The organism is Amycolatopsis sp. NBC_01286, assembly GCF_035982555.1.
Classification (GTDB): domain Bacteria; phylum Actinomycetota; class Actinomycetes; order Mycobacteriales; family Pseudonocardiaceae; genus Amycolatopsis.
Genome location: NZ_CP108428.1, coordinates 7,895,161 through 7,952,831 on the forward strand (window position 1 = coordinate 7,895,161; position 57,671 = coordinate 7,952,831).

38 protein-coding genes (2 of these 38 only partly in view) are annotated in these 57,671 nt (G+C 72.7%); 10 read left to right on the plus strand and 28 right to left on the minus strand.

The window, feature by feature from the left end; all coding sequences use genetic code 11:
* Together OG570_RS36115 and OG570_RS36120 are read right to left on the minus strand one after the other, a co-directional pair.
* Window positions 1–16,895: the 5' portion of a type I polyketide synthase gene (locus OG570_RS36115; protein WP_326953365.1), read on the minus strand. 10,252 nt of this gene lie to the left of the window's left edge; only the first 16,895 of its 27,147 coding nucleotides appear in the window; its start codon is at window positions 16,893–16,895; its stop codon lies beyond the left edge, outside the window.
* 187 nt (window positions 16,896–17,082) lie between these two features.
* On the minus strand, window positions 17,083–18,117 hold the full coding sequence (locus tag OG570_RS36120; protein ID WP_247051685.1) for a GDP-mannose 4,6-dehydratase: 1,035 nt from the start codon (window positions 18,115–18,117) through the stop codon (window positions 17,083–17,085).
* 195 nt (window positions 18,118–18,312) lie between these two features.
* Between OG570_RS36120 and OG570_RS36125 the strand changes: the two genes are divergently transcribed.
* The gene (locus tag OG570_RS36125; protein ID WP_326953366.1) at window positions 18,313–19,371 is read left to right on the plus strand and encodes a DegT/DnrJ/EryC1/StrS family aminotransferase; all 1,059 of its coding nucleotides are present in this window, start codon (window positions 18,313–18,315) and stop codon (window positions 19,369–19,371) included.
* Between the two features lie 165 nt (window positions 19,372–19,536).
* Here the strand turns inward: OG570_RS36125 and OG570_RS36130 are convergent, their stop codons facing one another.
* The 10 genes from OG570_RS36130 to OG570_RS36175 all read right to left on the minus strand — a co-directional run bounded on the left by OG570_RS36130 (window position 19,537) and on the right by OG570_RS36175 (window position 32,708).
* Complete coding sequence (locus OG570_RS36130; RefSeq protein WP_247051683.1) at window positions 19,537–19,821, minus strand: HPr family phosphocarrier protein; 285 nt, start codon at window positions 19,819–19,821, stop codon at window positions 19,537–19,539.
* Window positions 19,822–19,857: 36 nt separating this feature from the next.
* Complete coding sequence (gene ptsP / locus OG570_RS36135; RefSeq protein WP_326953367.1) at window positions 19,858–21,525, minus strand: phosphoenolpyruvate--protein phosphotransferase; 1,668 nt, start codon at window positions 21,523–21,525, stop codon at window positions 19,858–19,860.
* 36 nt (window positions 21,526–21,561) lie between these two features.
* A complete protein-coding gene (locus tag OG570_RS36140; RefSeq protein ID WP_326949522.1) occupies window positions 21,562–22,620 on the minus strand; it encodes a zinc-dependent dehydrogenase in 1,059 nt (352 codons plus the stop codon).
* Window positions 22,617–23,072: a PTS sugar transporter subunit IIA gene (locus tag OG570_RS36145; RefSeq protein ID WP_247051680.1), complete on the minus strand. Its 456-nt coding sequence runs from the start codon at window positions 23,070–23,072 to the stop codon at window positions 22,617–22,619. The genes OG570_RS36140 and OG570_RS36145 overlap by 4 nt, the downstream gene beginning before the upstream one ends.
* Complete coding sequence (locus tag OG570_RS36150) at window positions 23,062–23,370, minus strand: PTS lactose transporter subunit IIB (protein ID WP_247051679.1); 309 nt, start codon at window positions 23,368–23,370, stop codon at window positions 23,062–23,064. The genes OG570_RS36145 and OG570_RS36150 overlap by 11 nt, the downstream gene beginning before the upstream one ends.
* A 34-nt stretch (window positions 23,371–23,404) precedes the next feature.
* Entirely contained in the window at window positions 23,405–24,514 is a 1,110-nt protein-coding gene (mtlA, locus tag OG570_RS36155) for a mannitol-specific PTS transporter subunit IIC (RefSeq protein ID WP_326949521.1), read from the minus strand.
* A 93-nt stretch (window positions 24,515–24,607) separates the two neighbouring features.
* Window positions 24,608–25,543 (minus strand): 1-phosphofructokinase, encoded by a 936-nt coding sequence (pfkB, locus tag OG570_RS36160; RefSeq protein ID WP_247051677.1) that lies wholly within the window; start codon window positions 25,541–25,543, stop codon window positions 24,608–24,610.
* A gap of 400 nt (window positions 25,544–25,943) precedes the next feature.
* Window positions 25,944–26,636 carry a helix-turn-helix transcriptional regulator gene (locus OG570_RS36165; RefSeq protein WP_326949520.1) on the minus strand — a complete coding sequence of 231 codons (693 nt, stop codon included), beginning with the start codon at window positions 26,634–26,636 and terminating at the stop codon, window positions 25,944–25,946.
* Window positions 26,637–26,993: 357 nt separating this feature from the next.
* Window positions 26,994–29,813: an AAA family ATPase gene (locus OG570_RS36170; RefSeq protein WP_326949519.1), complete on the minus strand. Its 2,820-nt coding sequence runs from the start codon at window positions 29,811–29,813 to the stop codon at window positions 26,994–26,996.
* A gap of 6 nt (window positions 29,814–29,819) precedes the next feature.
* Window positions 29,820–32,708, minus strand: a complete 2,889-nt coding sequence (locus tag OG570_RS36175) for an AAA family ATPase (RefSeq protein ID WP_326953368.1) — start codon at window positions 32,706–32,708, stop codon at window positions 29,820–29,822.
* 298 nt (window positions 32,709–33,006) lie between these two features.
* Between OG570_RS36175 and OG570_RS36180 the strand changes: the two genes are divergently transcribed.
* Entirely contained in the window at window positions 33,007–33,639 is a 633-nt protein-coding gene (locus OG570_RS36180; protein WP_326953369.1) for a DUF742 domain-containing protein, read from the plus strand.
* Between the two features lie 52 nt (window positions 33,640–33,691).
* Window positions 33,692–34,357 carry a class I SAM-dependent methyltransferase gene (locus OG570_RS36185; RefSeq protein WP_326949516.1) on the plus strand — a complete coding sequence of 222 codons (666 nt, stop codon included), beginning with the start codon at window positions 33,692–33,694 and terminating at the stop codon, window positions 34,355–34,357.
* A 77-nt stretch (window positions 34,358–34,434) separates the two neighbouring features.
* Here the strand turns inward: OG570_RS36185 and OG570_RS36190 are convergent, their stop codons facing one another.
* The 7 genes from OG570_RS36190 to OG570_RS36220 form a co-directional block, all read right to left on the minus strand.
* Window positions 34,435–35,505 carry an HAD-IIIC family phosphatase gene (locus OG570_RS36190; RefSeq protein WP_326951533.1) on the minus strand — a complete coding sequence of 357 codons (1,071 nt, stop codon included), beginning with the start codon at window positions 35,503–35,505 and terminating at the stop codon, window positions 34,435–34,437.
* A 26-nt stretch (window positions 35,506–35,531) separates the two neighbouring features.
* Entirely contained in the window at window positions 35,532–36,653 is a 1,122-nt protein-coding gene (locus tag OG570_RS36195; protein WP_326949515.1) for an acyl-CoA dehydrogenase family protein, read from the minus strand.
* Entirely contained in the window at window positions 36,646–36,921 is a 276-nt protein-coding gene (locus OG570_RS36200) for an acyl carrier protein (protein WP_247051670.1), read from the minus strand. The genes OG570_RS36195 and OG570_RS36200 overlap by 8 nt, the downstream gene beginning before the upstream one ends.
* A complete protein-coding gene (locus OG570_RS36205; RefSeq protein ID WP_326949514.1) occupies window positions 36,918–37,781 on the minus strand; it encodes a 3-hydroxyacyl-CoA dehydrogenase family protein in 864 nt (287 codons plus the stop codon). The genes OG570_RS36200 and OG570_RS36205 overlap by 4 nt, the downstream gene beginning before the upstream one ends.
* A gap of 173 nt (window positions 37,782–37,954) precedes the next feature.
* A complete protein-coding gene (locus OG570_RS36210) occupies window positions 37,955–38,203 on the minus strand; it encodes a hypothetical protein (protein ID WP_247051668.1) in 249 nt (82 codons plus the stop codon).
* Window positions 38,204–38,451: 248 nt separating this feature from the next.
* Complete coding sequence (locus OG570_RS36215) at window positions 38,452–41,229, minus strand: ATP-binding protein (protein WP_326953370.1); 2,778 nt, start codon at window positions 41,227–41,229, stop codon at window positions 38,452–38,454.
* A 47-nt stretch (window positions 41,230–41,276) separates the two neighbouring features.
* Entirely contained in the window at window positions 41,277–41,543 is a 267-nt protein-coding gene (locus OG570_RS36220; RefSeq protein ID WP_247051666.1) for a hypothetical protein, read from the minus strand.
* A gap of 187 nt (window positions 41,544–41,730) precedes the next feature.
* Between OG570_RS36220 and OG570_RS36225 the strand changes: the two genes are divergently transcribed.
* Together OG570_RS36225 and OG570_RS36230 are read left to right on the plus strand one after the other, a co-directional pair.
* Window positions 41,731–42,528 carry a thioesterase II family protein gene (locus tag OG570_RS36225; RefSeq protein WP_326953371.1) on the plus strand — a complete coding sequence of 266 codons (798 nt, stop codon included), beginning with the start codon at window positions 41,731–41,733 and terminating at the stop codon, window positions 42,526–42,528.
* Window positions 42,529–42,571: 43 nt separating this feature from the next.
* Window positions 42,572–43,333, plus strand: coding sequence for a DeoR/GlpR family DNA-binding transcription regulator (locus OG570_RS36230; RefSeq protein WP_247051664.1), 762 nt, complete (start codon window positions 42,572–42,574; stop codon window positions 43,331–43,333).
* A gap of 7 nt (window positions 43,334–43,340) precedes the next feature.
* On the opposite strand, the gene OG570_RS36235 is transcribed toward OG570_RS36230, so the two are convergent.
* Complete coding sequence (locus OG570_RS36235) at window positions 43,341–44,501, minus strand: cytochrome P450 (RefSeq protein ID WP_326953372.1); 1,161 nt, start codon at window positions 44,499–44,501, stop codon at window positions 43,341–43,343.
* A 149-nt stretch (window positions 44,502–44,650) separates the two neighbouring features.
* On the opposite strand from OG570_RS36235, the gene OG570_RS36240 reads away from it, so the two are divergent.
* The 3 genes from OG570_RS36240 to OG570_RS36250 all read left to right on the plus strand — a co-directional run bounded on the left by OG570_RS36240 (window position 44,651) and on the right by OG570_RS36250 (window position 47,736).
* A complete protein-coding gene (locus OG570_RS36240) occupies window positions 44,651–44,911 on the plus strand; it encodes a hypothetical protein (RefSeq protein WP_326949511.1) in 261 nt (86 codons plus the stop codon).
* A 50-nt stretch (window positions 44,912–44,961) separates the two neighbouring features.
* Window positions 44,962–46,782, plus strand: a complete 1,821-nt coding sequence (gene glmS, locus OG570_RS36245) for a glutamine--fructose-6-phosphate transaminase (isomerizing) (protein WP_326953373.1) — start codon at window positions 44,962–44,964, stop codon at window positions 46,780–46,782.
* Between the two features lie 96 nt (window positions 46,783–46,878).
* A complete protein-coding gene (locus tag OG570_RS36250) occupies window positions 46,879–47,736 on the plus strand; it encodes an NAD-dependent epimerase/dehydratase family protein (protein ID WP_326953374.1) in 858 nt (285 codons plus the stop codon).
* A 429-nt stretch (window positions 47,737–48,165) separates the two neighbouring features.
* Here the strand turns inward: OG570_RS36250 and OG570_RS36255 are convergent, their stop codons facing one another.
* From OG570_RS36255 to OG570_RS36280, 6 genes are all read right to left on the minus strand, one after another.
* Window positions 48,166–48,798, minus strand: coding sequence for a GntR family transcriptional regulator (locus OG570_RS36255; RefSeq protein WP_326953375.1), 633 nt, complete (start codon window positions 48,796–48,798; stop codon window positions 48,166–48,168).
* Window positions 48,799–48,824: 26 nt separating this feature from the next.
* The gene (locus OG570_RS36260) at window positions 48,825–49,709 is read right to left on the minus strand and encodes a LysR family transcriptional regulator (RefSeq protein ID WP_326953376.1); all 885 of its coding nucleotides are present in this window, start codon (window positions 49,707–49,709) and stop codon (window positions 48,825–48,827) included.
* A gap of 35 nt (window positions 49,710–49,744) precedes the next feature.
* Window positions 49,745–50,497 carry an alpha/beta fold hydrolase gene (locus OG570_RS36265; RefSeq protein ID WP_326953377.1) on the minus strand — a complete coding sequence of 251 codons (753 nt, stop codon included), beginning with the start codon at window positions 50,495–50,497 and terminating at the stop codon, window positions 49,745–49,747.
* A 21-nt stretch (window positions 50,498–50,518) separates the two neighbouring features.
* Window positions 50,519–50,887: a DoxX family protein gene (locus OG570_RS36270; RefSeq protein ID WP_326949505.1), complete on the minus strand. Its 369-nt coding sequence runs from the start codon at window positions 50,885–50,887 to the stop codon at window positions 50,519–50,521.
* A gap of 60 nt (window positions 50,888–50,947) precedes the next feature.
* The gene (locus OG570_RS36275) at window positions 50,948–53,299 is read right to left on the minus strand and encodes a glycosyl hydrolase family 95 catalytic domain-containing protein (protein WP_326953378.1); all 2,352 of its coding nucleotides are present in this window, start codon (window positions 53,297–53,299) and stop codon (window positions 50,948–50,950) included.
* Between the two features lie 112 nt (window positions 53,300–53,411).
* Window positions 53,412–54,620 (minus strand): lipase family protein, encoded by a 1,209-nt coding sequence (locus OG570_RS36280; protein WP_326953379.1) that lies wholly within the window; start codon window positions 54,618–54,620, stop codon window positions 53,412–53,414.
* A 110-nt stretch (window positions 54,621–54,730) separates the two neighbouring features.
* Here OG570_RS36280 and OG570_RS36285 point away from each other — a divergent pair, with 110 nt between their 5' ends.
* A complete protein-coding gene (locus OG570_RS36285) occupies window positions 54,731–55,342 on the plus strand; it encodes a TetR/AcrR family transcriptional regulator (protein ID WP_326949502.1) in 612 nt (203 codons plus the stop codon).
* Window positions 55,343–55,378: 36 nt separating this feature from the next.
* Complete coding sequence (locus OG570_RS36290) at window positions 55,379–56,809, plus strand: carotenoid oxygenase family protein (RefSeq protein ID WP_326953380.1); 1,431 nt, start codon at window positions 55,379–55,381, stop codon at window positions 56,807–56,809.
* Here the strand turns inward: OG570_RS36290 and OG570_RS36295 are convergent.
* Both OG570_RS36295 and OG570_RS36300 read right to left on the minus strand, forming a co-directional pair.
* A complete protein-coding gene (locus OG570_RS36295; RefSeq protein ID WP_442788214.1) occupies window positions 56,806–57,567 on the minus strand; it encodes an SDR family oxidoreductase in 762 nt (253 codons plus the stop codon). The genes OG570_RS36290 and OG570_RS36295 overlap by 4 nt on opposite strands.
* 85 nt (window positions 57,568–57,652) lie before the next feature.
* Window positions 57,653–57,671, minus strand: partial view of a discoidin domain-containing protein gene (locus OG570_RS36300; RefSeq protein ID WP_326953382.1) — the end only. The gene runs 3,587 nt beyond the window's last position; only the last 19 of its 3,606 coding nucleotides appear in the window; its start codon lies off the right edge, out of view — the gene reads right to left on this strand; it ends in the stop codon at window positions 57,653–57,655.

Here is a 57,671-nt window from a genome sequence, read left to right on the forward strand (position 1 = left end):
GCCCACGCGCCGGGTTCGGCGGGCACGACGACCAGCACGCGACGCGGGGTCGCGGCCTCGGTACGGACCGGCGTCCAGACGACGCGGTAGCGCCACGCGTCGGCCTCGGACTCCGTCCGCACCTGGCGCCGCCACGCGGTGAGCGCGGGCAGCACGGTGCCGAGCGCGTCGCGGTCGACGTCGAGCGTGGTCGACAGCGAGGTGACGTCGGCCGCTTCGAGAGCCGTCCAGAAGCCCGTGTCGGCTTCGGCCGCGGACTCCGCCGGAGCGGGCTCCGGCCAGTAGCGGGCGCGCTGGAACGCGTAGGTGGGCAGGTCGATCCGGCGGGCGCCGGTGCCGGCGTAGAAGGCGGCCCAGTCGGGGCGGACGCCGTGCGCGTGCAGCTCGCCGAGCAGCGCCGCGACGGTCTCCCCCTCCGGCCGGTCGCGCCGCAGCACGGGCCGCACGGCGACGCCGGTGTCGGTGACGGTCTCGCCGACCATCGCCGACAACACGCCGTCGGGCCCGAGTTCGACGTAGGCGGTGACGCCGGCGTCGTGCAACGCGGTGATCGTGTCGCCGAAGCGGACGGCCTCGCGGGCGTGGCGCACCCAGTAGTCCGGAGTGGACACCAGGTCCGCGTCGCCGAAGCCGCCGGTGATGCCGGAGACGAGCGACAGGTCGGGCGCGGAGTAGGTCAGCCCGGCGACAGCCGCGCGGAACTCGTCCAGCATCGGGTCCATCGCCGCGGAGTGGAACGCGTGGGAGACGGTCAGGCGCCGGGTCTTCGGGAACTGCTCGGCGAACGCGAGGACGGCGTCCTCGGGACCGGCGACGACGGTTGCCCGCGGCCCGTTGACCGCCGCGATGTCGACGCCCTCGGGCAGCAGCGCCCGCACGTCCGCCTCGGCCTCGCGGATCGCCACCATGGCGCCCCCGGACGGCAGTGCCTGCATCAGGCGCCCGCGGGCGAGCACCAGCGTGGCGGCGTCGGCCAGGGAAAACACCCCGGCGACGTGCGCCGCGGCGATCTCGCCGACCGAGTGGCCGGCGACGTGGTCGGGCCGCACGCCCCACGACTCCAGGAGCCGGAAGAGCGCGACCTCGATCGCGAACAACGCGGGCTGGGCGTAGCGGGTTTCGTCGAGCAGCGCGGCTTCCGGCGTCCCCGGCTCGGCGAACAGCAGGCCGTGCAGCGGGTGCTCGAGCCCGGAGTCCAGGTGCGAGACGACCTCGTCGAGGGCCTCGGCGAAGACGGGGAACCGCTCGGCCAGCTCACGCCCGGCACCCGGGCGCTGGCTGCCCTGCCCGGTGAACAGGAACGCCGTGCCGGGGCCACCGGTGGTGCCGCGCAGCACGGACGCCGCGGGCTCGTCGGCGGCGACGGCGGCGAGCCCGTCGAGGACGTCGTCGTGCGTGGCGGCCAGGACGACCGCGCGGTGGCTCAGGTCGGCCCGGGCCGTCGCGAGCGAGAAGCCGAGGTCGGCGAGCGCGGGCTCGGGCTGGTCGGCCAGCCAGGTGCGCAGGCGGGCCGCCTGGGCGCGCAGGGCTTCCGGCGTCCGGGCCGACACGACCAGCGGGACGGTCCCGACGGTCTTGGGCTCGGCCTCGGCTTCCTCGATTTCGGCGGCGGGCGCCTGTTCCAGCACGGTGTGGACGTTGGTGCCGCTCAGGCCGAACGACGAGACGGCGGCGCGTCGCGGCGCACCGGTCTCGGGCCAGTCCACCTGCTCGTCGAGCAGCGCGATCGTCCCGCTCGACCAGTCGATGTGCGACGACGGCGTCCCGGCGTGCAGTGTCTTCGGCAGCACGCCGTGACGCATCGCCATGACCATCTTGAGGACACCGGCGATGCCGGAGGCCATCTGCGTGTGGCCGATATTGGACTTCACCGAGCCGAGCAGCAGCGGCCGCTCGCGCTCGCGGCCGTAGGTGGCCTGCAGCGCCTGGACCTCGATCGGGTCGCCGAGCGCGGTGCCCGTGCCGTGCCCCTCGATGACGTCGACGTCCGAAGCAGCCAGTCCCGAGTTGGCCAGCGCCTGCTTGATCACGCGCTGCTGGGACGGCCCGTTCGGCGCGGTCATGCCGTTGGACGCGCCGTCGGAGTTCATCGCCGAGCCGCGGACGACGGCCAGGATCTCGTGGCCGTTGCGTTGCGCGTCGGACAGGCGTTCGACGAGGACCAGGCCGATGCCCTCGGCGAGGCTCATGCCGTCGGCCTCGTCGGAATAGGCCTTGCAGCGGCCGTCGGGCGCCATCGCGCGCTGGCGGCTGAAGCCGATCCACGGCGCGGGTGTCGCCATCACGGTGACGCCACCGGCGAGGGCCATCGTGCTCTCGCCGTTGCGCAGGGACTGGCAGGCCAGGTGCAGCGCGACCAGCGACGACGAGCACGCCGTGTCAAGCGTGACGGCCGGGCCTTCCAAACCGAACAGGTAGGCGACCCGTCCGGACAGGACACTCGACACCGAGCCGGTGATCATGTGGCCTTCGGAGCCCTCGGCCGCATTGAGCACGGTCGAGCCGTAGTCCTGGTAGCTGGAGCCGATGAAGACGCCGGTGCGGCTACCGCGCACGGTCGCCGGGTCGACGCCGGCGCGTTCGAGGGCCTCCCAGGACACTTCCAGCAGGAGCCGCTGCTGCGGGTCCATCGAGAGCGCCTCGCGGGGCGAGATCCCGAAGAAGCCGGCGTCGAAGTCCGCGGCACCTTCAAGGAAGCCGCCGAGCGTCGAGTAGGTCTTGCCGCTGCGGTCGGGGTCGGGGTCGAACAGCCCGGCCGCGTCCCAGCCGCGATCGGCCGGGAACGACGAGATCGCGTCCCCGCCGCCGAGCACGAGGTCCCACAACGCTTCCGGCGACGCGACGCCACCGGGGAAGCGGCAGCTCATGCCGACGATGGCGATCGGCTCGTCGGTCATCGCCCGCGTGACGACGGTCTCGGCGGTGTCCGATCCGTCCAGAGTGGACAGGATGAACCCGGCCAGCGCGTCGGCGTTCGGGTAGTCGAACACGACGGTGCTGGGCAGGCTCAGCCCGGTCACGACTTCGAGACGGTTGCGCAGGTCGACGGCGGTGAGCGAGTCGAAGCCCAGGTCGCGGAAGGCGCGGTCGGCCTCGACGGCGTCCCCACCGGCGTGGCCGAGCACGGTCGCGGCTTCGGCGCGGACGAGGTCGACGACGAGCCGTCGTCCGGCCGCGGCGGGCAGGGCGCGGACCCGGCCGGCGAACGCGGCGACGTCGGCGGTCTCCGGCGCGGCCTCGGCGAGTTTGCGGACCGCGGGCAGCTCGGCGAACAGCGGGCTGGGCCGCACCGACGTGAAGACCGGGTAGTACCGCTCCCAGTCGAGGTCGGCGATCATCAGCGACGTCTCGTCGTCCTCGAGGGCGCGCTTCAGCCCGGCGAGCGCGAGGCGCGGTTCCATGAACTGCAGGCCACTGCGCAGGATCCGGCCCGGGTCGACCCGGCCCAGCTCGCGGTCGTCGGCCCAGATGCCCCAGGCGATCGTCGTCGCCGGGACACCGCGGGCACGCCGCTGCTCGGCGAGCGCGCCGAGGTAGGCGTTGGCCGCGGAGTAGGCGCCGTGGTCGCCACTGCCCCAGACGCCGGCGGTCGAGGAGTACATCACGAAGTGCTCGAGTTCGCCCTCGTCGAGCAGGTCGTCGAGAACGGCGTCGAGGTTGGCAGCACCGGTGACCTTGGCGTCGAGAACCTCGGCGAAGGCGGCGGGGTTCGTGCCGGTCAGCGGCGCGAGCGCGATGTGCGCGGCGGTGTGCACCACGGTGGTGATGCGGCGGCCTTCACCCTTGAGCCGGGTGATGAGCGCGGCGACGGCTTCGCGATCAGTGACGTCGAGAGCGACCACTTCAGCCGACGCGAGTTCGGCCTGGAGAGCCTCGGCACCAGGCGCGTCGAGACCACGACGGCCGGTCAGCACGACGTGCTCGACACCCTCACCGGCGAGCCAGCGGGCGAGGTGCGGACCGAGGGTGCCGGTACCGCCGGTGACGATGGCGGTGCCGTGGGCGCGCCAGGTCCGTTCCGGACGACGCCCGGCCACGGGAGCCGGCACGATCCGGCGCGCGAACACGCCGGACGCCCGGACGGCGAGCTGGTCCTCATCACCGGACCCGGCCAGTACAGCGGCAAACCGCCGAGCGGCCGCGGCATCGAGGGTCTCGGGCAGGTCGATCAGCCCGGCCCAGTGCCCGGGGTGTTCGAGGGCGGCGGACCAGCCGAGGCCGTGCACCTGAGCTTGGGCCGGGTCGCGGACGGGGTCGGCGGGCCCGGTGGAGACGGCCCCGCGGGTCAACGCCCAGATCGGGATGGCGGGGTCGGTCTCGGCAACGGCTTGGACGAGCGAGAGGGTCCGCAGCAACCCGCGGTCGAGGCCCGGGTGGTCGGTCGGAGCGTGATCGGCGGCCAGCAGCGACACGATGCCGGTCACACCGTCGGTGTGCCCGAGCGCGGTCGTCAAGGCCTCACGATCGGAGTCGTCGGCGAGGACGACCGGGCGCACCTCGGCGCCGTGGCTGCGCAGGGCCTCGGCGACCTCGCCATCCGCGTCGTCGCCGAGGACCAGCCACGTGCCGGACAGGGTGCCGCCGGCTGGGCGGGACGGGCGCCACGCCACGCGGTAGCGCCAGGCGTCCACAGTGGACTCTTCGTCCCGGCGGGCGTGCCAGGCCGACAGGGACGGCAGCAGGTCGTCGAGCGCTCCCCGCTGGTGCTCGTCCAGGTCCAGCAGGCGGGTCAGCTCACCCGTGTCGGCGCGGCCCACCGCCTGCCACAGCTCGTCGTCGGCCGGGGCGCCCGACACCGCCGCAGCCGCTTCTTCGATGGCCCAGTAGTGCTCGTGCTGGAACGCGTACGTGGGCAGGTCGGCGCGGCGGCCGCCGGTCAGGGTGTCCGCCCAGTCGACCGCCACCCCGCGGGTGTGCGCCTCGGCCAGGGACTTCAAGAACCGGTCGGACCCGCCGTCGTCGCGGCGCAGGGTGCCCAGCGCCGCGACCGGCACCCCGGCCGCCTCGGCCAGTTCGCCGATGGCCATGCTGAACACCGGGTGCGGGCTCGACTCGACGAACACCGGGTGGCCGTCGGCGACCGCCGCGGACAGCGCGGCGCCGAACTCGACGGTCCCCCGCAGGTTGCGGCACCAGTAGCCGCCGGTCAGCTCCGTCGGCTCGACGAGCCCGCCGGTCACCGTCGAGTAGAACCGGACGCCGGTCTCGCGCGGGGCCACCGGTGCCAGCAGCTCGGCGAGTTCGCCGGCGATCGCGTCCACCTGCGGCGAGTGCGCGGCGAAGTCGACGCCGTCCAGCCGCCAGCGCATCATGCCCGCCTTGGCGAGCCGCCGTTCCAGCACGGCCAAGGCGTCCGGATCGCCGGACACGGTGACCGAACGCGGCCCGTTGACCGCCGCGACGGCGATCCGGTCGGCCAGCTCGGCGATCAGCTCGCGGACGTCGTCCGCGGCCGCGACGACCGACAACATCGCCCCACGGCCGGAAAGCCGCTCGGCGATCAGCCTCGACCGCAGCGCCACGATCCGGGCGCCGTCCTGCAGCGTCAACGCCCCGGCCACGCAGGCCGCGGCGATCTCGCCCTGGGAGTGCCCGATCACGGCGACCGGCTCGACGCCGTGCGCGCTCCACAGGCTCGCCAGGGAGACCATCACGGCCCACAGCACCGGCTGGATCACGTCGACCCGGGCCAGCGCCTCGTCGTCGCGCAGCACGTCCGGCAGCGACCAGTCGGTGAACTCCGCGAGCGCGGCGGCGCACTCGGCCATCCGGCCGGCGAACACCGGCGACGACGCCAGCAGCTCGCGGGCCATCCCCGGCCACTGCGAGTCCTGGCCGGGGAAGACGAACACGGGTGCGGCGGTGCGCTTGGCGACCCCGCGCACGAGCGCGGCGTCGGCGGCGTTCCCGGCCAAGGCCGCGAGACCGCGACGCAGATCCAGGGGGTCTTCGCCGACGACGACCGCGCGCTGCTCGAACACCGACCGCATGCCGGAAAGGGACCAGCCGACGTCGACCGGCCGCGTCGCGGGGTGCTCGTCGAGGTGGTGCAGCAACCGCAACGCCTGGGCCTGCAGGGCGGGCGCGGTGCGGGCGGACAGCGGCCAGACGACCGGTCCGGCCGCGGTCTCGGGCTCGGCCGCGACGTCTTCCGCTGCGGGGGCTTCGATGATCGCGTGGGCGTTGGTGCCGCTGATGCCGAACGACGAGACGCCGGCCCGGCGCGGACGTCCGGTCTCCGGCCACTCGGCCTGTTCGTGCAGCAGCTGGACGGCGCCGGCCGACCAGTCGATCTTCGTGGACGGCTGGTCGACGTGCAGGGTGCGCGGCAGCACGCCGTGGCGCATGGCGTGCACCATCTTGATCAAGCTGGCCACGCCGGCGGCGGACTGCGTGTGCCCGATGTTGGACTTCACCGAGCCGATCAGCAGCGGCCGCTCGCGGTCGCGGCCGTAGGTGGCCTGCAGCGCCTGGACCTCGATCGGGTCGCCGAGCGCGGTGCCGGTGCCGTGCGCGTCGAGCGCGTCGACCTCGGCCGCGGCGAGCCCGGCGTTGGCCAGGGCCTGGCGGATGACCCGCTGCTGCGAGGGGCCGTTGGGCGCGGTGAGGCCGTTGGACGCGCCGTCGGAGTTGACCGCGGTGCCGCGCACGACGGCGAGGACCTGGTGGCCGTGGCGGCGGGCGTCGGACAGCCGTTCCAGCACGAGGATGCCGACACCTTCGGCGAGGCTCATGCCGTCGCCGGCTTCGGAGAACGCCTTGCAGCGTCCGTCGGCGGCGAGCGCGCGCTGGCGGCTGAACGCGACGAACGGGTCGGGCGACGCCATGATCGTGGCCCCGCCGGCCAGAGCCAAGGAGCTTTCCCCGGCGCGCAGCGACTGGCACGCGAGGTGCAGCGCGACGATCGACGACGAACACGCCGTGTCGACGGTGACCGACGGGCCCTCGAAGCCGAACAGGTACGACAACCGTCCGGAAAGGACACTCGGGATGGTGCCGGTGACGAGGTGGCCCTCGGAGCCTTCGCCGGTCGAGGTGCCGTAGTCCTGGAAGCTGGAGCCGATGAAGACGCCGGTCCGGCTCCCCCGCACCGAAGCGGGGTCGACGCCTGCGCGTTCCAAAGCCTCCCAGGACACTTCGAGCAGGAACCGTTGCTGCGGGTCCATGGACATGGCTTCGCGCGGCGAGATCCCGAAGAACCCGGCGTCGAACTCGGCGGCGTCTTCCAGGAAGCCGCCGAGCGTCGAGTAGGTCTTGCCGCCGCGGTCGGGGTCCGGGTCGAACAGGCCCGCGATGTCCCAGCCGCGGTCGGCGGGGAACGACGAGATCGCGTCCACACCGCCGGCGACGACGTTCCACAGGTCTTCCGGCGAGCCGACGCCGCCCGGGAAGCGGCAGCCCATGCCGACGATGGCGATGGGCTCGTCGACGGCACCCGGCGTGACGACGACGTCGCCGACGGCCGGGCCGTCGATCTCCTCGCGCAGGAACGCGACGAGCGCGAGGGGGGTCGGGTAGTCGAAGACCAGCGTCGCGGGCAGGGACAGACCGGTGGCGTCGACGAGACGGCGGCGGAACTCGACGGCGGTCAGCGAGTCGAAGCCGAGGTCGCGGAACGCGCGGTCCTCGTCGATGGCGTCGGCCGTCACGTGGCCCAGCACTTCGGCGGCTTCGACGCGTACCAGGTCCAGCAGCGCGCGGTCGCGTTCGGCCTCGGACATCCCGGCAAAGCGTGCGGCGAACGCGGTCACGGCGGTGGCCGCGACGGGCTCGGGCTTGCTCTCGACGAGTTCGTCGAACAGCCGGGTGGCGCGGGTGGCGGTGAACACCGGCAGGAAGGTGTCCCAGGTGATGTCGGCGACGACGACGGCCGTGTCGTCGCGCAGCAGCGCGCGTTCCAGCTCGGCGAGCGCGGGCGCGGTCGGCAGGAAGCCGAGGCCGCGGCGGCTCAGCTGGCCGGCGACGTGCTCGTCGGTGGCCATGCCTTCCTCGGCCCAGGCACCCCAGGCGATCGACGTCGCCTTGCGGCCGCGAGCCCGGCGGGCCTCGGCGAGCGCGTCGAGGTAGGCGTTGCCGGCGGCGTAGGCGGCCTGGCCGCCACTGCCCCAGACGCCGGCGACGGACCCGAACAGCAGGAAGAAGTCGAGGTCGTGCCCGGCGAGGAGGACGTCGAGGTGCGCGGCGCCCTCGGTCTTGGCGGCCATGACGCGGGTGTACTCGGCGAAGTCGGCGGTGTGGATCGGGTCCATCGCCTGCGCGATGCCCGCGGTGTGCACGACCCCGGTCAGCTGCAGGCCGTCGAGCAGTTCCTCGACGGCGGCGCGATCGGCGATGTCGCAGGCGGCGATCGTCACCCGGGCGCCGGCCGCGGTGAGTTCGGCTTCGAGTTCGGCGGCGCCGGGTGCTCCCGGGCCGCGACGGCTGACGAGCACGAGGTGCTCGGCCCCGGCGGCGGCGAGCCACCGCGCGACGGACGCGCCGAGCGCACCGGTGCCGCCCGTGACGAGCACGGTCCCGGAAGCGCGGAAGCGTCCGGTGGGCTCGGCGGGCAGGTACCGCCCGACCCGGCGGCCGAAGGCCCCTTGGGCTCGGATGGCGACCTGGTCCTCCCCACCGGATCCGGCGAGGACAGCGGCGAGCCGTCGCCCGACGGCGGGGTCGAGGGTGGCGGGCAGGTCGATCAGCCCGCCCCACAGCGCGGGCAGTTCGAGCGCGGCGGTCCGGCCCAGCCCCCACACCCGCGCGGCGACGGGATCGGGCGCCCCTTCCCCCGCGGTGACGACGGCACCGGAGGTCAGAGTCCACAAGCGAAGGCCGAGGTCGGCGTCGCCGAGAGCCTGGACGAGCGTGAGCAGCTCCCGCAGCCCGCCATCCCCGGCGGCGGGCAGGTGCAGGACCCCGTCAACGGGCCCAGCCGCAGCCAACGCCGCGGCGAGCTGCGCGCGGTCGGCCAAGTCCGTGAATGCCACATTGAGGGACCTAGTGTCCGTGGATGTGGCATTCACGGACTTCGGGGCCTCGGCGGCGTCGAGAGCCGAGAGTGTGATGCGCTTGATCGTCGCGCCGTGAGCCGTCAGGGCTGTGGCGATCTCCGTGCCTTCGTCGGTGGTCGACGTCACCAGCAGCCACGTTCCCGGCAGGGAAGGGTTCTCCGCGGTGCGGAACGGGTGCCACTCCGTGCGGTAGCGCCAGGACTTCGCCTTCTCCTCCGCCGCCCGGCGGTCGCGCCAGCCCGACAGGGCCGGGAGCAGCGTGGTCAACGACTCCTGCTGGTCGTCGCCGAGGTCGAGCAGGCCGGCCAGCTCCGTCGGGTCGCCGCGGCCGATCGCTTCCCACAGGGGGCCGTCCGCGGTGGCGGCCACCGGCCGCGCCGGGGTGGCGGCAGCCCAGTAGTGCTCGCGCTGGAACGGGTACGTCGGCAGCTCCACCGGCGCGCCCGCGCGGCCGAGGTAGGCCGGCCAGTCCACCGCGCAGCCGCGCGTGTGCAGCACCGCCAGGGCCGTGACGGCGGACTCCACCTCCGGACGGTCCTTGCGCAGCAACGGGATCGCGCCCGGCCGGTCGATCATGGCCGACAGCACCGCGCCCGGCCCGAGTTCCAGGAACGTGACGGCGTCCGAACGCGCGATCGTCTCGGCGAACCGGACCGTCGCGCGCACGTGCTCGACCCAGTAGCCCGGCGACCGGACGTCGCCCTGGGCGACGAACGTCAGCGACGGCTCGGCGAAGTCCAGCCCCCGCACGACCTCGCCGAACTCCGCCAGCATCGGGTCCATCAGGTGCGAGTGGAACGCGTGCGACACCTGCAGCCGCTTCGTCCGCTCGAAGCGCGCGGCGACGGCCAGCACGGCGTCCTCGACGCCCGAGAGCACCACCGAGTCCGGGCCGTTGATCGCCGCGATGTCGACGCCGTCGGTCAGGCCTGCGCGAACGTCCTCTTCGGACGCCTGCACCGACACCATCGCCCCGCCGGCGGGCAGGGCCTGCATCAGCCGGGCCCGTGCGGACACCAGCGCGCACGCGTCGTCCAGCGACAGCACGCCCGAGACGTGCGCCGCCGCGATCTCGCCGATCGAGTGCCCGGCCACGAGGTCCGGGCGGACACCCCACGACTCCAGCAGCCGGAACGCGGCCACGCCGAAGGCGAACAGCGCGGGCTGCGCGGTCCCGGTCCGCTCCAGCGCGGCCGGGTCGTCGCCCCACACCGCGTCCCGCAGGCCCGGCTCGCACCGGTCGAGGACGTCGGTGAAGACGTCGGCGAACACGGGGAACCGCGCCGCCAACTCACGCCCCATGCCCAGGCGCTGGGCGCCCTGACCGGGGAAGACGAACGCGAGCCCACCGGCCACGGTGGTACCGCTGACCAGCCCGGTTGCCGTGCTTCCGGCGGCGAGCGCGGCCAGCGACGACGAGACGTCGTCGCCGAGCACCACGGCCCGGTGCTCGAACGCGGTGCGCGTGGTCGCCAGGGACCACGCGAGGTCCAGCCGGCCGGCGTCGATCGACGCCAGGTTCGCGGCCTGCTCACGCAGCCCACCGGCGGTCCGCGCGGACAGCAGCAGCGGCGCGGCCACGGCGTCCACGGGCGTCACGACCGGCGAGGCCTCGACGAACGGAGCCGCTTCGAGGACGACGTGCGCGTTGGTCCCGCTGATGCCGAACGACGACACCGCGCCACGCCGGGCGCGCCCGGTCTCCGGCCACGGCGACGGCTCGGCGAGCAGCGACACCGCGCCCGCGGTCCAGTCCACATGGGACGACGGCGCGGCCGCGTGCAGTGACCGGGGCACGGTGCCGTGCCGCATCGCCATGATCAGCTTGATCACGCCGGCGACACCCGCGGCGGCCTGCGTGTGCCCGATGTTCGACTTTACCGAACCCAGCAGCAGCGGGGTTTCCCGGTCCTGGCCGTAGGTCGCGAGCAGCGCCTGCGCCTCGATCGGGTCGCCCAGCGTCGTGCCGGTGCCGTGGCCCTCGACGACGTCGACGTCCGAAGTGGACAGTCCGGCGCCGGCCAGCGCGGCGCGGATGACACGCTGCTGCGACGGGCCGTTCGGCGCGGTGAGACCGTTGGACGCGCCGTCTTGGTTGACGGCGGAGCCGCGGACGAGACCCAGCACGCGGTGGCCGTGCCGGCGGGCGTCGGAGAGGCGTTCGAGCACGAGCACGCCCGCGCCTTCGGACCAGCCGACGCCGTCGGCTTCGTCCGAATAGGACTTGCAGCGGCCGTCGGGCGAGAGGCCGCGCTGGCGGGAGAACTCGACGAACGAGTTCGGGGTGGACATCACGGTGACGCCGCCGGCCAGGGCCAGCGTGCAGTCGCCCGAGCGCAGGGCCTGCATCGCCCAGTGCATCGCCACGAGCGACGAAGAACAGGCCGTGTCGATCGTGACGGCCGGGCCTTCGAGGCCGAGCGAGTAGGCGACCCGGCCGGACACGACGCTCGACGCCGTGCCGCTACCCTGGAAGCCTTCGAAGTCGCCGCCGGCCATGACGAGGCCGTAGTCGTTGTACATCACGCCGGCGAACACGCCGGTGGAGCTGCCGCGCAGGCGTCGCGGGTCGATCCCGGCGCGCTCGATCGCCTCCCACGAGACCTCCAGCAGCAGCCGCTGCTGCGGGTCGGTGGCTTCGGCTTCGCGCGGGCTCATCCCGAAGAACGCCGGGTCGAACTCGCCGGCGTTGTGCAGGAAGCCGCCTTCGCGGGTGTAGGAGGTGCCCTTGTGGTCGGGGTCCGGGTCGTACAGCGCACCCAGGTCCCAGCCGCGGTTGACCGGGAACGTCGACGTCGTGTCGCGCCCCTCGGCCACCGCCGCCCACAGGTCCTCCGGCGAGGCGATCCCGCCCGGGAAGCGGCAGCTCATCCCGACGATGGCGATCGGGTCGTCGTCGGCCGCGACGGTCCGCGTGACGACCGGGCCGCGGGCGTCGTCGCCGAGCAGCTCGGCCAGGATGTGGGCGGCCAGCGCGGCGGGTGTCGGGTGGTCGAACGCCGTCGTGGCGGGCAGGCGCAGCCCGGTCGCGGCGTCGAGGCGGTTGCGCAGCTCGACCGCGGTGAGGGAGTCGAACCCGAGTTCGGAGAACGAGCGCTCCGGGTCGACGGCCGCGGCCCCGGCGTGTCCGAGCACGCCGGCGACTTCGCGGCGGACCAGGTCGGCGACCCGTGCCGCGCGCGCAGCGTCGTCCAATGTGGACAGCTGGTGCGCCAGCCGGCCGGCCCCGCCCGCGGTCCGCACGGCCCGGCGGCCGCCGCCGACGAGCGACCGCAGCACGGCGGGTGGCTCCGGCCGGGCGCTCAGCACCGGCAGGTCGAAGCGGACCGGGACGACGACGGGCTCGTCGGCCGCGAGGGCCGCGTCGAACAGCGCGACACCTTCGGCCTCGGTGAGCGCGGGGATGCCCATCCGGGCGAAGCGGCGCAGGGTGCCGTCGCCGGCCATCCCGGCTTCACCGGCCCACGGCCCCCACGCGAGGGACACCGCGGGCAGACCGGCGTCGCGGCGCACCTGGGCGAGCGTGTCGAGGAAGGCGTTGCCGGCGGCGTAGTTGGCCTGCCCGGCGGCGCCGAGCGTGCCGGCCAGGGAGGAGAACAGGACGAACGCGGTCAGGTCCTGGTCGCGGGTCAGCTCGTGCAGGTTCCAGGCCGCGTCGGCCTTGGGCGCCAGCACGGTGGCGAGCTTCGCCGCGTCGAGGGTGCCGAGCAGGCCGTCGTCGAGGACGCCGGCCGCGTGCACGACGGCGGTCAGCGGGTGGGCGGCGGGGATGTCCGCGAGCAGCGCGGCCAGCGCGGCGCGGTCGCTCGCGTCGCAGGCGACGACGCTGACGTCGGCGCCTTGACCGGCCAGCTCGGTGAGGAGGTCGTCGGGAGCAACGCCACGGCGGCTGGCCAGAACCAGGTGCCGGACGCCGTGCTCGCGCACGAGGTGCCGGGCGATGATCCGGCCCAGTCCCCCGGTGCCGCCGGTGATCAGGACGGTGCCGTCGGCGTCCCAGCCGCGCGGCTCGGCGGGCACGGCCCGCACCAGCCGGGGCACGAGCACGCGCCCGGCGCGGATCAGGGCGCGCGGCTCGCCGGTCGACAGCGCGGTCGTGACGGCGTCGGCGGACGCCGGCTGCTCGTCGGTCTCGATCAGGACGAACCGGCCGGGGTGTTCCTGCTGGGCGGCCAGGACGAGCCCGCGCACGGTCGCCGCGGCGGGCACCCCGGCCGGGATGACCAGGGCCAGCCGCCGGTCGTCGGCCGCTTCGACGCGCGCCTGCAGCAGGCCGAGGGCGTGCGCGGCGAGGTCGCGTGCCGCCGCCGGGGTCTCCCCCGCCGGGACGTCGAGGGAGACGACGTCGGCGTCGGCCGGGTCGGCGATCCCGGTGACCGGCTCGGTCCAGTCGACCCGGTACAGGCCGCCGCCGGTGCCGGCGGCGAAGGATTCGGCGGCGATCGGCCGCACGGACAGTCCGCCGGCCACCGCGACCAGGTCGCCCTCAGGCGTCGATAGGACGAGCGACAGCGAGTCGTCACCGGTCTTGCGCAGCTCGGCCCGCAGCACCGTCGCGCCGACCGCGCGCACGGCGACGTCCCGCCACGAGAACGGCAGGCCGCCGTCACCGGCGAGGAACGCCGTGGCGTGCAGGGCCGCGTCGAACAGCGCGGGGTGCAGGTCGAACGTCTCGGCTTCGACGTCGTCGGGCAGCGCGACCTCGGCGAAGACGTCGTCGCCGCGACGCCAGGCGGCACGCAGGCCACGGAACGCCGGGCCGTACTCCCGGCCGTCGTCGATGCCGTCGTAGAACCCGGCCAGCTCGACGGGGGTGGCGTCCGCGGGCGGCCAGACGGCCTCCGGGATCACGATTTCCCGGGTGACGGCGGTCAGCCGGCCGACCGCGTGGGACGTCCAGTTGCCGCTGACTTCGCCGTCCGGGCGTGAGTGGACGGCCACGGCGCGGCGGCCGTCGTCGTCCGGGGCACCGACCCACACCTGGACGACGACGCGCTCGTCCGCGCCCAGCACCAGCGGCCGGGTCAGGGTCAGCTCTTCGACGTCCGGGCAGCCGGTCTCGGCACCGGCGCGGACGGCCAGCTCCAGCAGCGCCGTGCCGGGCACGACGACCGCGCCGCCGACGCGGTGGTCGGCCAGCCAGGCGTGCGTGCCGGCCGACAGCCGGCCGGTCAGCAGCAGGCCACGGGCGTCGGCGACCTCGACGGCGGTGCCGAGCAGCGGGTGGTCGACGCTGCGCAGGCCCGCGGACCGCAGGTCGCCGCGGCCGCGGCCGGTGTCACGCGGCCAGAACCGCAGGCGCTGGAAGGCGTAGGTGGGCAGCTCGGTCCAGGCGGCGCCGGTCCCGGCGAAGAACGCGGTCCAGTCGATGGCGACGCCGTCGCCGTGCAACCGGGCGAGCGCCTCGGCGGCGGAGGTGTGCTCGTCGCGGTCCTTGCGCAGCACCGGCACGGCGAGCGCGTCCGGGACGTCGACCAGCGGCGTCAGCGCGGCTTCCGGCCCGACCTCGACGAACCGGTTGGCCCCGGCGTCGGCGAGGCGGGCGAGGACGTCGCCGAAGCGGACGGTCTCGCGGACGTGGCGCACCCAGTACTCCGGGTCGGTCACCTCACCGGCGACGACCAGCGCACGCGTGGGCTCGGCGAAGCTCAGTCCGGCGACGACCTCGCGGAACGCGGGCAGCATCGGGTCCATCAGGTGCGAGTGGAACGCGTGGGACGCACGCAGCCGCGTCGTCCGCTCGAAGCGGGAAGCGACGGCCAGCACCGCGTCTTCGGTACCGGACAGCACCACCGCGCGAGGGCCGTTGACGGCGGCGATACCCACGCCGTCGACCAGCTCGGCGCGGACTTCGTCCTCGGTGGCCCGGACGGCGACCATCGCGCCGCCGGCGGGCAGGTCCCGCATCAGCCGGGCGCGCGCGGCCACCAGGGCACAGGCGTCGTCGAGCGACAGCACGCCCGCGCAGTGGGCGGCGGCGATCTCGCCCGCCGAGTGCCCGGCGAGCAGGTCGGCGCGGACCCCCCACGACTCCAGCAGGCGGAAGAGCGCGACCTCGACGGCGAAGATCGCCGGCTGCGCCCAGCCGGTGCCGGCGAGCGTGCCGGCAGCGTCGGCACTGGTGCCCCAGACGACGTCCCGGAGTCCGGGCTCGAGCCGCTCCAGGACCTCGTCGAACGCGGCGGCGAACGCCGGGTGCGCGGTGTACAGCTCGCGGCCCATGCCCAGGTGCTGCGAACCCTGGCCGGTGAACAGGAACGCGGTCTTGGCCCGCGCACGCGGCGAGCCGACAACCGCGGATTCCCCCGCGGCGAGCGCGCGCAGGGCGTCCGCCACGGCGGCGCGATCGGAACCGACGACGGCAGCGCGACGCTCGAACGGCGTCCGCGCGGTGGCCAGGGAGAACGCGACGTCGGCGAGCGGCGCGTCGCCGTCCGCCAGCTGCCGCGCGAGACGTCCGGCCTGCTCGCGCAGTGCCTCGTCGGTCTTGCCGGAAATCAGGAAAGGCACCGGCCGCGCGACGACCTCACGCGGCTCGGCGTCCTCGGCCGGGGCCTGCTCGATGATCGCGTGCGCGTTGGTGCCGCTGAGCCCGAACGACGACACGCCCGCGCGGCGGGGCTCGCCGGTCTCCGGCCATTCGGTGGCCTCGGTGACCAGGTCGACCCGGCCCGCGCGCCAGTCCACATGGGACGACGGCGCGTCGACGTGCAGCGTGGGCGGGACGACGCCGTGGCGCATGGCCAGGACCATCTTGATCACGCCGGCGACGCCGGCGGCGGCCTGGGTGTGGCTGATGTTGGACTTGATCGACCCGAGCAGCAGCGCGCGTTCGCGGTCCTGCCCGTAGGTCGCCATCAGGGCCTGGGCCTCGACGGGGTCGCCCAGCCGGGTGCCGGTGCCGTGCGCCTCGACGACGTCGACCTGGCTCGGCGAAAGCCGGGAGCTCTTCAGCGCCTCACGGATCACCCGCTGCTGGGACGGGCCGTTGGGGGCGGTCAGGCCGTTGGTGGCGCCGTCCTGGTTGACGGCGCTGCCGCGGACCACCGCGAGCACGGGGTGGCCGTGGCGGCGGGCGTCCGACAGGCGTTCGAGCACGAGCACACCCGAGCCCTCGGCCCAGCCGGTGCCGGCGGCCGAGTCCGCGAACGAGTGGCAGCGGCCGTCCGGGGACAGCCCGCCCTGCCGGCTGAACTCGACGAACGTGGTCGGGGCCGACATCACCGTCACGCCGCCCGCGACGGCGAGCGTCGACTCCCCCGACCGCAGCGACTGCGCGGCCAGGTGCAGCGCGACGAGCGACGACGAACACGCGGTGTCGACGGTGACGGCCGGGCCGACCAGGCCCAGCACGTAGGAAAGGCGGCCGGACAGGACGCTGTTCGTGTTGCCCGTCAGCAGGAAGCCTTCGGACGGCCCGGCGGCGCCGGTCAGGTACTCCTGGGCCATCGCGCCGACGAACACACCGGTGCGGGTGCCCTTGAGCGACGACGGCGCGATGCCGGCGCGCTCGATCGCCTCCCACGTCGTCTCGAGCAGGATCCGTTGCTGCGGGTCCATTTCGGCCGCCTCGCGCGGCGAGATGCCGAAGAAGCCGGCGTCGAACTCGGCGGCGTCGAGCAGGAACCCGCCGGACATCGCCGCCTCGCCGCCGGCCTCGGCGAGCGCGCCGAGGTCCCAGCCGCGGTCGGCGGGCAGCCCGGTGACGCCGTCGCGCCCGGAGCCGACCAGCTCCCAGAGGTCTTCGGGGCTGGCGACCCCGCCGGGATAGCGGCAGCTCATCCCGACGATCGCGATCGGTTCGACCGCGCGGGTCTCCAGCTCCTCCAGCCTCTGCTGGGTGCGCACGAGGTCCGCGCTGGCCCGCTTGAGGTAGCTCCGGAGCTTCTGTTCGTTGTCCATGAATCAGCAACCCATCCCGACACGACGGCGAGCGGTGGCGCCCCGGGACGGCTGCTGCGGTGGCAGTCCGGCGCACGGCCGGCTGCCGCCCGGGGCGCGGAAATGGTTTTCTGCGGCGGAAATCGTCCTCGGCGGCACTTCGCCCGGGCCGCGACCGCCGAGTTCATCCGGGACCGGCCTGGGCCGATTACCAGACGGCGGCGGTCAGCGCCTCGCCGAGGTCCAGCTCCCGGGCGGTCTGGTGCAGGTCGGACTCGACCATCATGCGCATCAGCTCTTCGAACGGCACCGACGGCTTCCAGCCCAGATCGGCGCGGGCCAGCGTGGCGTCGGCGCACAGCGTCTCGACCTCGGCGGGGCGCACCAGGCTCGGGTCGACGACGACGTAGTCGCGCCAGTCGAGATCGGCGGCGGCGAACGCGATGTCGGCGGCGTCGCGGACGGTGTGCATCCGGCCGGTGCCGATCACGTAGTCGCACGCCTCGTCGCGCTGCAGCATGAGGTGCATCGCCTGGACGTAGTCGCCGGCGAAGCCCCAGTCGCGCACGGCGTCGAGGTTGCCGAGGCGCAGCTCGTCCTGCAGGCCCAGCTTGATCCGCGCGACGGCGTTGGAGATCTTGCGGGTGACGAACTCGATGCCGCGGCGCGGCGACTCGTGGTTGAACAGGATGCCGGAGACGCCGTACATCCCGTAGGACTCGCGGTAGTTGCGCGTGATGTAGTGGCCGTAGGCCTTCGCGACGCCGTACGGGCTGCGCGGGTGCAGGATCGTCTTCTCGTTCTGCGGCGTCTCGGCCGCCTTGCCGAACATCTCCGACGACGACGCCTGGTAGAACCGGATCTGGCTGCCCGGCGCGGTGGTCCGCGACTTGTCCAGCCCGGAGACCATCCGGATCGCCTCCAGCACGCGCAGCACGCCCATGCCGTTGACGTCGGTGGTGAGCTCGGCCTGCTGCCACGACATCGGCACGAACGAGATCGCGCCCAGGTTGTAGACCTCGTCCGGCTGCACCAGGTCCACGGCCCCGACGAGACTCGCCTGGTCCAGCAGGTCGCCGTGGACGAAGTTCAGCTCGGCGGCGATCCGGCTGACCCGGGACTTGCGCGGGTTCGCCTGACCGCGCACCAGGCCCCACACGTCGTAGCCCAGTGCCAGCAGGTGCTCGGCCAGGTAAGAGCCGTCCTGTCCCGTGACACCTGTGATCAATGCTCGTTTCGTCATAGCTCTCCCACGTTCACCGGCCAACCGGCCGTGCTCGCGGCCGCCCGGCACCGCCGCTGATCCGCTCGATCACACACCCGCCCCGCCCTGGAAAACATTGGACAATCCGTGCCCCCATCGGGAACTACTGGTGATTTCCCGTCTTCAGCGGGTCCATCCTGCAGCTTTCCGGTAGCCGAGGCATGCGAGGACCTGATGGCATTCCGATATCCCGTCTCCCAGCCCCATCTCACCGGCCGTGAGATCTACTACGTCACCGAAGCGGTGACGACGGGCTGGATCTCCTCCCAGGGCCCGTTCGTGCAGCGCTTCGAAGAGACCTTCGCCGACTGGAACGGCCAGGGTCACGGCGTCGCCTGCTCCTCCGGGACGACGGCGCTCACCCTCGCCCTGCGCGCGCTCGGCATCGGTCCCGGCGACGAGGTGCTGGTGCCGGAGTTCACCATGATCGCGTCGGCCTGGGCGGTCACCTACACCGGCGCCACGCCGGTCTTCGTCGACTGCGGCGACGATCTCAACATCGACGTCGCGCAGCTCGAAGCCAAGATCACGCCGCGGACCAAGGCGATCATGCCGGTGCACATCTACGGCCGGCGCTGCGACATGGACGCGATCATGGACCTCGCCTACCAGTACAACCTGCGGGTCGTCGAGGACTCGGCCGAGGCCCACGGCGTCCGCCCCGTCGGCGACATCGCGTGCTTCTCCTTGTACGCCAACAAGATCATCTCGTCCGGCGAGGGCGGCATCTGCCTGACGAACGACACGCGGCTGGCCGAGCAGATGAAGCACCTGCGCGGCATGGCCTTCAGCAAGGCCCACGACTTCGTCCACAAGAAGCTGGCCTACAACTTCCGGATGACCAACCTGCAGGCCGGCGTCGCGCTGGCCCAGGTGGAGCGGATCGACGAGATCCTCGAGCTGCGGTCCCGGATCGAAAAGCAGTACGACGAACGGCTTTCCGGCATCCCCGGGATCACCCGCATGCCCGGTCGCGACGTCCTGTGGATGTACGACCTGCTGGCCGAGGGCCGCGACGAGCTGCGCGCCCACCTGAGCGCCGCCGGCGTCGAGACGCGGCTGTTCTTCCAGCCGATGAGCCGCCAGCCGATGTACCTCGACCCGAAGTGGCCGGAGCTGAACGCGGCCCGCCTGGCCGCCCAGGGCTTCTACCTGCCGACCTACGTCGGCCTGGAGGAGAGCGACCAGGACTTCATCGTGGACCGCGTCGCGGAGTTCTACGGCAGCAACTGAGACGACGAAAGCCCGCCGGGAAACCGGCGGGCTGTGTCAGGTTTGGGGACCGGTGAGCCGCCCGGACAGTGACCAGGACGGCTCACCGGCGTTCGTGGGCCGGAGGGAAACTCCGGCGCGGCGGTGGGCCGGCAGACCAGGGGGTCGCCTGCCGGACCACCGACGTCAGCCGGCCGGCTGCTCGGCCGAGTCGAGATCGCGCGCCAGCAGCTCGGCGATCTCCGTCACGGCGGCGTCGGCGCCTTCGCCCTCGGCCGAGATCAGCACCTCTTCGCCGCCGCGGACACCGAGCGCCATGACGCCCAGGATGCTGGTGGCGTCCACCAGCTTGTCCTCGGTGCGGCCGATCTTCACCGGCACCGGCTGCCGGCCCGCGGCCTCGACGAGCAGCTTGACCGGACGCGCGTGCAGCCCGACGGGCGAGCCGATTACCACCTTTTTACTGGACATTCCCGATTCCCATCTCGTGGAGAAAGCTGTGACGCGTCAGCCGGCCGTCTTGGCGGAGAATTCCTCCGCGATCCGGCGCGCCGTCGGCACGTCGGACGCGGAAAGCACCTCGCGGGCGAGGGTTTCGCACTGGTCGAGGGTGTAGTCCTTCAACGCGGCGCGGACCGCGGGAACCGCGGACACCGACATCGACAGACTGGTGATGCCCAGGCCGGCGAACACCGGGGCCAGGCCCGGGTCGCTGGCCGCCTCGCCGCAGATGCCGGCGGACTTGCCGGCCTCCTTGGCCGCCGCCGCGACGTTCGCCACGAGCGCCAGCAACGCCGGCTGCCAGGGGTCGAGCAGGTCCCCCAGCTCACCCAGCATCCGGTCCGCGGCGTAGGTGTACTGCGAAAGGTCGTTGGTGCCAATGCTGACGAAGTCGACCTCCGCCAGGATGTCCGCGGCACGGATCGCCGCGGCGGGCACCTCGATCATCACACCGGCCTGGCCGATCCCGTGCTCGCGGGCGAGGTCGCGGAACGCCGCGGCCTCCGCCGGCGTGGCGATCATCGGCGCCATCACCCGCACGTCGGCCTCGTGGTCGGCCGCCGCCAGGCTGATCGCCTCCAGCTGCGCGGTGAGCAGCCCCGGGTTGCGGACACCGACGCGGTAGCCGCGCACGCCCAGCGCCGGGTTCGGCTCGTCCTCGGTGTTCGCGAACGGGATGTACTTGTCGGCGCCGGCGTCCAGCGTGCGGATGACGACCGGCCGGCCGCCGAACCCACGCAGCACCTCGCCGTAGGCCGCCCGCTGCTCCTCGACCGTCGGAGCCTCCGTGCGGTCCAGGAACAGGAACTCGGTGCGGAACAGCCCGACACCCTCGGCGTCGGCCGCCGCGTCCTGCTCCACCCCGCCGGCGCTGCCGACGTTGAGCAGGAGCTTGACCGGGTGGCCGTCCGCGGTGGCGCCGGGGCCGCTGTGCGCCGCCAGCTTCTCCTTCAGCGACGCCGCTTCCGCCTCGACCTGCCGGACGTAGTCGTCCGTCGGGTCGACGACGACCGTGCCGCGCCCGCCGTCGACGGCGATCCGCTGCCCGTCCGCCAGGCCCGCGGCGCCGGCGCAGCCGACCACCGCCGGGATCCCGAGAGCGCGGGCGACGATCGCCGTGTGGCTGGTCGGGCCGCCCTTCTCGGTGACGACGCCGAGCACCTTCGCCGGGTCGAGCAGCACCGTGTCGGCCGGCGCGATGTCCTGGCCGACGAGGACGAACGTGCCGTCGACGTCCGGGATGCCGGGCTGGGCCAGCCCCAGCGCGGCGGCGATCGCCCGGTCCCGGATGTCGATGAGGTCGGCCGCCCGCTCGCCGAGGTAGCCGCCGATGGCCTCCAGCGCGGCCACGTGCTTGCCGAACGCGTCGCGGATCGCCCAGGCGGCGGGGCGGCCGGCGGCCACCCCCTCCTGGATCCCGGTCCGCAGCGTCGGGTCCTGCGCCATCATGATCTGGGTGTCCATGATGGACTTGGACTCGCCCGAAACCGTCGCCGCGCGCTTCTCCAGGTCCGCCACCGCCGCGTCGAGCGCTTCGGTCGCCGCCGCCAGCTCCTCCTCGGGAGCCGACGGCGTGTCCCAGTGCTCCGGCAGGACCGGGGGCGGCGTCAGCCGCACCACCGGCCCGGCGGCCGCGCCCGGGCTCGCCGGGTTGCCGCGCAGTTCGTCAACCACCGTTGGTCGCCTCCTTGGGATTCGGGCCCGCACCGCTCACGCGGGGACGGCCGCGCCCGGCTCGATCGTCACCTTGATCGCCTCGCCGCTGCTGACGATGTCGATCGCCTTCAGCACGTCCGAGAGCGGGAGGTGGTGGGTGATCAGGTCGTCGACCGGGACCTTGCCCGACGAGATCAGCTCGAGCGCCTGGCGGTTGTGCTCGGGGCTGGACCCGTTGGCGCCGTAGATGGTCAGCTCGCGGTAGTGCACCAGGTTCGAGTCGCACGCGATGATCGGGTTGTCCTTCGGCAGGCCGCCGAAGAAGCTGATCCGGCCCCGGCGCGCGGTCATCTTGAGCGCGTCCTCCTGGGCCTTGCCCGCCGCCGCGGCCGTGATGACCACGTCCGCGCCGTCGCCACCGGTGAGCTCGAGGACCTTCGCGACCGGGTCCTCCTCGGCGCCGCAGATCGCGGCGTCGGGCTTGACCAGCTCGGCGGCCATGTCGAGCCGGCCGCGGTTCAGCTCGACCAGGTAGACGGCCGCCGCGCCCTTGGCGCGAGCGAGCCGCACGTGCAGGCAGCCGATCGGGCCGGCACCGACGACCACGACGACGTCGCCTTCGCCGACCTGCGCGAAGCTCTGTCCATTGAGGACACAGGCCAGCGGCTCGGCGACCGAGGCCTCCGCGTAGCTGACGCCCTCCGGGATCCGGTTGACACCGTCGACCTTGAGGACCTGCTTCGGCACGATCATGTACTCGGCGAAGCCGCCGTCGAAGTGGTACCCCATCGACAGCTGGTTCGGACACACCTGCTGCAGGCCCTTGAGGCACTGCTTGCACTCACCACACGGGATCGCGGCGATGACCTGCACGCGGTCGCCCGACTCCCAGCCGGAGACGTTCGCGCCGGTCTCGACGACCTCGCCGGCGATCTCGTGCCCGATCACGCGCGGCGGGTCGATGTGGTGGTGCCCGTGGCGGAAGATCTTCAGGTCCGTGCCGCACGTCGAGGTGTTGTGCACCCGGATCTTGATCTCGTCCGGGCCCGGGCTGGGCTCGTCGGCGTCTTCGACCCGCAGGTCACCTGGCGCGTAGAAACGTGCCACCTTCATTCGGAGAACTCCTCGTCCATCTGGTTCAACAGTCGCAAGATCGTCTCGGCGTCCGGTGCTTCCCGCAGCTGCCGGACCTGCTCGCCGTCCATCAGGATCCGGGCGAGCGAGGACAGGATGCCGACCTGCTCGGACCCCTTGGCCGCGATGCCGACGCACAGCCGGACCTCGTTGCCGTCCCAGTCGACCCCGTCGGGGAACTGGAGGATCGCGAGCGCGGTCCGCTTCACGAAGCGGCGGGACTCGTCGGTGCCGTGCGGGATCGCGACGCCCTCGCCCAGGAAGGTCGAGACGGAGCGTTCGCGTTCGTGCATCGCGTCGAGGTAGCCCGGCTCCACCGCCCCCAGCTCCAGGAGCTTCCGGCCGACCTGCGTGATCGCGTCGGCCTGGTCGGGGGCGGTGCAGCCGATGAGAACCGACTCGGCGCTGAGGATGGAAGCGTCAGTCGGCAAGGGAACCGCCGTCCCTGATCGCCTGCTCGACCTGGTCGAACACCGGGTCACCCAGGAAGCTCTGGAACCCGAGGATCACCGCCGTGGTGTTGGCCTTGCGGGCCCGCTTCACGAGGGTGCTCTGGCAGAGCACGACCTGGGCGTCGCCCGGGATCTCGTTGACCGGCGTGTGCTCGACCTTGACCGAGTAGGGCTTCAGCCGCTTGGCCAGCTGGGACGCGACCATCACGCTGCTGCCCATCCCGGCGTCGCAGGCGATGATGACCTTCTTGACTTCCTTGCCTTCGATGCTGCTCACAACCGCACTTCCTTCCTTCGATCGACGATGATCGTCAAGCCACCGCTCCGCCTTCGGCGACGGCCAGTTCCCGTTCTTCCCTGCGGGCATCCTTGCCGAACTTCAGCAAGGCCGCAGCGACGACGAACGATACGGCCGCGGCGATCAGGACACCCAGGACCACACCCAGGTAACCGCCCTTCGGCGTCACCGCGAGGACCGCGATGATGCTGCCCGGCGACGGCGTCGCCGTCAGGCCGGCGTCGAAGATCGCGAACGTCGCGACACCCGCGGCGCCACCGGCGATCGCGGCCAGGATCAGGCGCGGGGTGGCCAGGATGTACGGGAAGTAGATCTCGTGGATACCACCCAGGAACTGGATGACGATCGCGCCCGGCGCGGTGGCCCGCGCGCTGCGGGCGCCGAAGAACGTCAGCGCCAGCAGGATGCCGAGACCGGGGCCGGGGTTCGGCTCGATCAGGAACTCGATGGCCTTGCCGTCCTTCAACGCGTCGGCGACGCCCAGCGGGCTCAGCACGCCGTGGTTGATCGCGTTGTTGAGGAACAGCACCTTGGCCGGCTCGACGATGATCGAGACCAGCGGCAGCAGGTGGGCGTCGATCAGGGCCTGCACGCCGTTGCCGAGACCCTTGGTGATGCCCTGCACGACCGGGCCGATGCCCAGCAGGCCCAGCACCGCCATGATGCCGCCGATGATGCCGGCGCTGAAGTTGTCGACGAGCATCTTGAAGCCCGGCGCGGTCTTGCTGCCGACCTTGTCGTCCCACAGCTTGATCAGGAAACCACCGAGCGGGCCGACGATCATCGCGCCGAGGAACATCGGGATGGAGGCACCGACCGCGATGCCGACCGTCGCGACCGCACCCACGACCGCACCGCGCTGGCCGTGCACCAGCCGGCCACCGGTGTAACCGATCAGGACCGGCAGCAGGAAGTTGATCATCGGGTCGACGAGCTCGGCGATGTGCGCGTTCGGTGTCCACCCGCTCGGGATGAACAACGCGGTGATCAGGCCCCAGGCGATGAACGCCCCGATGTTCGGCATGACCATGCTCGCGAGCTGACCGCCGAAGCGCTGGATCGAAACCCGCGCGCGCTCCGCCCTCGACGGAGTTTCGTCGTCGATCTCCGTGGTGGTTGTCATCGTTGGCTTCCTCTTCTGGAAAGGTGATTTGAGGGTTTCGCCATCACCGGATGGCGGTGGTCGGGGCGAGCCGCTTCGCGTGGTGCCCCAGGGCTATTCGCGAATCTTCTCGTCCCAGCCGGGATGCGGGTCCACCCGCACTCGTCGTGCCCCCACGTCTTCGGGACCCGGCATCGTGCTTCCCGGGAGCGACACCGCGGCCGCACCCCAGGCGACGGCTGTGGCCAGCGCTTGCGGGCCACTCCCCCCTGCCGCCAGGAAACCGGCGAGCATCGCGTCGCCGGCACCGACCGAACTGCGCGGTTCGGCCGATGCGTTGGCGCACCAGATCCCCGCGTCTTCGACCAGCACGGCACCTTTGCTGCCGAGACTGGCCAAAACCGTGCCCGCGCCCAGAGAGCGCAGTTCCTGTGCGGCGTCCACGACGTCCCGCACCGTGTCGAGCTGACGGTCGACCGCTTCCTCGAGCTCGTCGAGGTTCGGCTTCACCAACGCCGGCCCGGCTTTCACCGACGTCCGGAACGCCGGGCCGCTGGTGTCGACGACGACCCGGACCCCGCTGGGGGCCAGGCGCGCGATCAGCTCCGCGTAGAAGTCCTCGTTCACACCGGGCGGCAGACTTCCCGCCGCCACAACCCATTCCGCGTCGGCCACGTTGGCCAGCAGGACGTCGCACAGGGTTTCGATCTCCCGCCCCGTGAGGTGCGGGCCGATCTCGTTCACCTTCGTCACGGTGGCGTCCGGCTCGACGACGCTGATGTTGCTGCGCACGGACTCTTCCGTGCGAACCCGGACCACGTCGATGTTGTAGTCCTCGAGCAAGCTGATCAGCTGGTCGCCTTCGGCACCGCCGGCGGGAACCACCGCGCGGGCCTTGAGTCCGTTGCGCACCAAGGCACGCGCCACGTTGATGCCTTTTCCACCCGGCTGCACACTGGCGCCCGAAGCGCGGTGGAGACCGCCCCGGTTCAGCCGGTCGACCTCGACCGTGCGGTCGACGCTCGGGTTCGCCGTCAGAGTCACGAACACTTCAGTACACCTCCGCCGGAACCTCTTTGGTTTGAGTGATATTGCCTGTGTTCGCCTGCGTTTGCAAGACCCGATCTCGAGGAGTATCGAACCGTTACCATCAGATGACCGGCAGACTGTCACCTTGTGCAGCCAAAACACTCTGATCCGTGCCCACTCGGGGACGCCGTGTGACCATCGGGTAAAGCCACATAAAGCCACACCAGGGCGGTGACCCGGGTCACGAGCCAACATTGGGTGTCCGCAGACAGCCGCTTTCGGGGGTTCCGGGTGGCGGAGCCCCCGGCCCGGGACGAAGTCCCGGTTGACACAGCGAAGCGGGCCGCACGCCCACCCGTCTCGCGAGTGCGCCTGCGGCCCGCCCTCGGCGTCACCGGTCCGGCCCGTCACCACCGGCGTGTCACCGGACGAAGTCCGGCAGCGCGCGCGGCGGCCAGGAACCGACCCCGAAGATGCCCATGGAATAGGCCTTCGAGATCAACGCGGGGCGGTTCTTCACCTTCATCTTCCGCAGCAGCGTCGTCACGTGGTATTCGACGCCGCCTCGGCTCATGTAGAGATTGGCCGCCAGCTGAATCGTCGAAACACCCGACGCGACGCCCTCGAGAATGCGGGCGTCCATCTCGGTCAGGATTTTCTTCCGCGTGACGGCGACCTGGTTGTCCCGGTCGGACTTGTCCGGCCGGAAAACCACGGTGAGGCTGTCGAGCCGGTCACCGACGCTGTGCACGGTCGAGCCCAGGAAATCGCCGCTGAGCGTCGTGCCGTTGTCCCGCATGACCAGGATCCGCTCGGCGAAGCGGGTGCGCTCACCGCGCACCAGCAGCCGGAGCTGCTGCTCGACCTTGTCCCGCACGCTGGGGTGGAGCAGGTCGCACAGGCTGGTGCCGGTGACGCCGTCGGAAGTGCGCTCGAACACGCGGAAGAATTCCATGCTGGCCGAGACAATGCGCAGCCGGTGGTCGACGTTCACCATGCACATTTCCGGGGTGACCGGTCGGGGAGCCGGCTTCCGCGGCGCGGGGCGGCTGATTCGCTCCAGCGCCGAAGCCAGGCTCACGCCTGTGACCGCATCTGCAACGTCTGCACTCATGAAGGGATTCCTCTCTTCGGCGAGAAGCACTCCGACAAGAAAGCCGGGTACTGGTGGCGATCGTGCGAGCCACATCTCCGGGGTGACGCAGATCATGTTAGGCACGGCCGATTAGCGGGGGCAACAGGTTGCGGACACCCGGCCTTAACACTGTGGTGCGCCCCCGTTGGGGGTACGGAGGTACGGAGTGCGGTGCGGTGCGGTTCGGTACCGAACGCCGGTGGTGACCCCCGTGCGGGCACGTCTTGGCCTGGGCCAGGGGATTCGCAGGTGAATGGGGGTCCGAACCCCCGCACCGCACGCCGCGTGCGGTCCGTACCCCGGGTGCGGAACCGCACCGGGGTCCGTACCCCGGGGTCAGTCGCGCTCGGACTCGCCGAGGTGCTCGATGAGCTCGGCGCGGCCGCTGACCTCGAGCTTGCGGTAGGCGCCGGTCAGATTCTTCTCGACCGCGCGCCGGGTTACCCCCAGAGAGTCCGCGATCTGCTGGTTGGTCCAGCCGCGCACGACGAGGCGGGCCACCGCGGCCTCGGCCTTCGTCAGGTTTTCCAGGCCGCCGCCGGAAAACCGCAGCACGGGACCGTTCAGCTCGGTCTCCCCCGTGCCGTCGAGCCACGTCGCGCCGATGGCCTTGGCCAGTTCCCGGCCCTCCGCAAGGAATCCCGCCGCGTCCGGCTCACCGGAGTCGAGCAGCCGGGTCCCGAGGACCACCGACGTCCGCGCCCGTTCGGCGAGGTCTTCCGACTCGCGGATGATGCCCGCGGCCTCGTAGAGCAGGCCGATGCCGTCGGCGCCGCCGGTCAGCATGCCCTGCAGCCGCAGGGAACGCCCGACGCTCAGCGGGCTCCCCCACTGCTGGGCGACGACGTCTTCGGCCGCGGCGTGCGCCTGCGCGGCCGGCAGGTCGCCCATCCGCTGCCGCACCAGCGCGGCCCAGGTGCGCCACGGGTACTGGGGCGTGTTGACCCAGCCCTCGCGCTCCAGCCGCCGCCCGCAGTCGAGGAACCGGCCCAGCGCCGTGGCCGGATCGCCGCGCACCAGGTCGATCATGCCGCGGGTCAGCCGGCGCGCGGCGAACACGCGGTGGTCGGTGCTGTCCATCGGCACCGCCAGCAGGCGCTCGCCGAGCTCGGGATCCTGGGTCTCCAGGGCGATCTGGGCCAGCGTGGTGACCGACAGCGCGAGCGCGTCGGGCCAGGTTTCGTGGTCGGCGCCTTCGAGGACGCCCAGCGCGATCCGCCGGGCCTTGGCGAGATCCCCTTGCGCGCGCTTGACTTCCGCGGTCTCCGCGGCGATCAGGTGCGCGGTGTCCTGCCACCGGCGCTGGGTCGCCTGCTCCGCCGCCGCGGCCAGCGCCGGTTCGAGGACGCTCGCGGTGTCGGCGGCCACCAGCGTGGTGACCAGCAGGGGCAGGGCGGTGTAGGCGTGCGCCGGGTCGAACGGCTCCTCGGTGACGAGTCGCTTGAGGACGGTCTCGACCTCGTCGGCCGCCACACTGCCCGACAGTGCGGCGGAGTGCAGCAGCACGACGGCGAGTTCGCGGCCGGCGGGCGAGTCGAGCCGCTCGGCCGTCTCCAGCTCGCGCAGCCGCGCCAAAGCGGCGTCACCCTGGCCCGGCGGGCGGGCCCCCGGGTACCAGGTCCGCGCCTCCGCCCGCAGCTCCAGGTCCGTGCCGGCGGCCGGGTCGGCGTCCCGCAGCACGGAGTCGACGGCCGTGCGCACGGCCGCGCCGAGCGCGGGCACCGTCACCGCGAGCGCGGGCGGGATCCACAGCGCCGCTTCCGCCTGCGCGGGCCCGGCCGGCAGCAGGGACAACGCCTGCGAGACGTGCCGCGCCGACGCGATCAGGTCGAACCCGCGTTCCGCCGCGGCGAGCTCCACCATCAGGCGGCCGCGTTCCTCACTGTCGGGCGAGGTGTTGAGCAAGGCCCGGCGCAGGTAGCGCGCGGCCAGGTCGCCGGCGCCCCGCTCCAGCACGGTTCCCGCGGCGGAGCTGAGGATGCGGACCTCCCACGGGTCCTCGGCCGCGCCGACCTTCATCAGCTTCTCCGCGACGCGCTCGGCGGGCCGGCCGTGCTCGTAGAGCAGCCGCGCCGCCCGGCGGTAGAGGACTTCGCGCAGTTCCACCGGGATCGCCGGCTCGACGCCTTCCCGGACCGTGGCGTTGGCGAAGCCGATCCGGCGCTCGTCGTGGACGAGCAGGCCGAGGCGTTCGAGGCTCTGCAGGGCCGACTTGTACTCGACCTCGTCGAGGCCGGCCAGGTCGGCGGCGAGCTGCGGCTCGGCGAGGTCGCCGAGGACCGCGACCGCGCGCACCAGCGCGAGCACCGCGGGCGGCTGCGAGCCGAGCGAGAGCATGATGCGGTGGTCGAGCAGGCGTTCGGCTTCGGCCGTGGCCGCCGTGATCTGCGCGGCGATCGGCCGCAGGCCTTCGCCGACCAGTCCGGTGAGGACGGTCGCGACGTTCGCCGGGTTGCCGCCCGAAACCCGGTGCAGCATGGCGGTGAACGGTTCCTCGGCGCGTTCGCCGAACGCGACCTCGGCCATCGACGCGACGCCGTCGGGCGACAGCGGCGCCGGGACGACGATCCGCGCGGCCGCGGTGACGAGCTCGTGCACCAGCGCGTACTTCGGCGCCTCGCACTCCTCCGCCACGGCCAGCGCGAGCAGGATCCGCGACCCGCTGAGCCGCTTGGCCAGGTAGGCCAGCAGCCGCAGCGAACCGTGGTCCGCCCACTGCAGGTCGTCGACGATCACCACGACCAGGTCGTCGTGCGACATCGCGTGCACCACCGTGTGCAGTCCATAGAGGACAGCTTCGGTGGGCAGGTTGTGCTCGTGCCCGTTGGTGACGAGCCGCTCTTCGGTCAGCGCGCGCAGGATCTGCTCGGACGCGCCCTGGAACCAGCGTTCCCGCTCGGCCGTGCCGGCGGCCACGAGGACCGGGCGGCACAACTGCTGCGCGATGCCGAAGGCGAAGTCCTCTTCGAGCTGGGTCGCGTCCGCGCGCAGCACGCGGGCGCCGGCGGCCAGCGCCGACGCCGTCGCGTCCCGCAGCAGCGCCGACTTGCCGCTGCCCGCCGGCCCGCTGATCAGCAGCAGCGAGCCGTCGTTGCCCGCGGCCGCGTTCAGCGCGGTCGCGATCGCGGCCCGCTCGGCGTCACGCTCAAGTAGCACCGGTCATCAACTCGCCGCGGAATCGGGGCTCATGAGCTCGGTCAGCTGGCGCCGCCCGGTCACCGTCAGCTTCCGGTAGATCCGCGTGAGCCGGAGTTCGACGAGCCGGCCGCTCAACCGCAGCGACCGCGCGATCTCCGAGTTCGAATGACCCGCGGCGGCGAGGGCCGCGATGCTGGCCTCCTCTTCGGACAGTGAGCCGACGGGGTCGCCCGCCACCGGCTCGACGGCGGCCGTGCCGGTGCTGCGCGTCAGCCGGCCGGTCACGTCGCGGATCTTGGCCACGAGACCGGCGGGCAGCAGCAGCGGGCGGATCGTGGAAACCCGGCCCAGCAGCGCCGCCGCCTCCACCGGATCGCCGTCGTCGAGGCAGGCGCCGGCCAGATCGGTCACCGCGGTGAGGAACTGGACCCGCAGCGGCGATCCCTCCAGCAGGGCGACCGCCGCTTCCAGCCGGGCCCGGGTTTCGGCACCGCCGAAGACCTCCGCCAGGTACAGGTTCGCCGTGCCCCGGCCGCTCGAGGCGCCCCAGGTCTCCGCGCGCGCCAACGCTTCCCGCGCGATCTCCGCGGCCGCGGCGGGCTCGCCGAGCCGGGCCAGCGCGATCGCCACACCGGTGCGCCACGGCAGGTCGACGGGGTTGCCTTCGCGACGGGCGCGGGTGCCGCGGCCGGCCGCGCGGAAGTCTTCGAGTGCCGCCGCCGGGTCGCCGCCGGCGAGGCGCACGGCGCCCCGCTGCACCAGGAAGTACGCGGCGGCCATGCCGTCTTCGGCGCCGGCGGGAAGCGGGTCGGCCACGGCCTTTTCGGCCTCGTCCAGCCGCAGGCCGGCCAAAGCGAACTCGGCCCGCACGGCCAGCAGCCGAGAAACCGAGCGCGGGTGCCAGGCCGCTTCCGGCAGCCGGGTTTCCGCCGCCTCGATGTCGGCCTCGGCCTGGCCGAGGTTGCCGCGCCGCAGTTCGCAGCGGGCCCGCATTAGCAGCGCGTTGGCCGCGGCCGCCCGGGCGCCGACGCGGGTGGCGTCCTGCAGCACGTCGGTCAGGCCCAGCACGGCTTCGGTGAGGTCGTCGGTGCAGAACAGCACCCAGGAGGCCTGGATCCGCAGGCTGGACGGGAGTTTCCCGGACCGCGGCGCGAGCGCCACCCGGGCCAGTTCGCGGGCCCGGTCGAACTCGCGGCCCCGGCCGGCGAGCTCCGACGCGATCGTCGCGGCACGCGCCGCGTCGGGCGGACCGGGCTGCGCCGCGGGCGCCCCGAACACCGGCGTCGGCACCACCGGGCCGGCCACGGAGTCCTCCTGCGCCAGCCAGCCGAGCGCGGCGAGCGCCGACGTGCCGGCGTCGAACGCGCTGCGCCGCCGCCAGGTCGCCGCGATCGCGCGGTGCGCGGTGCGGGTGTCGCCCCGCGAGAGCAGGTGGTCGGCCGCGTCGAGCAGGACGGCGCCGGAGACCTCGGGCCCGGCGTCGAGCAGCACCCGCTGCAGCCGCAGGTCGCTCAGCTCGGGCTGGTCGGCGACCTCGGCCAGGGCCAGGCCCAGCATCAGCTTCCGGCGTTCGGCCTGGCTGACCGGTTCGCGCAGCGCCCGCGTCAGCAGCCGCGCCGCGCCGTGCCGGTCGCCGACCGCACGACGCTGCTCGGCGGCGCGCCGCAGGGTGGCGACCGCCCAGGTCGTGCCGATCGGCCGGATCGTGGTCAGCAGCTCGGCGAGCTGGTCGTCCGGCACCGCCGCGCGGTAGGCCAGCTCGGCCGCGCGGGTCGCGAGCGCGGCGCGCTCGGCGGAGTTCAGGGTGCCCAGTGCGGCGTCCGCGGTGACGTCGTCGGCGACCTTGGGCTCCGCGCCGCCGAACACGAGACCGAACCCGCTGAGCATGCGCAGGGCGACTTCGGCCGAGCCGGTGAGCGGGCCGGCCAGGGTCGTCACGAGCTCGAAGTCGAGCAGGCCGCGGCAGATCGCGATGGCCCGCAGCAGGTGCAGGGCGTCGGCCGGGAGCGCGGCGATCGAGACGGCGAGATCGGCGTCGCGCAGGTCGGCCAGGTGCGCGATGACCGCGGGCAGGCGCTCGGCGACCGGCTCGAGCCCGGCGGCGGACAGCCGTTCGAGAACCGGGGCCACCAGTGCCGGCTTGCCGCCGGTGGCCAGGTGCAGCCCGGCGGCGAACCGCGCGTCCGGGCGGGTGCCCGGGAAGCGGTCCGCGACCAGCTGGCGCAGGCCGTCTTCGGTCAGCGGGCGGACGACGACGGTGTCCACCCCGTCGGCCCGCACGGCGAGCGGCCGGTGACCGGCCTGCATGACGGCGCGGACCAGCAGGATCGGCGCCTGCTGCAGGCGGTGTTCCATGGCCTCGAGCCAGGCCCGCGAGCCCGGGTCGGACCACTGCGAGTCGTCGACGGCGATCAGGAGCGGGCCTTGGCTCGCGACCCCCACGAAGTCCCCGCACAACGTCGGGATGGTCCGCTCGGTCTGCGTCCGGCCGCAGGTGCGCGTGCCGCTGTCCAGCCGGCAGCCGGCGCCCGCGATGTCCGCGGAGAGCTGGTTGATCACGCCGCGGTGGACGGTGGACTCGGCGGGCGTGCAGCGGGCGAACGCCGTGATCATCCCGGCGACGCGCGCTTCGCGGACGGCCGCGGCGAGCAACGCGCTGCTGCCCGCGCCACGCGGGCCGACGACGACCACCCGGCCGGACCGGCCGGCGACCGCGCCGCGGATCCCGCGGCGCAGCACGGCGATCTCGTCTTCGCGTTCGACCAGGCGGACGTTCCCGGCGCGGCGGGCGCGGCGTTCGAACTCGCCCCGCCACGGGAGGGTCAGCACCGACGGCGCCGCGGGGCCGTCGCCACCGGCCGGGCGATCCCGGACGGCGGGCGCCGCGACAGGGCGGACGAGCGCGTCCGCCATCGCCGGTTCGGCCCTACCTGGTCCGGGCAACACCATCACCCTCCGACCCACACAGCGGCTCGTCGCCGCCGCTCACCCATCGTTGCGTCGAGCGACTTGGCCTCCCAGCGTAGGACGCAGAATGTTGGTTTAACAAGCCCAACGCCTTCGTTTTGTCTGTACTTGGGCCTCGTGGACAACGCACTACCCACGAAGTCCCAGGAAAACCCACGTCTCTGGCGGTGATACTTGACAGGCCTGACCGCCCGGTGGCCAGGCTGTGCGCCGCGCCGCACACGGACTTTACGGGGCCAGAAACATGAATAAGAATCGTAAACGCCGCCCCAGCAAGATCGAATACCACCCGCTGTCCTTCGGCGGCTGGGGTGAGTACGAGCTGTGGGTCGAACATGGGTTCACACCCAAACCCAAGTCCGAGCCGGCCGCCGCGAGCCCGGATCCGGGCACGAACGGGGCCGAAGCGGGCACAGCGGCCACAGCCGTGCTCGCCGGACCACCCGAAACGCCCGCCGCCGAGCCGCCCGAGCCGTCCGAACCGTCCTGGCCGGCGGCGGAGAGCCCCGCCCGCGAGCCGCTCGGCATGCGCGAGCCACTCCGCCCGCGGCCCTACGTCCGCGGCACCCGCCCACCGCCGCCGGGACCGCGGCACCCCCTGCTGCCCGAGGTCATGCTGACCACGACCGGGCGGCACCGGACCACCACCGGCCTCGACCCCGACCTCGTGGCCGTCTGCCGGATGTGCCAGATCCCGACGTCGGTGGCCGAGGTCGCCGCCTACCTCATGCGGCCACTCGACGTCACCCGCCCGCTCGTCCTGCAGGGCATCCGCGATGGCCTGCTGCTCGCGCGCGGGACCGACCTCGGGCGCACCGACCGGCCGCCGCTCGAGCTGCTGCACCGCGTCCACGCGGGCCTGCTGCGGCTCGGCTGAGCGGCCGGACTTACTAGACAGTTCCAGGTAGCCGCGCCCCTACGCTCACGCCATGGCGAGCCAACTACTGGCGTCCTCCGACGTGCTCACGTACGTGAGCGACCATTCCCGTGCCGAGGACGAGATCCTGCGCGAGTTGCGAGAAGAAACGGCGTCGCTGCCGATGGGTGCGGCGATGCAGGTGTCCGCCGAGGAGGGCCAGTTGCTCGCGCTGCTGGTCAAGCTCACGCGGGCGCGGACGGTGGTGGAGGTCGGCACCTTCACCGGCTACAGCTCACTCTGCATGGCCCGGGCGCTGCCCGACCGCGGCCTGCTGATCACCTGCGACGTCACCGACCGCTGGCCGGCGTTCGGCCGGCCCTACTGGAAGCGGGCCGGCGTCGACGACCGGATCGACCTGCGGATCGCCCCGGCGACCGCGGTGCTCGACTCGCTCTTCGCCGAATACGGCCCGGGCTCGATCGACCTGGTCTTCATCGACGCCGACAAGGCGGGTTACGCCGCCTACTACGAGGCCGCCCTGATGCTGCTGGCACCGGACGGGCTCGTCGTCGTCGACAACACCCTGTTCTTCGGCCGGGTCACCGACCCGGACGCCCAGGACCCCGACACGGTGGCCATCCGCGAGTTCAACCGCTTCGTGCGGGACGACCCGCGCGTGGAGATGTCGCTGCTGCCGGTCGCCGACGGCATCACCCTCATCCGCAAGGCGAGCTGAAACCCCGACCACACGCACAAACCGAAGGCCGCCGCGGGATTCCCGCGGCGGCCTTCGGTTTTGTGTTGCTACGGCGCTCAGTGCACGCTGATCGCCTCGGTGAGGTCGGGGGCCACCAGGGCCACCGTCGTCGGCTCCTCCTGCGGCACCGGCTCGAGGTGCAGGCGCTGCAGGCCGTCCAGGCCCGGGTCGGCGAGCACCGCCTGGCACGCGCACGCCTCGTCGGCGAATCCGGTGAAGCGGTAGGCGATCTCCATCATCCGGTTGCGGTCGGTCGGCCGGAAGTCGGCCACCAGGTGCGCGTCGGCGGTGGCGGCCTGGTTGATCAGCCAGCGCAGGATGATCGAGCCGGCCCCGAACGACACGACCCGGCAGGACGTCGCCAGCAGCTTCAGGTGCCAGACCTCGGAGCCGGTCTCCAGCAGCAGCACGCCGACGGCGCCGTGCGGGCCGAAGCGGTCCTGCATGCTCACCACGAGCACCCGGTGCCCGGGGTCGTCGATCAGGGCGCTCAGCGCCTCGTGGGAGTAGTGGACGCCGGTCGCGTTCATCTGGCTCGTGCGCCGGGTCAGCTCCTCGACGCGCGTCAGCTCGGAGTCGGTCGCCGGGCTGATCGTCATCTTCAGTTCCAGCGACCGCAGGAAGTCCTCGTCCGGGCCGGTGAAGCCGGCCTGCGCCTCCTGGCGGCGGAACGACGCCTGGTACATCTGGCGACGGCGGCGCGAGTCGACGGTGACCGTCGCCGGGCTGAACTCCGGCAGGCCGGCCAGCTCCAGCACCTGCTCGGCGCGGTAGGTCCGCACCTGCGGGAGGTGGAAGGTCACCTCGGCGAGCTCGGCCTCCTGGTCGTCGACGAAGGCGATGGTGTCGAGGGCGAACTTCAGCTCGTCCGCGATCGACCGGATGGACTCCGACTTCGGGTTCCAGCCGATCCGCGGCAGCACGAAGTACTCCGCGAGACCCAGCTCCTCCAGCCGCGCCCAGGCGTGGTCGTGGTCGTTCTTGCTCGCGACGGTCTGCAGGATGCCGCGCGCGTCCAGGGTCCGCACGAGCTCCCGGATCGGCTCGGGGATCTCGACCGAGCCGTCCTCCAGCAGTGTCCCGTTCCACAGCGTGTTGTCGAGGTCCCACACGAGACACTTGACCATTTGCGTGCTTGCCACCGGACTCCTCCTTAGCCGCCGCTGTTCGCGAGGACACGCGTGTGCCCCGCCAGGATCAGCTGGCAGATTTCGTTGCTGCCCTCGATGAGTTCCATGAGCTTCGCGTCGCGGTGCGCGCGGGCGACCACGTGGCCGTCCTGCGCGGCGGCCGAGGCCAGCACCTGCACCGCCGCCGCGGCACCGCGTGCCGCGCTCGTCGAGCTGACGTACTTCGCCAGCACGGTCGAGACCACCATCTCCGGGGAGCGCTGGTCCCACGCCCGGCTGGCGTGCTCGCACACCCGGGTCGCGGCCTGCTCGTCGGCGAACAGGTCGGCGAGGTGACGGGCCACCAGCTGGCGGTCGGCCAGCGGGATCCCGCCCTGGTGCCGCTTGCCCGCGTGGTCGCCGGCCGCCGTCAGGCAGGCCCGCAGGATGCCGACGCACCCCCAGGCGACCGAGATCCGGCCGTACGCCAGCGCCGTCGTGACCAGCATCGACAGGTCGACGCCGCCCCCGCCCAGCAGAGCGGAGCGCGGCAGCCGGACGTTGTCGAGCCGCACGGTCGAGTGCCCCGCGGCCCGGCACCCGCTCGGGTACGGGATGCGTTCGATCGACACGCCTTCCGCGCGCGCCGGGACGACCACCGCCGCGCCCAGGCCGTCGAGCTCGCCGACGACGACGAGCAGGTCGGCGTAGGCCGCCGCGGTGATCCAGACCTTCTCGCCGCTGATGACGATGTCGTCGCCGTCGGTGCGGACGGTGGTCGCGACCGAGGAGAGGTCGCTGCCCGCGGCGGGTTCGCTGAACGCGACCGCGGCCAGGTCACCCGACGTCAGGCGCCCGAGGTACCGGGCCCGCTGGGCCCGGTCCCCGAACCGCTGGATCGTCCACGCCGCCATGCCCTGCGACGTCATCACGCTGCGCAGCGAGCTGCACAACGCGCCGGCGTGCGCGGTGAAGTGTCCACTGTGGAGACTGCCGGCGCCGAGGCCGCCGAAGTCGGCGGGCACCTCGGCGCACAGCAGGCCACGGGCACCGAGCCCGCGCAGCATGTCGACGGGCAGCAGGCCCTCGACGTCCCAGCCGGCCGCCCGGTCGGCGACCAGCGCGGTCAGCTCGGCGGCGGCGCCGGCGAGCGGGTCCTCACTCATCGAGCAGGCGCCGGACGAGTGCGGACATGCCGTCGACGGTGCGGAAGTTGTCCAGCTTCAGGTCCGGGCCGACGATCGCGATGCCGTAGGTCTGCTCGAGGAACACGACCAGCTCCATGGCGAACATCGAGGACACCAGCCCGGTGCGGAACAGGTCCTGGTCGGAGGGGACCTCCTGGTTGATGCGGCCGGCCAGGAAGTCCTTGATCTGCTGGGCGACGACCTCCGGCGTCCGCGCCGGGGTTTCGGTGGTGGAGACGTCGTTCACTGGAACACCTTCCCGTACTCGTAGAATCCTCGTCCGGACTTCCGGCCGAGGTGGCCTTCGGCCACTTTGGACTCCAGCAGCGCGCACGGCAGGTGCCGCGGGTCGCCGGTGCGTTCGGACAGCAGCCGCAGCGCGTCGGCCAGGTTGTCCAGGCCGATCAGGTCCGCGGTGCGCAACGGGCCCGTCGGGTGGCCGAGGCAGCCCTGCATGAGCTCGTCGACCGACTCGACCGACGCGGTGCCCTCTTCGACCAGCCGCGCCGCGTCGTTGATCTGCGGGTGCAGCAGCCGGCTCGTGACGAACCCCGGGGAGTCGTTCACGACGATCGGGCGCCGCTTCAGCCGTTCCAGCAGCGCGAGGACTCCTGCGAGCGTGTCGCTCCCGGTCCGCGGGCCGCGTACGACCTCGACGGTCCGGATGAGGTACGTCGGGTTCATGAAGTGCGTCGCGAGCAGGTCCTCCGGGCGCTCGACCGCGTCGGCGAGCTCGTCGACCGGGATGCCGGAGGTGTTGGTGATCAACGGGGTCCGCGGGGCGACGAGCCCCGCGATCCTGGCCAGTACGCCGGCCTTGCTCGACGCGTCTTCGATGATCGCTTCGACGACGGCCGTGGCGCCCTTGGCCGCGGTCAGGTCCGTCGTCGCCGTCAGCTCGCCCGGTTCGACGTCGGGGAACGCGCCCATCAGGCGGCCGTGCCGCAGCTGCTGGTCCACCCTCCGCCGCGCCAGGGCCAGTGCTTCTTCGCCGGCTTCGACCAGTGTGACCGGAACACCGTGTCCCAGTGCCATCGCCGTGATGGCCGATCCCATCACGCCGCCACCGATCACGGCCGGGTGATCCTGCGTTTGTCCGCCCACCACCGCGCCTCCACAATCCTCGGGACATTCCCTCGTGCGTTGGGAGGGTCTGTCACGGAGGCGTGGGTGGTCAACGAGCCTGCGCCAACTCTAGGGTTTTTCCGCCGGACACGGCGGTTTCCGCGTGGAGAGCCGACTATCCATTCAGAACGGAAACCATTGCCGGCGAGTCGCGATCAGGACTCCAGCACGCCGATCGCGGCCAGGTCACCCATCCACGCGCGGATGGAGTCGGCCAGCTCGTTCGGTTCGAGGTCGCATTCGGGCGCGAGGGTCAGCGCCGCTTCGCCGGGGTCCCAGTCGTGCTGGGCCAGCGCGATCCACATGGCCGCGCCGATGCCCTGCGCGAGGACCCGCTGCTCACCGGAGGGCAGCGACATCTCGAGCACGCCGGCGTCGTCCACGACCACCGCCAGTCCCGCCACCGGCCGCATTCCGCTCCCCGTTTTCTCCCGCGTCGGATCCCCGCGGATCCCCCTGCCGGATCCCATCGTCAGCGCCCTCGAACGACTTCCCCTCGAACGCTATCACCGCAGGTCGGGAACAGACCAGGACGTTTGTCACCTATTGTGGTTCCCAGCCGGCGGGACACCCGCGCATTCTCGCACGCGTTTACGCGGATCGGATGGGAATATCCCCACCGCACGCGGAGCCGATTATTCCCCGCTGTCCGTCAGGACAATTCGGGACCGGCCAGTGCGGGCTCCGGCGCGAGCAGGCCCCGCGAGAAGCTTTCCTGCAGGTGAGCGCGGCCGTTGACGCCGAGCTTGCGGTACACGCTCGTCAGGTGGATTTCCACCGTCCGCAGGGCCAGCAGGAGCCGGTCCGCGATCTCCCGGTTGGTGGCGCCGGTCGCGGCCAGGTCCCCGACCCGCCGCTCCCCCACCGTCAGCACGTCGGTGACGTTGCCGGTCACGGCGTAGTTCCGCCCGCCCGACGCCGTCACGCCGGCCCGGGCCCGGTCCGCCCGGCCCCAGAACCCGGCTCGCACCGAGAGGTCGACGGCGGCCCGGAAGTGCTTGCGGGCGCCGGGGTGGTCGCCCGCGTCCAGGAGCGCCTGCCCCAGCAGGATCTCCGCCTCCGTCCGGTACCAGGACGCCGGCGTGCCGGCCAGCACCTCGGCGGCCGCGGCCAGCCGGTCGACGGCCGTGCCGCCGTCGGCGGTGAGGCCGCGGCCCAGCAGGGCCAGGCCCCGCGCGGACGCCGTTCCCCAGCTCCGGGCCAGGTCTTCCCCCTGGTCTACGAGCTCGATCGCCTCGGCCCGCCGGCCGAGCCGGACGAGCACGCGGGCGGCGTCCAGCCACCACGGCGCGAAGACCGGGTTGCGCACGTCCTCCTCCCGCAGCAGCCGGCCGCAGCGCAGGAGGTGGCCGAGCGCGGTTTCGGCGTCGCCGCCCAGTTCGCACAGCCGGGCCCGGGCCAGCAGCAGGTGCGGCAGCCGGAGGACCGCGGTGTCCGGGCCCTCCCGTTCGGCCCGGGCGAGCGCGTGTTCCGCGCCGCCGACGTCCCCTTGGCGCAGCAGGATCTGCGCCTGGGAGACCAGCGGGGCCCCGGCGAGCTCGGGGCGGCCGTCGCCGTCGGCGAGCCGGACGGCGGCGGTCGCGTCGGACAGGGCCCTGGCGAGGTCGCCGGCCCCGCACATGAGCCAGGACTGCGCGGTCAAGGCGGTGATAGCGGCCCAGCCGGCTTCGTCGCGCGGCGCGTCCGGTACGACGTCGTCGAGCGCGCCGGTCGCCTCGTCCACCTCGTCGGCGAGGTAGAGGACGTAGGCGGCCAGCGAACCGGACCAGAGCACCGCGGGTTCCGGCCGGTCCAGGGCCCGGCGCGCGCAGGACACGGCGGTCTCGCGGTCGGTGCCCGCCAGCATGTGGGCCACCGAGGCCAGGGCCAGCACGCTCGTCTCGGCCGGCGTCTGGCCGCCAAGACCGGACATCCCGGCGAGCCGGCCGTCGAGGAGGCCGAGGGTCCCCGGCTGTTCGAAGGCCACCACGAGCAGCGTGGCCTCGAGCTCGGTGCGCAGGCCGCGGCCGTCGTCGGCCGTGGTGCCGGGCGGCTCCGCGTCGAGCTCGGCCAGCGCCGTGGTCAGCAGCCGGGTCGCCTCACCCGGCTCGCGGGCCGTCAGCGCGGCCTTGGCCAGCTGCAGGGAGATCCGGGCTCGGCTGCGGGTGTCCCCGGCCAGTACCGACGTCCCGGCGAGCGTCGCGTACGCGGCCAGCGGGTCGCGCACGCCGACCACGCGGGCGAACTCGATCCGGGTCGGCACGTCCTCGGGGCGGTCGGCGACCAGCACGCCGAGGAAGCGCGCCGCGTCGGTGTGCCGGCCGGCCCGCTCCGCGACGCGCGCGGCCTCGGCGAGCACGTCCCGCATCCACTGTTCGGGCAGCCGTCGCCGGCCGAGCAGGTGCGTACCGACCTCCTCCGCGGGCCGGCCGCGGTCGTTGAGCAGGCGGGCCGCGGTCAGCCGTGACGCCGTCAGCCGCCGTTCGGACACCCCGGCCAGGACGCCGGCCCGTGCCTCGGCGGAGGTGAACCCGTGACCGGCCGGGCCGAGGACGTGCTCGGCGGCCAGCACCCGGACGGCGTCGCCGACCAGGGGTTCGGGCACGCCGCTGAGCAGGGCGACCAGTTCGACGTCGGTCCGGTCCAGCACGGCGGCGGCCTCGGCGACGCGGCCGACGTACGCGGGGCGGCCCGCGAGGATCCGCTCCACGAGACGGGCGTGGGCGCCCGGGGCGAGCAGCCGGGCGCGTGCGGCACCGTGGTGGTCCGGCTCGAAGCCTTCGGCACGCAGCGTCCGGCACACCTGGCCCAGCAGCGACGGGTTTCCCCCGGTCAGCTCGGTGAGGTCGGCGGCGAAGCCGGGCTCCGGCCGGATCGGCCAGAGCTCGGTGACCACCTCTTCGACGGCGGCCTCGCCGAACCCGGCCAGGTCGATCGTCGCGACGTCACCCGGCGGCAGCGCCAGCGGCGGCCAGACGGGCAGGTCGGCCGGCCGCTGCGCGACCACCAGCAGCACCGGCAGTTCGGCCGCGCGGTGCAGCTGGTGGGCCAGCACCCGCAGCGAAGCCTCGTCGCAGCAGTGGAAGTCGTCGAGCAGGAGCACGGCCGGGAGGGTGGCGGTGACCTCGGCCAGCCAGCGGCCCAGCCGCCGCGACACGAGCGCGACCGGCGTGCCGTCACCACTCGCGCCGCCGGGCAGCAGTTCTTCGACGGCGCGTTCGGCGTTCGCGCGGCCGGGTCGGCGGCACGTGCCGCGCAGGACCGTCGCGCGGTCCTCGACCTGCTCCGCGAACGCGTCCAGCACCGTGGTCTTGCCGGTGCCCGCGGCGCCGCGAACGCGCACGAGCGTGGCCGCGCCGGCGCGCGCGTTGGCGAACGCCGAGCTCAGGATCTCCAGCTCGCGCCGGCGCCCGGTCGTCCGCGCCGTCGTCCCACTCGCCACACCGGGCATCCCGCACCTGCTTCCCGCACCGTCGAGGTCAGCGTTTCGAGGTCAGCTCACTGGTGCCGGCGGCCGCCGAGCCCTTCGTCGTCCGCGCCGTGCCACATGTCCAGCCGGTAGGGCGTGTCGGGCACGACGATCCGTTCGATGCCCTCGCACGCGGCGGCGGCCGGCAGCTCACCGAGGCCGGCGTCGATCCAGTCGAGGTCGCTCAGCAACCGGCGCATCGAGTGCGTGTCACCGTGGATCCGGTGCAGGGACTGGACGGCCCGGCGCAGCTCGGTGGCCTTGCGCCGGGCGAGGGCGAGCGCGTCACCGGTCATCGGAGCTCCTCTCGGGGCGGTCGGGCGCGGCCGGGGAAACGGCCGTACGCGCAGGTTAGGCGGGCCCTGACCCGGAAAACCGTGGATCTCACGCGTTCCGTCGCGGGTGACCGGCAACACTAAGGTTTCCGTTGCGGCGGCCTGGGTTTACTGGTGACCCGTAAGCACGCCGAAAGGAACACGCCTCGTGAACATCGCGGACAACGCCACGACGCCGTGGATCCGCCGCTACCACCAGGCGGCCGAAGCACGGACCCGGCTGGTGTGCTTCCCGCACGCCGGCGGTTCCGCCAGCTACTTCCACCCGGTCTCCGCCCGGTTCGCACCGGACGTCGACGTCGTTTCCCTGCAGTACCCCGGCCGCCAGGACCGCCGCCGCGAACCGTGCGTCGACACCATCACCGGCCTGGCCGACCTGGTCACCACGGAACTGCTGGCCCTGTCGGCGAAACCGACGGTGTTCTTCGGCCACAGCATGGGTGCGGTGCTGGCCTTCGAAGTCGCGCTGCGGCTGGCGGACCGCGGCGCGCCGGGGCCCGGCGCGCTGATCGCGTCCGGCCGCCGCGGTCCCTCGACCCACCGCGACGAACGGATCCACGAGCGCGACGACGACGGGATCATCGCGGAGGTCAAGGAGCTCAACAAGCAGGACCTGACCGTGCTCGGCGGCGACGAGATCCTCCGCATGGCCCTGCCGGCCATCCGGAACGACTACCGCGCCATCGAGACCTACACCTGCGCTCCCGGCCGCCGCGTCCCGTGCCCGCTCACCGCCCTGATCGGCGCCGACGACCCCAAGGTCACCGCCGAAGAGGCGGAAAACTGGCGCGAGCACACCGACGACGCGTTCCGGCTGGAGGTTTTCCCCGGCGGCCACTTCTTCCTCGCGCGTCACCAGGGGGCCGTCAACGGCGAGATCCAGCGGGAACTGCGGGCCCTGGCCACGGAGACCCCGGCGTTGCTTTCCGGACGTGATTCAACATAAACTCACATCGCCGGCAACACACATCGACATGGAGGGGGCGGCGATGTACGCGGAGGAGCGTCAGCAAATGATCCTCGAGCGTGCACGTACGCGGGGCAGAGTCGACGTCGCCGAGCTGGCGGGCGAGTTCACCGTCACCACCGAAACCATCCGCCGCGACCTCACCACGCTGGAGCGGCACGGATCGCTCCGCCGCGTGCACGGCGGGGCGATCCCCATCGAACGGCTGGGTTTCGAACCGGCGTTCACCACGCGGGAAAGCGTGATGACGGCGGAGAAGAAGCGCATCGGCAAGGCGGCGCTGGCGGAACTGCCGTCGGAGGGCGCGATCCTGCTCGACGCCGGGACGACCACCGCGCACCTGGCCGAGGCCCTGCCGATCGACTGCAACCTCACGGTCGTCACGAACTCCGTCAACATCGCGCTTTCGCTGTCCAAGCGCCCCAACCTGACGGTCATGCTGGTCGGCGGCCGGCTGCGGGCCCGCACGCTCGCGTCGGTGGACGCCTGGGCCCTGCACGCGCTGAGCGAGACGTTCGTCGAAGTGGCGTTCATGGCGACCAACGGCCTGTCGGTCGAGCGCGGCCTGACCACTCCGGACCCGGCCGAGGCGATGGTCAAGCGCGCCTCGATCGCCGGCGCCCGCCGCGTGGTCCTGCTCGCCGATCACACGAAGGTCGGCAACGACCACTTCGCGCGCTTCGCCGAACTGTCCGAAGTGGACACCTTCATCACCGACGGCGGCATCGATTCCACCGTGGCGGCGGAGATCGAGCGTGAAGGCGTCAACGTCCTGACCGCCTGACGCCGCCCTACCACCGCGCCGGCAGCTCGTACAGTCCGAAGAGGACACCGTCGTGCTTGAAGTTCAGCTCGTCGGCCGGCACCGCCAGACGCAGCCGCGGGATCCGGGCGAACAGCGTCGTCAGCGCGACCTCCATCTCCAGGCGCGCCAGGTTCTGGCCGATGCACTGGTGGATGCCGTACCCGAAGGCGACGTGGCTGCGCGCGGACCGCGCCGGGCAGAACTCGCCCGGGTCGTCGAACACCGTGCCGTCGTGCCCGGCCGCCAGCCCGAGCGGCGCCACGCCCTCGCCGCGGCGGATCAGCTGGCCCGAGATCTCGAGGTCCTCGGTGGCGACGCGCAGGCTGACGACGTCGGAGATCGAGTAGAACCGCAGCAGCTCCTCGACGACACCCTCATGCCCGATCCACTGTGGATTCTCCAGCAGCGTGACCACGCCGAGGGACAGCATGTTCGCCGTCGTCTCGTGGCCGGCGACCAGCAGCAGCATCGCGACGCCACGCAGCTCGTCGTCGTCCAGCGTGCCACCGGCCAGCAGCCGGCTGATCAGGTCCTCCCCCGGCTCCTCGCGCTTCGCCGCGATGAGCTCGGTGAGGTAGGTGTTGATCTCGCCGAGCGCGACCTCGCGCTGGCGCGCCGTCGAGGCCAGGCTGACCAGGACGCGGGTGCGCGACTCGAAGTGCTCGTGGTCCCCGTAAGGCACGCCCAGCAGCTGGCAGATGACCAGCGAGGGCAGCACGAGGCAGAAGGCGGACACGAGGTCGGCGGCGTTGCCGGCGGCGAGCATCGCGTCGATCCGGTCGTCGACGACCTGCTGGATGCCCGGCCGCAGCTCCCGCACCTTGCGGACGGTGAACTCCGGGATCAGCAGCTTGCGGTACCGCGTGTGCTCCGGCGCGTCCATCGCGACGAACCACCCGGGGACCGCTTCGGGTGCCCCACCGGTGGCCGGGAAGCCGGGCAGCGCCGGGTTGGAGCTGAGCCGCGGATCGGTCAGCGCGGCCCGGACGTCTTCGTGCCGGGTGACGAGCCAGACCAGGTTCCCGCCGGGCAGCATGGTCCGGCACAGCCCGGGCTTCCCGCGCAGCGCGGCGTAGCCGTCGGGCGGGGAGGTCTGGCCGGGCGCGCGCCGGGGGAAGCTCACCACGCCGGATTCCGTGCTCACCATGCGGATTGTTGTACCGCCCGGCGGCCCGTCAAGGCTGCTGCGACGGCGGAAGTCTGCAAGAACCCCTAGTCTCGTCCGAGCGAGCCTGTTCTTGCCCGATATCGGGCAGGAATTTGGTGTTCGCGACGTCGCCATGCATGATGAGTGCCATGGAGGACGCCTCACTCATCGACCAGGTCGCGCTGTCCACGGGTCTGTCGCCCGCGGTGGCCGGGCGCGTGGTCGAGGACGTGCTGGCGTTCTACCGGGAGACCGCCGAGCAGTACGTCCGGCGCCGGCACGCGGAGCTGCAGACCGAGGGGAAGAAGAACCCCGAGATCTTCCCGCTGCTCGCCGGCGAGCTGGACGGCAGGCTCGTCGCGCCGCCCACCCTGTCCGAGCGGCAGCTGCGCCGCATCGTCTACGGCTGACCGGGCCCGCCCCGGTCCCCCGTCCCCTGCTCCAGTGAGGTCACCCCGGCATGTGCGGAATCGTCGGATACATCGGCACCCAGAACGCGGCCCCGATCCTGCTCGAAGGGCTCACCCGCCTCGAGTACCGCGGCTACGACTCGGCCGGGATCGCCGTGCTCGGCACCGGCGGCCAGAGCGTGCACCGGATCACCGGCCGCGTCCGCAACCTGACCGCCGCGCTGCCCAAGCGGCTGGCCGGCAAGGCCGGCATCGGGCACACGCGCTGGGCGACGCACGGCGGGCCGACCGAGGCCAACGCCCACCCGCACGTCTCCGAAGACGGCCGGATCGCCGTGGTGCACAACGGGATCATCGACAACGCCGACGCGCTGCGCGAGCAGCTCACCCGCGCCGGCGTCACGCTCGCCTCCGACACCGACACCGAGGTGCTCGCCCACCTGATCGCCCGCTCGGCGGCGGAGACCCTGGAGGACGCGGTCGTCGAAGCCGTCTCCCGGATCTCCGGCACGTACGCGATCGCCGTCACCGACGCCAGCCGTCCGGACCGCGTCGTCGTGGCGCGCAACGGGTCCCCGCTGATCGTCGGCGTCGGCGACAAGGAGATGTTCGTGGCCAGCGACCTGGCCGCGCTCGTCCGCCACACCTCCAGCGTCGTGCACCTCGCCGACGGCGAATTCGCCAGCGTCACGGCCAAGGGGTACCGCACGTTCACCGTCGAGGAGGCCGACACCGGCCGCCCGCCGACGGCGATCGACATCGAGGCCGACGACCTGGACCTCGGCGAGCACAGCCACTACATGTACAAGGAGATCCAGGAGCAGCCCGAGTCGGTGGAGCGGATGATCCGCGGCCGCCTCGACGAGCGCTTCGGCGTCTCCCGCCTGGACGGGTTGAACCTGACGCCGCGGGAACTGCGCGGGTTCGCGCGGGTGAAGATCCTCGGCTGCGGGTCGGCGTACTACGTCGGGCAGATCGGCGCGACGATGATCGAGGAGCTGGCCCGGATCCCGGCCGACGCCGAGGCCGCGTCGGAGTTCCGCTACCGCAACCCGATCATCGAGGCGGACACCCTCTACATCGCGGTCAGCCAGTCCGGTGAGACGGTCGACACCGCGTTCGCCGTCGAAGAGGTCAAGCGCAAGGGCGGCCGGGTCATCGGGCTGGTGAACGTGGTCGGCTCGGCGATCGCGCGGGCCTGCGACGGCGGGCTGTACCTGCACGCCGGGCCGGAGGTCGCGGTCGCGTCCACGAAGGCGCTGACGAACATGGCCGTCGGGTTCGCGATGCTCGCGCTGGCGCTGGGCCGCGTCCGGGACCTGTCCAACGCGTCCGGGCAGCGGATCGTCACGGCGATCCGCGCGCTGCCGGACCAGATCCGGGCGGTGCTCGCCGAGGAGAAGCTGATCGAGGAGCACGCCCGCGCCTGCGCCGACGCGAAGAGCCTGTTCTTCGTCGGCCGCGTCCGCGGCTTCCCGGTGGCGCGCGAAGGGGCCCAGAAGTTCAAGGAGGTCTCCTACCGGCACGCCGAGGCGTACCAGACCTCCGAGCTCAAGCACGGCCCGCTGGCGCTGATCGACGCGTCGGTGCCGACCGTCGCGATCGTGCCGGCGGACGAGCTCGCCGAGCGCAACCTCGGTGCGCTGCAGCAGATCCGGGCCCGCTCGGGGCCGGTGCTGGCCGTCACGCACGAAGACGTCGACTTCGGCGCGCTGGACGTCCCACGCCTGGTGGTGCCGCGGACCGAGCCGGAGCTGGACCCGATCCTGCTGACGATCCCGTTGCAGCTGCTGGCCTACCACGCGGCGCTGGCGCTGGGCCACGACATCGACAAGCCGCGGAACCTGGCGAAGTCCGTCACCGTGGAGTGATGCCCCGCGGGTATCACAGCGGCCGGAAAGGGTCTTGGACGCGGGCGCGGATCGGGCCGAGAGTCGGAGGGGAACCACGACGAAAGGTCCCTTGCGATGAAGGTCTTCCTCACCGGCGGCTCCGGCTACGTCGGCCGCCCCACGATCCGGGCCCTGATCCGGCACGGCCACGAGGTGAGCGCACTCGCCCGCAGCGAGACGGCGGCCCGAACGGTCACCGACCTGGGCGCCCACCCGGTGCCCGGCACCCTGACGGACACGGCCGTCCTGCGCGAAGCAGCCGCGTCCGCCGACGGCGTCATCCACCTGGGCCAGCACTACGGCGACGACACGGCCGCCGTCGATGACGCGGCGGCGTCGGCGATGCAGGACGGCCTGGGCGACCGGGGCGTCTACGTGCACACGGGCGGCGTCTGGGTGTACGGCGACACGGCCGGCGTCGTCACGGAGGACGCGCCACAGAACCCACCGCGCATCACGGCGTGGCGCCGGGCGAACGAAGAGCGCGTCCTGTCCCGAGGCGGCCGCCCGGTCCTGGTGATGCCGGGCCTGGTCTACGGCCACGGCGGCGGCCTGGCCGAGTCGTTCTTCGCGGCCCCGGCCCGCGAACACGGCGCGGTCCCGGTAATCGGCGACGGTCACAACCACTGGGCGCTGGTGCACGCGGACGACATCGCGGAGCTGTACGCACTGGCGCTGCAGGCGCCCGCGAAGTCGGTGTACGCGGGCGTGAGCGGCGAGAACATCCGCCTGGCGGAGATCGCCGACGCCCTCAGCTCGGCCGCCGGCTGCCCAGGCCGCTTCGAACAGCTCACCCTCGCGGAGGCCGAGGACCGGATGGGCCCGATCGCGGAGGCGTTCGCCCTGGACCAGCGGCTGACGCCGGACCGTGCCCGCTCCGAGCTGGGCTGGCGGCCGTCCCACCTGGACGCGCTGTCGGACCTGCGCGGGTAAGGGGCCGGCGCGGCGGAAAGGTGCGTGATCACCCGATGCCGCGCCGCCTCCCTCAGGCCGATCCTCGAAGCAGGAACCAACGGCCGAGAGGAACGCCATGCGAGGCGACTGGATCTACGACTGGGTACAGGTGGAGATGGCCTACCGAACGGGCGCAGCCACACGGCAAGCCCCCGTCCGCCGCACACGCCCGTCCCGCCCGTGGGCAACGCTGCGGGCAGCGTTGTTCACCACCCCAAGCCAACCGGCTGAGCACCCGCGCCGCCTGGCGCTGCCGCAGGGAAAGTAACCACGACGGCCCACCGACCGCCGGCGGCTCGGAGGCCCTCGCGATCGGCGCCGCCGTGCACTTGGCGCGCCGCCCAACGGGCAGTCGCCGAGAAACCCTGCCGCGCCAAGACTTCGCAGGCCGCATCGGGAGCGTCCGCGTCAGCCTGCGGTCAGGCTCTTCAGCGCTCGCTCGAGGTGGTCTTTTGCCTCGGCCTCCGCGCCGGCCGGGTTGCCCGACTCCACCGCCTCCAGCAGGCGGCGGTGCTCCGCCGCCAGTTCGGCCGGGTCCGGGTGGGCCTCCCGGAGCTGTGCGAGGCACAACTGCATCTCCTCCTGCAACGGCGGGTAGATGCGGCTCAACCGTGGACTGCCCGCCGCCTCGACCAGCGCGACGTGGAAGGCCGTGTGTGCCTCCACCCGCTCCGCCCAGCTCGCCGACGCCGGCAGCGCCTCCAGCACGGCCAGTGCCGCCTTCGGCCCGGCGAGGGAACCACCGTCGGTCACCACGGCACGGACCGCCGCGACCTCCAGCGGCAGCCGGACCCGGAACAGGTCGCGGACGTCCGCCTCGGTCAGCACCGGAACCCGCAGCGAGCGGCCGTCGGCCCGCTCCGCCAGATGCCGCGCCTCCAGTTCCTGCAGCGCCGACCGCACCGTCGGACGCGCGACCCCGAACGTCGTCGCCAGCCCCTGCTCCGTCAGCGCCGTGCCGGGCGCCAGTTCCCCGCTCAGGATCTGCTGCCGCACCTCGGCCACCAGCGCGTCCCGCATGTTCGTCGTCCGCAGCGCCATCGGTCCCCCTTTTCGCAGGTCACAGGCTAGCAGCCAGACTGACCAGACCCGTCGAACCACGACGCCGCGATCTCGGCGAACTCGAAGATCACCCGAGACCGACGAGCGGCCACCCACGCCAGGCACACCTCGTTCGGCGGCAGGTCCGAGACCGGCACGTGCGCGACGTCCGGGCGGGTGTAGTACTCCGACGTCGAGAGCGGCACGACCGCGATCCCCGTTCCCGCCGCGACGTGCTCCAGCTTCTCCTCGACGCTCCGGAATCCGCGGAAGGGCAAAGCCGTACCGTCCCGCAGCTCGACGGCGACCTCCCGCCACTCCGGCACCGCGCCCGGGTCGTTGAGCAGGTGCTCACCGGCCAGATCGGCGACCGTCACCGACTCCTTGCCGGCCAAGCGGTGGTCGGCGCGCAGTACCGCGACCCGCGGCTCTCGGAACAGCGGCCGCAGCGTCAGGCCACGCGGGTCCACCGGCAGCCGGACGACGCTGACGTCGGCGCGGCCGTCGTGCAGCACCTCGATCTGGTCATCCCACGTCGTGCGCACCAGGCCGACGTCCAGGGTCGGGTGCCGTGCGGTCAAGTCGCGTACCGCGCCCGTCACCGTGATCCCGGGCATGAACCCGATCGTGAACGCCGACGTCCCCCGCGCGGCCAGCGCGACCCGGCGCCGTAGGGCTTCAGCCGCGGCCAAGAGCGGGCGGGCGTCCTCCAGCAGCTGACGGCCGGCCTCGGTCAGCTCCGTGGATCGCCTGTCCCGTAAGAAGACCTGCGCTCGTAGCTCCGACTCGAGCGCGCGGATCTGCCGGGAAAGGACCGGCTGTGCGATGTGCAGCCGCTCGGCGGCCCGGCCGAAGTGCAGCTCTTCGGCGACCGCCACGAAGTACCGCAGCTTCCGCAGATCGACGTCCACCAGCGGCCTCCCGTCCCGGTGAGACCTCCAGGGTATTAGGCGTGCGCGTCGAGGAAGCGCCGCAGGTGCGGATTCACCTCGCCCGGGTGGGTGTAGCTCAAGAAGTGCGCCCCGTCCTCGACGACGACCAACGACGCGTCAGGCAGCGCCGACGCCAGTTCCGAAGCCCGGTCCACCGGGTACGCCAGGTCCGCCGTGCCGTGCAGGACCAGGGCCGGGCACACGATCTCCCCCGCCCGGTCCAGCACGGCGTCGCGGTCGACGAGGGCCGTCATCGCGAACGTCAGCTGGTCCGCCGGAACCGACGCCCAGCGCCGCTTCCACTCCCCCACCTCCGCCGGGCCGAAGCAGATCGTCGCGACGCCGTCGAGGACCTCCGGCGGAGCGCCGCCCGAGACCCAGGCGTCCAGGACGGCCCGGTAGCCCGTCGCCACGGCCGGGTCCTCCGCCGCGGCCGAGGTGCCGAGCACTGCCAGCGCACGAACCCGGGAAGGCGCCAGCAGCGCCATCCGCAACGCGACGAACCCGCCCTGGCTCGTCCCGACCACCGCCGCGGACGAGACGTCCAAGTGGTCCAAGACCGCCAGGACGTCGCGAGCCACGTCCCAGTAGTCGAACGGGCCCGAAGCGGGCGTGCCGCCGTGGGCGCGCTCGTCGACCGTGATGCAGCGGAAGCCCTTCAGGGCCGGCAGCTGCGCGGCGAACATGCGGCGGTCCATCAGGAAGCTGTGCAGCAGCACGACCGCCGGGCCCGGGCCGCCGTGATCCGTGAAGGCGGGGAGCGTCATCGATCCTCCGATAAGGGAAGGTCAGCCGGCGAACCGGCCCACGGCGACGAACGCCGCCAGCACCAGCAGCACGACGTTCATCGGCAGCGCCTTGGTCTCCTTGCGGCGCGCGTGCACGATGATCGCACCGATCTGGACGATCGCCAGTCCGGTGGCCGCGAGCGGGGTCAGCACCGGCGCGATGTCCAGCGCCCACGGCAGGATCAGGCCGATCGCGCCGACGATCTCGATCGCGCCGATCCCCTTGATCGCCGCCGCCGAGAAGTCCGCCGTCCACCCCATGTTGGGGTTTTCCAGAAGCTTCTCCCGCGGCGTGGCGAGCTTCATGCCCCCGGCGCCGAGGTACAGAACAGCCAGCAGGCCGGCGGCGATCCACAGGACGACGTTCACGGTGACTCCAAACTCCGGAATAAGTGATTGAACACTACGTCACTTTCCGGAGGATGGACCTCAACTTGGCGTGATCGTGATCGACGCGCCGGGCCGCAGGGAGATCGTGCGCTTCCAGGCGCCGGCCCGCACCTCGGTCCGGGTCCCGCCGACGCTCCGGATCACCGCCCGGGTCACCTTGCCGTCGCGCCACGCGACGTCGACCTCGAACCCGCCGCGCGCGCCGATCCCGGTCACCCTCCCCGACCGAGCCCACGCCGACGGCAGCGCGGGCAGCAGTTCCAGCACGCCCGGCCGCGAGTACAGCAGCATCTCCAGCGCCGCGGTGGGCGCGCCGAGGTTCGCGTCGATCTGGAAGATCGTGTAGCTGCCCTGGCTGTACATGTCGAAGAAGTTCGGCGCGGTGCCGTTGCCGTTGGCCACCGACGGCCGCATGACCGTGAGCAGCAGCTGGTACGCCTTGTCCGCGTCCTTCAGCCGCGCCCAGCACGCCGACCGCCACGCGGTCGCCCAGCCGAAGCTGTCCATCCCCCGCGCGGTCAGCAGGGCACGCACCCCGCCGAGCAGCTCGGCGGACGACGTGTCCGTCGCGATGCGGTCGCCCGGGAAGAACCCGATCAGCGGCGACAGGTGCCGGTGCGTGGTCTCGCCCAGGTTGTCGGGCGACATCCACTCCTCGAGCCAGCCGGTCGTCGGGCTCACCTTCGGCAGGTACAGCTTCCGCTGCAGCCCGGCGATCCGGTCGCCGTACGCGCGGTCGCGCCCCAGCGTCGTGACCGCCGCGCGGTAGTGCTCGAACAGGTCCCAGACGATCTCCTGGGAGTACGTGTTCCCGAGCGTGTCCTGCGGGCCGTGCTCGGGTGACCAGTCGTGGTCGTCGACCAGCACCTCGCGGCCGTCGACGGTCGTGGTGACGAGCCGCGCCTCCCAGAACTCGGCGGCCCCCTTGAGGAGCGGGTAGATCCGCGCGAGGTAGGCCTTGTCCTTCGTGAACGCGTAGTGGTCCCACAGGGAGTTGCACAGCCACGCGTTGCCGGCCGGGTGCCACCACCAGCCGGAGCCGCCGTAGATGTTGGTGGAGAACGCGATGGCCCAGCCGCCGATCTTGCCGCTCGTGTTGCGGAAGCGGTTTCTCGGGTCGTTGAACAGCTTCTTCGTGGTGTCCGTCCACACGGGAAGCTGCGAGAGGCAGTAGTCGGCCAGCGCGGTGAAACTGCCCGGCAGCGCCGCGCGGTCGGCCAGCCAGTAGTTCATCTGGACGTTGATGTCGGTGTGGTAGTCGCTCATCCAGTCGGGCGTGTTGTTGTTCTGCCACAGGCCTTGCAGGCCCATCGGCAGGCCGTCGCGCGAGCCGGTGATCGTCAGGTACCGGCCGTACTGGAGGTAGGACGCCTCCAGCTCCGGGTCCGGCGTGGCCGGGTCGTCGTGCCGCGCCACCAGCCGCGCCCACGTGTCCAGCGAGCGCTTCGACGCCGGGGACGCGCCCAGGTCGAGCGTCATCCGGTCGTAGAGCCGCCGGTAGTCGGCGACGTGCGTCGCGAGCAACGCGCCACCGCCGGCCCGCAGCGCGCGAGCCGCCTTCTGCTTCGACAGCGCCAGCGGATCCACCGACGCGTCGAGGAACTTCCGCGCCGCATCGGGCACGTAGTTCGTGCCACCCGAAAGCACGATGACGACTTCACGGCAGCCGGTGAACACCACGCTGTTCCCCTGCTGCGACACCTTGCCGCCCTGACCGGACGCCGACGCCGCGCACGCGTACTTCAGCCCGTTGGCGAAGGTCGCCGCGAACGCGGGGCCGCTCAGCACCTCGTCCCGCGTCGGCTCGAGGGCGACCGCGCCGGTCAGCGTCCCGCGGCCTTCGCTGGTCAGCCGGACGACCACGACGTCGTCGGGGTGGCTCGCGTAGACCTCCCGCCGGTACCGGGTGCCCTGGCACGCGTAGGTGACGGTCACCAGGCCGTTGCTCAGGTTGAGCGTGCGCCGGTAGTCCGTGACGCCGGTGTGCGCGGGCACCGAGATCCGCGCCTTCGCCAGCAGCCCCAGCGTGCCGAACTTCTCGCGCTCGTACGGGAACTGGCCGTCGTCTTCGAGGACGTCGTTGGCGCCGCCGGTCCAGAGGGACGCGTCGGCGAGGTACAGGAAGTCGGCGGCCGGGTCGCCGCCGACGAGGGCACCGATCCGACCATTGCCGATCGGCAAGCCCTGCTCGATGATCTTGTCCTCCGCCGCGGGCGACGGGTACCACAGCGTCGTCGCCCGGCTGCCGGGAACGAGATCCGCGACAGCCGGACGCACGACGTCCGCGCTGGCGACGAAAGGACGAACGCCACTCAGGGCGATCCCGGCGCCGACCGCGCCACCGAGCTTGAGGAACGCGCGGCGCGAGGGCGGGAGGGAAGGGTTCGACATGTCGGATCCGTTCGGCGTTGAAGGCGGGGACCGGCGTGAAGCCCGCCAAACATATGACCTATCCGGATCCGAGGTCAAGATTCTTCGTAATTAATCCGATAATATGAACAGCTCAGCAGCTCGACGGCGCGGGCTTCCCGGCCAGCCGGTCGTGGATGTAGGCGAGCGCCCCGGGTGCCCCCTGGACCGCGACGGTGACGTGGCCGCCGATCGGGATCCGGTTGTACTGGATCGTCACGCCTTCGGCGCAGTACTTCCGCACCAGCGCGTCCACCGGCGGCGTGAGCGCCAGCTCGTCGAAGATCCCCTGGTAGAAGTACGTCGGCGAGCCGGGTTTGCGGGTGCCCATCACGTTCTGGGCGATCACGTTCCGCACGGCCGGCACGTCGAGCAGCTGCGGCACGGTCGTGTAGTCGCTCATCCGGTGGAACGCCTGGGCGACGCTGAACTGGGCGATGCACTGCTTGCCGACGTCCTCGAACGCCTGCTTGCCGCGCGTGTTGAGCAGCGTGGCCGTGTCGATCTCCGGGTACGCGCGGCTCAGGCCGACCGCGGCGCCGATGTAGATCCCGGCGAACGGCCCGCCGTCGATGCGGCGGGCAACGTACTCGATGTCCGCGGGCACACCACCGGCGGCGACACCGGCGAACTTCAGTTCCGGCGCGTAGGTCGGCTGGACCTCGTTGGCCCACTGACTCGCCAGCGCCCCGCCCGAGTAGCCCATCAGCGCCGTCGGCGTCGTGGGCCCGGACAGCCCGGCGGGCGCGAACGACTGGGCCGCGCGGATGCCGTCGAGGACGCCGTGCGCGGTGTTGAGCCCGGCCGTCCACTCGGACCGCGGGCCCTCGTAGTCGGCGGTGACGACGGTGTGGCCCGCGGCGAGCAGCGGCACCATCAAGGCCAGCTCTTCGGCGGGCAACGCCGTCCCGGTGGCCAGCACGTACGACGGCGCGCAGTCGAGGCTGAGCCCGTCCTGCGCGGTCTGGTACGAGACCAGCGTCTTCGAGGTGGACGACACCGGCTGCATGACCGTCGCGACGTCGGCGATGGCCGCGCCGCGGGTGTCCGACGAGCGGTACTTGACCTGCCAGGCCCGGATCGGCACCGGCAGGGTGAGCGCCCGGATCGTGATCGGGCGCGAGTCGAGGATCGTGCCCGGCGCGACGTCGGGGAACGGCGACGGCTGGGCGTAGAAGGGATCGGCGGCGGGGTTCGGCGGCAGCCCGGCGGCGGACGCCGTAGCGGCGGGGGCGACGAGAGCGGCCGCGGCGAGGACCACGACGGTGAGGGTTCGGCGGATGTCGGCGCTGACAGTGGGCACGGGACCTCCCGGTTTCGATACCGACTGGTATCGTGTGTCCGATTTACCAGATGACCCGCGTCACAGTCAACGACGGACGCCCAGGTGAGGGAGGCGGTAGCGTGCGCTCCATGACCGGCCCCGCACGCCGCCGCCCGAGCCGCGCCGAGACCCGGCGGCGGATCATCGACGCCGCCACCGCGGTGTTCGCCCGCCAGGGCATCGCCGCGACGTCGCTCAACGACGTCGCGGCCGAGGCCGGCCTGACCAAGGGCGCCGTCTACTCCAGCTTCACCGGCCGCGACGACCTGGTGCTGACGATCATGGAGGAGCACATCGTCGAGCGGATGGCGGGCGCGACGACGGCGTTCGCCGACCTGGCCGACCTCGACGAGGCCACCACCGAGGCCGGCGCGCGGCTGCTGGCCGGGATCGACTCGGACGCCACCTGGCACCGGCTGCTGCTGGAGTACTGGGGCCTGGCCATGCGGAACCCGGCTGTCCACAAAGGACTGGCCGAGCGCCGGGCGCGGCTGCGCGAAGCGGTCACCGCGGCGATCGGCAACGTCGCCGACCGGCACGGCATCACGCTGCCCCTGGCGCCCGAGCACCTCGCGGTGGTGGTGCTCGCGCTGTCCAACGGCCTCGCGGTGGAACGCGGCGTCGACCCGGACGCGGTCCCGTCGTCGCTGTTCAGCGACGTGCTCAAACTGCTCGTGACGCCCCGGCCGGCCGACGTCTAGGGGTTTCCAGGTGCGACGAAAGGTCTACTACCGGTGATGACCAATCCCTTCCTCGAAGGCAACTTCGCCCCGATCAGCCAGGAGCACACGCTCACCGAGCTCGAGGTCACCGGCACCATCCCGGACTTCCTCGACGGCCGCTACCTGCGCAACGGCCCCAACCCGCTGTCCGAAGTGGACCCGGCGGCCTACCACTGGTTCATGGGCGACGGCATGGTCCACGGCGTCCGCCTGCGCGACGGCAAGGCCGAGTGGTACCGCAACCGCTGGGTGCGCAACCCCTCGATCGACGCGATCCTCGACGGCGACCGGCCGCGCCGCACCCCGCACGGCCTCAGCGCCAACACCAACGTCATCGGCCACGCCGGCAAGACGCTCGCGCTGATGGAGGCGGGCGCCACGATCTGGGAGCTGTCCGACGAGCTCGACACCGAGGGCCGCTGCGACTTCGACGGCACCCTCTCCGGCGGGTACACCGCCCACCCCAAGCGCGACCCGCTGACCGGCGAGCTGCACGCCGTCTCGTACTCGATGGCCAGGGGCAACAAGGTCACCTACTCCGTGATCGACGCGGCCGGCCGGGTCCGGCGCGAGGTGGACGTCGAGGTCACCGGCGCGCCGATGATGCACGACTTCTCCCTCACCGAGCGGCACGTCGTCTTCTACGACCTGCCCGTGACCTTCGACGCCGGCATGGCGACCGCGGCGATCCCGTCCCGGTTGCTGCGCACCACCGCCCGACTCGTGCTGTCGGCGGTCATCGGCCGGGTGCGGATCCCCGACCCGATCACCGCGCGGCTGGCCACGAAGATCGCGGCCAACGGTGGCCTGCCCTACCACTGGAACCCGAAGTACCCCGCGCGGATCGGCGTCATGCCGCGCGAAGGCGGCAACGCCGACGTCCGCTGGTTCGACGTCGAGCCGTGCTACGTCTTCCACCCGCTCAACGCCTACGACGACGGCGACAGCGTGGTGCTCGACGTCGTCCGGCACCCCCGGATCTTCGACCGGGAGCTGCACGGTCCCGACGAGGGCGTCCCGACGCTGGACCGGTGGACGGTCGACTTCTCCTCCGGCAAGGTCATCGAGGAGCGGCTCGACGACCGCGGCCAGGAGTTCCCGCGCGTCGACGAACGCGTGGTCGGCCGCCCGCACCGCTACGGCTACGCACCGTCGGTGACCACCGGCGCCAGCCCGGCGGACTCGTTGTACAAGCACGACTTCTCGAACGGCTCGACGCAGGTGCGGTCGTTCGGGCCCGGGCGCTCGCCCGCGGAGTTCGTGTTCGTGCCGCGCGCCGCGGACGCCGCCGAGGACGACGGCGTCCTGGCCGGCTTCGTGCACGACGCGGCGACCGAGCGCAGCGAACTCACGCTGCTCGACGCCGGCACGCTCGAAACGGTCGCCGCGATCCACCTGCCCGACCGGGTGCCGATCGGCTTCCACGGCAACTGGCTGCCGAGCTAGCGCTTCCGGTACCCCAGCACCCCGGCGTCGGCCTGCTCGGACAGGTACCGCGCGAACGTGATCTCGCCGTCGAGGTGGTCCGGCGCGAGGTGCCCGCCGCCGGCGTACGCCCGGAACGTCTCCCCCGGCACCTTCACCGAGACGATCCGGCGGCGCCGCCCGCTCGCCTCCGCGACCGCCTGGGCCAGCTCGGCCGCGGCCAGGATCTCGGGACCGCCGAAGTCGTCGACGCGGCCCGCCGGATCACCGGTGGCCAGGTCGGCGAGGCGCGGCGCGAGGTCGCGCACGTCCACCGGCTGGAACCGCACCCGCGGCACGGGCAGCACCGGCAGCCGGGACGCGCCCGCGAACAGCGTCCGGACCAGCGCGTGGAACTGCGTCGCCCGCTGGATCGTGTACGGCAGGCCCGACGCGGCGATCAGCTCCTCGGTCGCGAGCTTGCTCTTGTAGTAGCCCAGCGGGACGCGGTCGACGCCGACGATCGAGACGTAGACCAGGTGCGGCCCGCCGGTCCAGCGCGCGGCCTCCAGCAGCGTCCGCGCGAGCGCCGTCTCGTGCCGAAAGTCGGTGGCGCAGTGGACGACGGTGTCGACGCCGGCCAGCGCGCTGTCGACGCCGCGGCCGGTCCGCAGGTCGCCGGGCACGACGTCCGGCCCGGGCCGTCTGCTGAGGACGCGGACCTCCTCGCCCGCCGCGCGCAGCCGCGCGGCGACCACCCTGTCGAGCTGCCCGGTGCCGCCGGTGACCAGGATCCGCACGAGGCCCACCTCCGCCCATCAACGCCGTCAAGGCCACCTTACGGGCGTCTGTCGCCCGTAAGGTGGCCTTGACGGCACTATTCGATCAGTTGCGGACGATGGTG

Excerpts from the sequence above, each read along its gene's own strand:
- OG570_RS36120 (WP_247051685.1), bottom strand. The coding sequence starts at position 18,117 with ATGACGAAACGAGCATTGATCACAGGTGTCACGGGACAGGACGGCTCT.
- OG570_RS36125 (WP_326953366.1), top strand. The coding sequence starts at position 18,313 with ATGGCATTCCGATATCCCGTCTCCCAGCCCCATCTCACCGGCCGTGAG.
- OG570_RS36130 (WP_247051683.1), bottom strand. The coding sequence starts at position 19,821 with ATGTCCAGTAAAAAGGTGGTAATCGGCTCGCCCGTCGGGCTGCACGCG.
- OG570_RS36140 (WP_326949522.1), bottom strand. The coding sequence starts at position 22,620 with ATGAAGGTGGCACGTTTCTACGCGCCAGGTGACCTGCGGGTCGAAGAC.
- mtlA (WP_326949521.1), bottom strand. The coding sequence starts at position 24,514 with ATGACAACCACCACGGAGATCGACGACGAAACTCCGTCGAGGGCGGAG.
- OG570_RS36165 (WP_326949520.1), bottom strand. The coding sequence starts at position 26,636 with ATGAGTGCAGACGTTGCAGATGCGGTCACAGGCGTGAGCCTGGCTTCG.
- OG570_RS36175 (WP_326953368.1), bottom strand. The coding sequence starts at position 32,708 with ATGGCGGACGCGCTCGTCCGCCCTGTCGCGGCGCCCGCCGTCCGGGAT.
- OG570_RS36180 (WP_326953369.1), top strand. The coding sequence starts at position 33,007 with ATGAATAAGAATCGTAAACGCCGCCCCAGCAAGATCGAATACCACCCG.
- OG570_RS36185 (WP_326949516.1), top strand. The coding sequence starts at position 33,692 with ATGGCGAGCCAACTACTGGCGTCCTCCGACGTGCTCACGTACGTGAGC.
- OG570_RS36190 (WP_326951533.1), bottom strand. The coding sequence starts at position 35,505 with ATGGTCAAGTGTCTCGTGTGGGACCTCGACAACACGCTGTGGAACGGG.
- OG570_RS36195 (WP_326949515.1), bottom strand. The coding sequence starts at position 36,653 with ATGAGTGAGGACCCGCTCGCCGGCGCCGCCGCCGAGCTGACCGCGCTG.
- OG570_RS36215 (WP_326953370.1), bottom strand. The coding sequence starts at position 41,229 with ATGCCCGGTGTGGCGAGTGGGACGACGGCGCGGACGACCGGGCGCCGG.
- OG570_RS36220 (WP_247051666.1), bottom strand. The coding sequence starts at position 41,543 with ATGACCGGTGACGCGCTCGCCCTCGCCCGGCGCAAGGCCACCGAGCTG.
- OG570_RS36230 (WP_247051664.1), top strand. The coding sequence starts at position 42,572 with ATGTACGCGGAGGAGCGTCAGCAAATGATCCTCGAGCGTGCACGTACG.
- OG570_RS36235 (WP_326953372.1), bottom strand. The coding sequence starts at position 44,501 with ATGGTGAGCACGGAATCCGGCGTGGTGAGCTTCCCCCGGCGCGCGCCC.
- OG570_RS36240 (WP_326949511.1), top strand. The coding sequence starts at position 44,651 with ATGGAGGACGCCTCACTCATCGACCAGGTCGCGCTGTCCACGGGTCTG.
- glmS (WP_326953373.1), top strand. The coding sequence starts at position 44,962 with ATGTGCGGAATCGTCGGATACATCGGCACCCAGAACGCGGCCCCGATC.
- OG570_RS36250 (WP_326953374.1), top strand. The coding sequence starts at position 46,879 with ATGAAGGTCTTCCTCACCGGCGGCTCCGGCTACGTCGGCCGCCCCACG.
- OG570_RS36255 (WP_326953375.1), bottom strand. The coding sequence starts at position 48,798 with ATGGCGCTGCGGACGACGAACATGCGGGACGCGCTGGTGGCCGAGGTG.
- OG570_RS36265 (WP_326953377.1), bottom strand. The coding sequence starts at position 50,497 with ATGACGCTCCCCGCCTTCACGGATCACGGCGGCCCGGGCCCGGCGGTC.
- OG570_RS36275 (WP_326953378.1), bottom strand. The coding sequence starts at position 53,299 with ATGTCGAACCCTTCCCTCCCGCCCTCGCGCCGCGCGTTCCTCAAGCTC.
- OG570_RS36285 (WP_326949502.1), top strand. The coding sequence starts at position 54,731 with ATGACCGGCCCCGCACGCCGCCGCCCGAGCCGCGCCGAGACCCGGCGG.
- OG570_RS36290 (WP_326953380.1), top strand. The coding sequence starts at position 55,379 with ATGACCAATCCCTTCCTCGAAGGCAACTTCGCCCCGATCAGCCAGGAG.